The organism is Sporomusa sp. KB1, assembly GCF_007830295.1.
Lineage (GTDB): Bacteria > Bacillota > Negativicutes > Sporomusales > Sporomusaceae > Sporomusa.
On the sequence record NZ_VLKC01000002.1, the window covers coordinates 3324238 to 3381908 of the forward strand.

Genomic DNA, 57671 nt, shown 5'->3' on the forward strand with positions numbered 1-57671 from the left:
CAAAGATTGGTAATAAACGATGGTATATTGTTGCTATGTTAGTATTATGTTTTACTTTTATGTATCTGGGAAGAGCTAGTATCTCCATTGCCGGTCCGGTTCTCATGAAAGAGTATGGCTGGACTGGAACACAATTTGGCTTAGTGTCTACAGCCTTTTTCATTGGTTATGCCTTAACAATGCTGCCGGCTGGTTGGTTATCAGATCGGTTTGGGGCAACCAAAGTAATTGTTATTGGTACCTTGCTTTGGTCGGTGTTCACTTTGTTGACTCCTTTTGGCGCGGCAGCAATAAGCTCATTGATATTTATCCGGGTTGTCGTAGGGTTAGGCCAAGGGGTTACCTTGCCTGCGACCTCGTCGCTGGTAGCCAGATGGGTACCTAAACAGGAAGCAGGCAAGGCACAAGGTTGGACGCTTATCGGAGTTCCTCTGGGTGTCGTTCTTACAATGCTTACTGGTGTTTATTTAATCCAGAATTATAATTGGCAAACGATATTTTATTTATTTGCTATTCTTGGTCCGATATGGTGCATAATCTGGGCTAAATTTGGTAAAGATCGCCCTGATCTGCACTCTTCAATTAGTAAAGAAGAACTTGAATACATCGTATCAGGCCAGGGTTCAAAAGATAGTGGCGGTCAGGCAGTCAGCTTAACCGCAAAAGAAATTTTTTCAAATATATCCGTATGGGGCGCGATTATTGCTTACTTTTGTTACAATTACGTTTTTTACTTGTTATTAACCTGGTTACCCACCTACTTAGCGGTTGGTCGTGGCTTCACTTTAGTGAAAAGTGGTTATTATACGATGATTCCTTACCTTGTCGCGATGATTACTTATCCTTTAGGAGGGATCTTAACTGACTGGGCATCTCAGAAATTTGGAGAAAATATTGGACGAAAATTGTTTCCCGTGTGTGGCTTAATCATTGGTGGGATTGCATTGATATTTGGCGCACAGGCCAGCAATGCTAACATGGCTATTGGTTTAATTGCAGCGTCTATGGGCTGTCTAACCATTACCCAGGGAGGGTTCTTCTCCATTCCAATAATCTTTGCCCCCAAAAATGCTGGTACAATAGTTGGGATGTATGGCTTTATTGGTACAATGGCAGGAATATCTGCACCACTTGTTACAGGTATGGTTGTTGACTCCTACGGGTATAGTTATGCCTTATTCCTGGGATCATCGATGGCAATTTTAGGTGCAATTATATTGTTGACTGCCAAGGTTAAACAGATTGAAGCTAAAACCAAATATTTGAGCGAAACTTCGGTTAACTAAAAGAACTAACCTCTAACCGGGGTGGCCGTCCAGTTAGAGGTTAGGAAAAATTACAAAGGGAGTTGTTTTCATTGAAAGGATTAGAAGGAATCAAAGTAATCGAATTAACTTCTTATATAGCAGCACCGGCATGCCCAAGAATTCTTGGCGAAATGGGAGCAGAAATTATTAAAATTGAGCCCTTTACTGGTGATGAGCAACGTACTCAGGGTCCTGGTTACGGTATGCTGCGGGATGATATTGAAGATCCGGCATTCGATATGGCCAGTCTTGATAAAAACTGGCTGAGCATTAATCTTAAAAGTAAAGAGGGTATAGAATTCGTTTATAAATTACTGGAAACGGCTGATGTCCTTGTTACAAACTTTAGAGATAAGGCGTTGATTAAATTAGGTCTGGACTATCAGACCATTAGTAAAATGTTTCCACATATCGTTTATGCGCAAATGAGAGGCTATGGCGAGCGAGGTCCGGAAAGGGATTCCAGGGGGTACGATGCTACTGCTTATTCCGCTCGTGGCGGTATATTAACTGCATTCCCTCAGATGGGTGAAAATCCTGTGAATGTTCCAGCTGCTTTTGGTGATTGGAATGCGAGTGGTTTTTTGACTGCCGGCGTGTTGGCCGCTTTGGTTCGAAAAGAGAAAACAGGTTTAGGAGACAAGGTGGTTGTAAACCTCTATCATGTTGCCTGCTGGGGAATGCAGCATGCCGTTGTTTCCCGCCAGTCCGGGGCACTATATCCAAGATCCAGAAAACTGGTTCCTACTCCATCAAACAATTGTTATAAATCCCAAGACGGAATTTGGTTCCTGATTTGTCAAGGTAACTATAATAAATACTTTGAACAGATGGTTACTGCGCTAGGTATTGAAATGCTCATTGGCAATGAAGAATATGATACGTTAGAAAAGCTTACGGCAAATAAAACAAATGGTTATGTTGTTGAACTTTTCGAAAAAGCATTCGCCAAAAAGACATTTGCTGAGTGGGAGGTAATTTTAAGAGAAAACGAGATTCCTTATCAAAAGGCATTTACAGTTGATGATGTACTTGTGGATGAAGAAGCTTATGCGAATGACATTTTAAGACGTGTAGAATACAAATCGTATGGTCAACGGGTTATTCCTACAAGCCCAATAAGAATGAAGAGTGTTGGCGATCCTACGTTGTGGACATCTAAGCCGATTGGTTATGATACTCGCACCTATTTGCTAAAGTATGGCTACTCTGAAGCTGATATTCAAAAGTTTATCGAAACAGGTGCAGTTAAAGTATATGCGGGTAAAGAATTAGAATTTGACAAATTAAGCTGCACATCAGCGTCTGAACCGCTTCCTTAAGCTGCTTCTGCTTAGAAATCTTGTCGGTAACACCCCCTTATACTAGGATGGTTGGAACGATTCACGAAAGTGTATTTCCAACCGTCCTAGTTTTTTACGAACCTGCTTACTGCTGTTCGCAAGGGGGATTGTGGAGATAATTTTCTTGTGACCAGTGTACAAAAAAATTCTTGAAATTTGAAACAACAGGGGAAAGTTTTTTCTTTTTGGGAAAAACCACTGACACAGTTCTAGTTGCTTTCGGTTTAAAACGAACTATTGCAATGCCTTTTCCCGCAGAAGGCATTGCCTTCTGCGCTATCCGGGAAGATAGTATCGCAATCCCCATACCTTCAGCTACAAGTCCAACACAGGTATCAACGTAGTGCGCGTCATAGCCGAATTTTGGCTCAAAACCAGATAACTTACAGGCATCAAGGGTGTCGGCAAAAGCCCCGGAGGACTTGGAAAGACAAATAAAAGTTTCTTCTGAAGCCTCGTGTAAATCGATAATCTCTCTGGAGGCAAACGGGTGTGAGGTATTAGTTATAATGACTAATTCGTCTTGAATTAGAGGATATGACTCTAGCGGTATCTTTTCCGGCTTATATTTGTGGTAGGCGGTAAGAAAGGCTACGTCAATTTTCCCACTGGACAATAATGGGTATAGGTCAAAGCATTCGGCCTCATGAAATTCGAAAGAAATTTTCGGATAGGTTTTTTGGAAGGCTGCAATAAGTGGCGTGATACCAAAGGCTCCCAGTGCCGGGACATTGCCTATGGATATTTGGCCGCTTTCACCAACCACATATTGCTGCATAGCCATGTTAATATCGGCAATATCCGATATTATTTTCTTGGCATGTTCAACAAACTCAGTGCCTGCTGGAGTCAGATGAACTGAGCGCGTGGTTCTTCCAAATAACACGACTCCCAATTCATCTTCAAGTTTTTTTATTTGCTGAGATAAAGAGGAGGGGGTTACACAGACTTCCTCTGCTGCACGAGAAAAATTTTGGTGCTTGGCTACCGCCAGGATGTACTTAAGTTGATATATTTCCATATGCGGTGTTCCTTTCTGGATCATAATTCAATACTAACATTCAATATTCTAGCTGATTTATAAACATCCTTCCAATTAAGAATTTTGTAATAATTTGAAAAAAATTTTGATTTTTTAATTATTGAAGCTTTTTCATGGATTTATGTTACATAGCATTATTAAGTTTCTCTAATCAATCTTCGATAGACAGTTGATATTGCTCAATAGTCGTGTTAAATACAGTTTGGGATTTATTAGTATAACTAAAGATTAATAGTGGTTATTTTCTTTTACTTCATAATAGTTTGGAATATTTATATTTATTAAATTGTTGCAAATAGTTAAACATATTACATTAAAGGAGACTTATGTAGTTTGATGTCAGATATTAGTAGCCGCATAATTTTGCAAATACTTCAATAATTTAGTGAACTCGTTTCAGTTCCATAATCGCGAGGAATGAACAAATTTAAACGAAAGTGGGTGTGAAAATTGCCAAAAAACATGCCATAATGATAATGCTCTCGTACATTTTGCCATGAGTGCTTATCCTTTTGATGAACGATTATGCAAAAGAGAGGAGGAATTATTGTGAGTTCAGGGTTTGGTAATAAAAGGTGGTATATTATTGGTATGTTGACAGTGTGCTATACGATCTTGTATATGGATAGATCCTGTATGTCGATGGCCGGACCCGCTATGATGAAACACTTTAACTGGAGTGCAACACAATATGGTCTCGTTTCAACAGCCTTCTTTATTGGTTACGCATGTACTCAGCTTCCGGGGGGGTGGCTGGCAGATCGATTTGGTGGTGGGAAGGTTACAATGATTGGAGCTCTTTGGTGGTCGCTGTTTGTATTTCTGACTCCTTTTGGATCTACGCTGGGTTTAATGGTAATTATACGTATAGCAATGGGGTGGGGCGAAGGCGTTTCCTTGCCTGCTATGACTTCCATTGTAGCGCAGTGGATGCCTAAGAAAGAATCTGGCTTAGCCCAGGGACTGAGTCTTATGGGTGTGGCTATCGGGATTGCCGTTGCTATGCCGATATCAGCCTGGATTATTAGTAAATGGGGCTGGGAAATGGTGTTTTATTCATTTGCTTTTATTGCTCCCATTTGGGTCATTATCTGGTGGAAGTATGGTAAGGATAAGCCTGAGGAACATCCTGCAATAAGTAAAGCAGAAATAGAATATATTAGAGCCGATCAGGGATGCCAGTCAGAAGACTTAAATCAGGCAATGACCGTAACATCTAAAGACATATTTTCAACACCGTCAGTCTGGACCGGGGCAATATCATTTTTCTGTACCAACTACCTCTTTTATTTGTTTATGACCTGGCTGCCAACGTACTTTGTTCGGGGACGTGGTTTCGAAATGGGGACAAGCGCAATATACACCATGATGCCATATATTGTTGCCATATTCACGTATCCTTTAGGCGGTTGGCTGGCTGATCAGGCAGCAAAGAAACTCGGACACAATATGGGAAGAAAGCTATTTCCTCTGCTTGGCATGGTAGGTGCCGGAATTCTGTTAATATTCGGCTCCCAAGCAACCAATGCGAATATGGCAGTAGCTTTAATATCAGCATCCAACGGTGTTTTATGCCTCACCATGGGTGGGTATTATTCCATGCCGATTGTTTTTTCCCCTACCAATGCCGGAAAAATTGTTGGTCTTTATGCTACCTGTGCCACAATTGGCGGCATAACTGCCCCGCTTCTAACTGGTATTGTTGTGGATGCCTATGGATACGATTATGCGTTATATTTAGGGGCTGGTTTATCAATAATGGGTGCGCTTATTTTGCTGACTAGTCAGGTTAAACCGATTTTACCGAGTGCCGGTAGAAGCAAAAACTTACAGCGTAATTTAGCATAAAGCTTGAATTCATTTCATATGGTATAGCCTTATTAAGGTGAGTCGTTCTTCTTAATAGGGAGTTGTCTGAGGAGATTATAAGTTCAAAAATAGATTATGAGTGATGCCCCCGGCGCTATCATGTGATAGCGCCGGGGGCGCCGTTATTTTCAGGTAAAGAACGAATTTTAGGACTGAAAGGCAAAACGGGAAGTTAGTTTACAGTGATTAGTATAGTTAAAGAGCAATATAACAATTCAGTTTTGATTCATAATTATTTGATAATTTAAAAATGTTAAATTGTTGTAAATAATGAAGTATAGTACATTCTACATGAGGCGCAAAAAAAAAGCGGGTTTCCGAGAGTGTATGAAATGATTTAGGGAGGATTTTATTATGGGAAACATTTTAACAACCGAACAAAAAGAGTTAGTCGAAATGGTAAGGAACTTTGCACTTAAAGAAGTAAAACCGCATGTCAAGGAACTTGATGAAAAGGGAGAATTCCCGCTGGAACTTCTCAGGCAGGCTTTTGACATGGGTTTGCATTGCTTGGAAATACCTGAAGAATATGGTGGCTCAGGGTTGGATTATCAAACAACAGCCATTATTTTTGAGGAGTTAGCGAAAGTTGATGCTGGTTATGCGATTTCTCTTGTTACTACATTTGTTGCGTTACGATCAGTTATTGCGGCGGGGAATGAAGCGCAGAAAAAGTTGTTTGCCGATATTATTATTCCTGGGGCCTTCGGAGGCTTCTGTTTAACAGAACCTAATTCTGGGTCAGATGCAGGCTCAATGAGAGGTACAGCCGTTAAAGATGGCGATGAGTATGTGATTAATGCCAGTAAATGTTTTGTTACCAACGGGGGTGTTGCCGACGTATTTGTCGTATTTGCTTCAACAGACAAGAGCAAAGGTGTCAAGGGTATATCCGCATTTATTGTAGAGAGAAGCCGGGCCGGCATTACCGTTGGTAAACATGAAGATAAGATGGGGCTTAGATTATCAAATACAACAGATGTAACCTTTACAGATGTAAGAGTGCCGGCTGACCATTTGCTTGGCAAAGAGGGAACAGGCTTTATCACAGCTATGAATACGTTAAATGTTTCAAGAGCTTTTGTTGGCGCGTTAGCTGTGGGTATTTGCCAGGCAGCTATCGACGAGGCTGTAAAATATGCCAAGGAAAGAGTTCAATTTAAAAAGCCGATTGGGCAGTTCCAAGCGGTTCAAATGATTTTAGCTGATATGGAAATTCAGACCGAAGCAGCTCGTCAATTGGTTCACCATGCCATGATTTTGATGGATGATAATAAACCTGTTGTCAAAGAAGGCTCAATTACCAAAACCTTCTGTGGCGACACCGTAGTGAGGGTAACTACTGATGCCGTTCAAATCTTTGGCGGCTATGGGGTCAGCAAGGAATACCCAGTTGAAAAGCTGATGAGAGATTCAAAAGTATTCCAAATTTTTGAAGGAACAAATCAAATTCAAAGATTAGTAATCGCAAAAGAAATGTTCAAGTAGTGGAATTAAGGGGGAGTAGTAGTTATGGATATTCTAGTTTGTGTAAAGCAGGTACCAGATACTTCAGAGATCAGGATAGACCCGGTAACCAATACGCTTATTCGCAGTGGTGTACCAAGTATCGTAAATCCATTTGATGCCAATGCCCTTGAAGCGGCAGTTCAGCTGAAAGAGGCTCATGGTGGCAGTGTAACTGTAATAAGCATGGGACCCCAACAGGCAAAGAATGCTTTAAAGGAATGTATATCACTTGGAGCTGACAAGGCCGTACTCATAAGTGACCGGTTGTTTGGCGGCTCTGATACGTTAGCAACAAGTTATATACTGGCAAATGCTATTAAAAAACTAGGCAAGTTTGACCTTATTCTCTGCGGTAAACAGGCAATTGATGGGGACACCGGTCAAGTTGGACCAGAGATAGCGGAGCATCTTGGAATCGCACAGCTTACCTATGTGGCCAAGCTAGAGGTTAAAGGAGAGGTTATTACCGTTCAAAGAGAGCATGATGAAGGCTACGAAATTGTTGAAGCAAAGCTTCCTGCGGTAGTTACGGTAGTAAAATCCATTAATAAGCCTAGATATCCATCTATTAAGAGTAAATTGGCAGCTAATAAAGCCGTGATAGACGTGATTACTGCTGCAGATTTGCCAGAAATCAATATAGAAAAAATAGGCCTTAAAGGTTCACCTACGAAGGTAAAGAAAACATTTACACCTCCTAGAAAAGAGTCTGGCGTAAGAATCTGTGAAGATACCGGAAGTGGATGTGCACTAAAATTATTTGAAAAATTAGTTGCTGCTAAGCTTGTTTAAGGAGGAGAGCAATGATGAATATTGCAGACTATAAAAATGTGTGGGTGTTTATTGAGAGTGATCATGGAGAAGCCAAAAATGTGGGTTTAGAGTTATTGAACCAAGGACGAATTTTGGCTGAGGCTAATAAGGAAAAGCTGATTGGTGTTGTTATTGGTAACGAGGTTGATGCTGCGGTTAAATCGGCAATTGCTTATGGTGCAGATGAGGTAATTCTGGTAGAAGGCGAAGAATATAAAGACTACAATACCGATGGATATACCAATGTAATGGTAAAGTTAGTTGAAAAATTTAAACCGTCGGTAATCCTAATCGGAGCCTCAAATAATGGCAGAGACTTAGGCCCGCGGATTTCAGCGCGGCTGGCAACCGGTTTGACCGCTGATTGTACAGGCTTAGGGATTAACGAGGAAACAAGAGATATCGCCTGGACGAGGCCGGCATTTGGCGGGAACCTTATGGCTACTATCTTATGTTCCAGTACCAGACCACAGATTGGAACGGTAAGGCCGGGAGTATTTAAAAAGGCCCAGCCGGATACCGCCAGAAGTGCACCAATTATAAAGGAAGAGATTAGAACACCTGCTGAGATCATTCGCACAAAAGTAGTTGGCTTTATAAAAGCGCTGGACGAGGCTGCCGTTAAGCTGGAAGAGGCTGAAATAATTGTTTCCGGCGGCAGAGGTATGGGTAAGCCGGAAAACTTTGCTTTACTTAATGAATTCGCTGATCTCCTGGGAGGTTCTGTGGGAGCATCAAGGGCAGCTGTAGATGCAGGCTGGATGCCACCTCTGCAGCAAGTAGGGCAAACAGGAAAAACAGTAGGTCCTAAGATTTATTTTGCCTGTGGTATCTCGGGCGCTATACAGCATTTGGCAGGAATGTCATCTTCGGATGTTATTGTGGCAATTAATAAAGATCCGGAAGCACCGATATTTGATGTGGCCGATTACGGAGTAGTAGGCGATTTGTTTGAGGTTATTCCTGCTCTCATCGAAGAAATAAGGAAGAGCAAAGCCGGTTAATTTCAACAAATGCAAAGTAAATACTACAGCAACAGAGCATATGAGTTTTTAAACATTATCTTTTGCGGCGAGTTAAGACTCCCGCCTCTGCAGGCGGCGTTTGTTCAGATGGGGTAGACTCCCCACCTGAACCCGCCGATATTTCAGCTATGCTGAAACAAATTCACTGCATAAGTTGTTGTCTTCATTATCAGCCTCAAGAGGTGCTTACTACCACCTTTAGAACAAAATCAGGGGGTGAGCGGATGTCTTCACTGATTACGATTAATGAGTCCCGCAAACAACTTTACAGGCAAAAGGGCTATTGGGGTGATGCCACTCTGGCTGATTATTGGAGAATGGCGGTTTTAAGCTCCCCGGAAAAGATAGCAGTAATTGACTTGCTGGGTACTAGTTATACCTATGCTGAACTGGATGATGCGGCCGGCAGAGTAGCAGCCTTTTTACAAGCGGTTGGTGTGAAGCCCGGGGAATTTGTTTCCTTTCAATTACCCGGATGGGCCGAATTTACAGTTATTTACGTGGCCTGTTTGAAAGCAGGGGCAGTCGCAAATCCCATTTTACCCTGTTATCGTCAGGAAGAATTAGTATATATTTTAAATAAATGTGAATCGAAAGTGCTTTTTTTCCCGTCTGAGTATCGGCGATTTACCTATCTGCCTATGGTTCAGTCAGTAGTCCCTAAAATCCCCAGTTTGAAGGAAATAGTTATAGTCGAAAAAGAAACCCCGACAGATGAGGGCAATACCTTGCGCAGCATAATGCAGCAATACTCACCCTTGCCTGATAACCGTGTAAGTATGGCCGATGATTTGGCAGCGGTTTTATTCACTTCGGGAACAGTTGCTGCTCCCAAGGGTGCTATGTTTACACATAATAACATTATTGCCAGTGAAAAAGCCTTTGCTGCTGCGCTGAATTTCAACTATACAGACGTGATGCTAATGACAGCACCAATGGCCCACGCTACCGGTTTTCACCATGGTGTGACCATGCCGTTTCTATTTGGGGCTAAAAGTGTGCTTCAGGATAAATTTTCGGCAGAAACCAGTCTGGCATTAATCGCCCGGGAAAAATGTACTTGTAGTATGGGGGCTACACCGTTTGTCTACGATATACTTCGTTCATTACAAAGTAAGAAATATGATATATCTTCATTTCGCTTCTTCTTATGCGGCGGGGCGCCAATACCCAGACACTTAGTTAAAGAATCCATGAAGGTAGGACTTAAGGTAATTGGCGTATATGGCTCTACCGAGAGTATTCCCCATACCGCTGTTCGCTTGGATGACCCCATTGAAAAAGTAATTAATACCGATGGTGTGCCAGTACCAAGTGTAGAGATAAAGGTGGTAGATGCTTCACGACAATTGGTGCCGGCGGGAATGGAAGGCGAGGAAGCGTCGCGGGGTCCGAATGTTTTTATGGGTTACCTTAAGGAGCCCGAATTGACGGCAGGTGTCTTCGACGAAGAAGGCTGGTACTACAGTGGTGATTTATGTACTTTGGATGAGGATGGGTATATCAGAATTACTGGCCGAAAAAAAGACGTTATCATTCGCGGGGGCGAGAATATCAGTAGTGTGGAAATTGAAAACATCTTACTGCAAATCCCTAATGTTTATGAAGCGGGCGTAGTGTCAATGCCAGATGAACGGTTAGGTGAGAGAATTTGTGCTTACTTAGTTCTGAAAGACGTAACTAACGGATTAACGTTGGATAGCGTAAAAGCCTTTTTTGAAGAGAAAAGAGTGGCCAAGTGCAAATACCCCGAGCGCCTGGAGATCGTAAGCAGTCTCCCAAGGTCTGCGGCAGGCAAGATACAGAAATTTGTGCTGCGTCAGGATATTAAAAATAAACTAAGTCAAGAGGTTTCGGAGCATGAGTAGTAAACAAGCGGCTGGAGGTTAGAGTAATTATGAAAAATGAGTGTTATAAAGATACTCTTATCGATGCATTGGGTATTAAAGTAACTGAAATAGGCGAGGAGCAAGTTGTGGCAACAATGCCGGTAAACGAAGCTACTCACCAGCCGTTTGGATTATTACACGGTGGAGCTTCGGTCGCGTTAGCGGAAACAGTAGCTAGTCTGGGTACCTATTACTTTATTAACGAAGAGGTAGAATATGCCGTTGGCATAGAAATAAACGCAAATCATGTACGAAGAAAAAAGGATGGATTTGTTACGGCCGTGGGAAAACCTATTCATCGCGGGAGAACGATTATGGTATGGGATATTAGAATCAGTGATGAGACCGGAAACATCATCTGTGTTTCAAGATGTACTATCGGTGTATTTCCTAAAAGAAGTGAGTAGCTGGTAAATACAAAAGTCCCCGCAGTTTTGCGAGGACTTTACTTTATGTATTTTCCTGGATGATATCGAAATATTTATTTCGGGCGCGCATTAAGTCAGTCTCAGAAATTTGGTTATCAGCAGTCCGGCAGATAAATTTTCCTGCAATAGTATTGCTGGTATCCAGTAGGGCTGTGATATTTTTCATACACTCCCCGGCGTAACCAGAGTAGGGATAGTTTTCGGTGACGGCAAATAAAGCCAATTTTTGTTCATGTAATTCTTTTAGATACAGTGTCGCTTCAGAGTCAGCTGTAGCCTGGTCGATACGAAAGACAATTGAAATCAAATCAAAACTATCGGCAGCAGAAGCTTCATTAATAGAACTACAGGGAATATCTTCCGGGATTGTTTGTCGGATAGACTGAGCAAGTTGCCAAACCGCAGGGGACTGACTGGAAAAAACGATTTGCTTTGTTTGATTCATCGGCTGTGAAGGGGAAATTTCCTCAAGGGTGGTACTTGGAACGATGAGAACATGTACGTCAGTGAGTTCTTGTTCCAGACTATGACGAATAAGTTCGACTGCCTTTTGTACCTGGTGCATTGTCTGGGTAGCGCCAAAACCGAGATATATCTCGATATAAGCAATGGTGTTCTCCATACGAACCTTGAGATCTAAGATATCTTCATACAGATCAAAATAGGTAACTAGATTCCTCAGTGCGACTAAAGCTACCGATTCTTCCACGCTATAAAACTTAAAAAATTGCGGTTGTGATATAGTGGCTTTAACATCCGGTTTTATCAGACAAATCCCAAGCTCTCCCCCAACTTTATGCAGAAAACGAGCTACCTGGAGTAATTCTTCGGCTCCTTCTTCTGAGAGAAATTCAGTAGCAAAAAAATTACAGATTACTTTTCTGGCTCCGCCATTGATGAGCTTAATCAATGTAGATTTTAGGATAATAGCGGCCTCGGCGTCAATACGTGCCGGTAGTGCGAGGGCTTGTACAGTGTTACTATCTGCCATAAAAGTCTCCTTTTTTTATGGAAAATTGTGTATACTTAATTATAGCAGGAGCATGATACGGGTGCAATCATAATAGTTAGAGATTCAAGACCACATAAAAGAGATATTGATATTTATGGAAAATAATTATTGACAAGTAATAATGAGTAATATATTATAAAGGTAAGGTTGGTAGTAATGCCATACCCTCTTCTCCTTTCAAATATTATTTTATTCTTGACCCCTGCAGTTTTTTTTGCAGAGGTTTTTTCTTGCCTTATAGAAAACAGTTTGCCAATACGCCACTCGTCTGCAAAATCGTAGATAAAGCAATCCGGCATTGACAAAAATGTCCAATAAAGAGTACAATGAATAAGTAAATTCTTCTACCAGCATGCTGATAGCGTGCTTTTTTATTTACCATCAATTAAGGAATAGGATAAGGTATATGATAACTGTAAGAGATAAAGTAAGATTTGTGGAAACAGATATGATGGGGGTGGTACATCACTCTAATTATTTTCGCTGGTTTGAGATGGCCAGGGTTGAGTATTTGCGCCAGGTTGGCATTTTACTTACTGATATGATGGCCGATAATATTGTTTTTCCAATTACCGCTGTTGACTGCAAGTACCGTGCATCAGCCAAATTTGATGACTATATTCTTATTGAAGCTGTTTTGGCGGAAGCATCCAAAGTGAAACTGGTGTTTACTTACCGTGTGCTTAAAGAAGCAGACGGGACACTGTTGGCTACGGGGAGTACGCAAAATGTGTTTACTAACAACCAGGGGAAAATAATTCGTTTGCCGGACAAGTATTTTAACAAGCTGCATCAGCCTTCCTGAGAACGAGGCTGTTTGGTGTTCGTGATTGCTGGCAGCTTTGGTTGCTGCATATTATATATGGCGCTAAGAGAAACTAATTTGATCAACGGCGTCAGCTTACAGGATTTTAGTGCGAAGTTGAAATAACAGGGTTTCTTGCCGATACCCGGATACGGAGGCTATGGTGTGGGATTTTTAATTGTTTTACTTATTGTTGTGCTAGGGGCAGCTGTTGGCATTTGGCTGTTCATTGCCAAGCAGGGAGATGCCAATTTTAAGTTTATTGTTGACCAACGGACTGATTTTACGCTTACGGGAATAACTAGGGAGACAGCAACCTTTTCAGCCACTGTGCCATTTATCAACAATGGCTCACAAGATGGCACGCTGATGGATGTTTTTCCCCGTCACTTTTTGCCTTGCGAGCAGTTTGACGCTGTGGACACCGATTCACGCTTGACGCTTGACCATGTCAACCGGAATGATGGTTATTGGGAGGCCTGTATTATTCCTGTAACTACTGGTGGATCAATTATTTTAACAGTAAAATTTACTGCCAAGTCAGGAGACATCAAGGCTGCGCTCAAAGACATGGTGGATATGCCGATTGATATTGTATATCAGGTAGTCGCTCGTAGTCTCTGGTATATTGCCAAAGAGCGCTTGGTTATGACAGCTGATGAAATACATAAGGCACTTGCTGCTAGTGAAGATGCTGCAGCCAGATAGGAGGAAACAGATATGACTGAGCAGGCATTAGAACTAAAACCAGTACCTACTCGTATACTTACTGATAAAGATAACATTGTTGATGTGATTGAGAAATATGCCAAAGAGGATATTGGTCCGCAGGATGTGGTATCGGTAGCTGAAAGTGTTGTCGCTATTACCCAGGGACGTTTTGTCCGGCCGGAAGAATTGCAGCCGTCACTTCTGGCCCGGGTACTGTGCCGGTTTATCGCGAAAGAGGGCAGCCTGGCAAGCGCCTACGGCATGCAGACGGCCATGAATGCGGAAGGCAGTTGGCGGATAACATGGTCGTTGTTTGTTGGGTTTTTAGGCAAATTAGTGGGGCGAAGCGGCCTGTTCTATGAATTGGCAGGTGGACAAACGGCCTTGATTGACGATGTTACCGGTACGATGCCCCCGTTTGACAAGTGTCTGGTATATGGACCGGCTGACCCCAATGGGGTGGCGGAAGCCATAAAACAGCGCTTGGGCTGTTATGGGGCTGTTGTTGCTGATGTCAATGACCTGAAGCGGGCGGCAGTATTGGGAGCGACCCAGGGATTAGTTCCCAAGGAGATTGCCCAAATCCTTATCAATAACCCCTTTGGGAATGCCAGTCAAAAAACGCCGATCGTTATTATTAAAAACTATGGTTTAGCTGTACAAAAAACCGTCGCACAATAACTTGAACTTTTTCAAAGACAGAGGGTAGACTTACTATCCTCTGTTTTAAATATCTGGGAGGCAGATTACTATGGCCCGCATCGGCATAACGACTACTGTGCCTGTTGAGATTATTTTGGCAGCAGGGCATATTCCTGTTGACCTTAACAATATATTTATTACCAGCCCTGCAGCCGGTCGCATGGTGGAAACAGCTGAGGAGGCTGGATATCCCCGGAATATTTGCGGCTGGATAAAGGGATTATATGCAGTGATGGTAAATAAGGAATTTAACGCCAGTTTTGGCGGTATCGATAAAGTTATTGCCGTTACGCAAGGCGATTGCAGTAATACCCATGCCCTTATGGAGACTTATCAATTGGCTGGCATTGAAACCATTCCGTTTGCGTATCCGTTTGACCGCGATTATGACCTATTGAAACTGCAAATGGAAAAACTGATGGCTACGCTCGGGACAAACTGGGAGGCAGTTTATGGCGTCAAGCGCCAGTTGGACAAACTGCGTCTTAACGTAGCAGAGATTGATCGACGTACTTGGCAGGAAAATACCGTGAGCGGTTTACACAACCATCTGTATCAGGTAAGCTGCAGTGATTTTAATAGTGATACAGAGACGTTTGTCAGCGATGTCGAACGTTTTTTGCAGCAAGCAGACAATGCGTCAGAGTATACCGACGACCTGAGATTGGGCTTTATCGGTGTGCCGCCTATTTTTACTGATTTATATCCTTATTTAGAAACGATGGGAGCAAGAATAGTATATAACGAGGTGCAGCGGCAGTTTGCTATGCCATTTGCCACAGACGATATTGTTGAGCAATATCGCCTGTATACATATCCTTATGGTGTGTTTGGCCGGATTAATGATATTGAGACTGAAATTGAACGGCGTAATCTGGATGGTCTGATTCACTATGTACAGAGTTTTTGTTTTCGTCAAATTGAGGACATGATTTTTCGGGAAAAACTTACGATACCTATTTTGACAATTGAAGGCGACAAACCTGGAAAAATAGATGCCAGAACCAGACTGCGGATGGAAAGCTTTTTGGAAATGCTGCGTTAAGATAGGAGGGTGTCTATGCGCTGTGGCATAGATTTGGGCAGTCGTAGTGTTAAGATAGTCATGATGAAGGACGCAAAACAGCTTAAGACAGCAAGCATCTACGAAACAGCCAAATTTTACCGCGATTATGGCCAGCGGACTGATTCGGGGCTGGTAGTCGATTTTGCTGCTATCGGATATGCTGATGTTACTCACCTTACAGCCACCGGTTATGGACGCAATACGATCGATATTGTCGGTGCAACCATAATTCCTGAGCTAAAGGCCCATATGCTGGGCGCGATAGCGCAGACTGGGTTAACTGATTTTACCTTGCTGGATTTAGGCGGTCAGGATAGTAAGGTAATCAAGGTCCGCAAAGGGCGAATGGCAGACTTTCAGACCAATGACAAATGCGCTGCAAGTACTGGACGTTATTTGGAGAATATGGCGGGGGTGCTTGATATCAGCTTGGAGGAGTTGGCAGGCTATAGCGCTGATCCGGTGGAACTTAGCGCCACCTGCGCCATCTTTGGCGAATCAGAACTGATTGGGCGGATTGTTGAAGGCTATAGCACCGCTGCGTTGGCAGCCGGGGTTAACTATACCATCTATAAACGGATAAAACCTATGCTTGTGGCCCTGAGGAGCGATAAACTTGTTTTTACAGGCGGTGTTGCCCTTGGCAAAGCTATCAGGGAATTTATTACCCGGGAAATGGACATCGAGGTTATTGTGCCTGAGCATCCTCAACTGAACGGCGCCATCGGTTGCGCTGTATACACTGGCAAATAGCTGATTCCAAATGGTTTGGAGGCGAAGAATTATGTTGTTGGGAATTGATGTGGGCGGGACATTTACTGATGCTGTAGTGATTCAGGATGGTCAGGTTTTGGCCTCTGCCAAGACGCCGACGACACATGGCGAATTGTTAGCGGGGATTATAACGGTTATTGACAAGGTGCTTACCAATATTGATCGAGTTGCCATTCGGCGGGTGGCTTTGTCAACAACCATTGTAACTAATGCTCTGATAGAAGGAAAAATCGACCAAGTAGCTTTGTTGCTGCTGCCAGGTCCGGGGCTTAATCTGGAGGGGCTGACACCAGGCCAGCCACATTTCTTGTCAGGCTATACCGACCACCGGGGCCGGGAACAAGCGGCACTTGTCAAGCAAGAAGTAATTACCGTCTGCCACGAGCTTGGCGGTATGCAAGCCGCAGCCGTTGTGGGCAAGTTTGCAGTACGCAATCCGGCGCAGGAGCAGCAGGTAGCCAGTTGGGTTCAGGAATACTTAAAACCTGCCCAGATAACCTCAGGAGCTGAGTTATCTGGTTCACTAAACTACCTCCGGCGGATCAATTCGGCCTATTATAACTCGGCGGTATGGCGCATTTTTACTAACTTTGCGGCAGCCATCGAAACAGCCATTGTGGAACGCGGGATTGCTGCTCCTGTTTATATTTTAAAAGCCGATGGCGGCACCTTGCCGCTGCCGGCAGCTCAAAATAGGCCGGTAGAAACCATCTTTACCGGACCGGCAGCCAGCGTGTTAGGCATTATGGCGCTGGCTAATCCGGAGGAATCGGCCATTTCATTAGATATTGGCGGTACAAGTACCGATATTGCTTTGTGGCAAAATGGCGTGCCCTTATTGGCTCCGGGCGGCGCCAGTGTCAACAATTATCCTACGGCAGTACGTTCGTTCTGGCTATGCTCAGTGGGGATTGGCGGCGATAGTTATGTCCGGCGTGAAGATACTGGCTTGCTGGTCGGTCCTATGCGCCGCGGCCCTGCTATGGCCAGCGGTGGCGCAGAACCTGCTGTAACCGATGCCCTGCGGGTTGCCGGGCTGATTGATTACGGCGACGAGGCGCTGGCCAAAAAGGCCATGGCTAGTGTGGCTGCTAGTAACCAAACTCCGGCAGATGCTGCCTGGGAGACCTTACGGGTGGCAGTCAATACGGTGTGTCAGGCGATAGGGGCTATGCTGAGTGAACAGGCCGCAAGACCTGTGTATAAAGTGGAAGATATTGTTCATGGTGAGACCTTTACCCCGGAACTGCTCATTGGTGTCGGCGGCGCGGCAAGGGGGCTGGCACCCCTTGTTGCAGAGCAGCTTAGTATCCCCTGGCAAGTACCACCCGGTTATATGGTGGCAAATGCTATCGGTGCGGCCTCTGCCCGGCCGACGACAGAGATTACGCTCAGAGCAGACAGTGCCGAGGGCTATTATACGGTGCCGGAGCTAGGCATCAAGCAGCCGGTGGACAAACGCAAGTTTAGTCTGGCAGCTGCCTGGACGGCGGCCGAAGCCCATCTCGCGCAGCGCGCGGCCGCAGGCGGTATAGCTGACGCTGCCCAGGTAAGTGAACGAGTATATGAAGAAGAATTTAATGTCATTCGCGGCTTTAATACTATCGGCAAAATCATGACTTGCAAGCTGCAGTTAAAACCAGGTGTGCTCATGCCGGTACAGGCGGGGGAGGCAGGAAATGAACAATAAATCATTGGGATTAGTTTTCTTTCCGGCTTTTGACTGGGCGATTACCCCGTCACATCCGGAACGGGAAGAACGCCTGCTTTATACGCGGGATCAGATTGTCGAAGAAGGATTGTTGGATTTACCTACTATCAGGGAGTACCGTCCTAAGCTGGCAAAAATCCAGGACGCGCAGCGTGTCCATATTGGTGTGCCGGATATCGCTTCCCTCATTACCGACGCCCATCTCGTATCGGCAGGCGGTGCCATAACCGCAGCCGAAGCCGTGATGCGCCGGGAAGTAACAAATGCGTTTGCCCTGGTACGTCCTCCCGGACATCACGCCATGCGGGTAGTGCAGGGTACGCGGGGCTTTTGCACCATCAATATTGAAGCTATCATGATAGAGTACTTGCGCCGGCATTACGGACTTAACCGTATCGCCATTGTTGATACTGATGTTCACCACGGGGATGGGACGCAGGATATTTTTTATCATGATCCAGACACCTTGTTTATCTCCTTTCATCAAGACGGCCGGACACTCTACCCCGGAACGGGAGCCATGACAGAGCTTGGTAGTCCAAGTGCACTCTGCTCAACCGTTAATATCCCGTTGCCGCCTGGCACCACCGATGATGGCCTTCACTATGTGCTGGATAATCTTGTCCTGCCTGTACTGGAAGATTTTCAGCCAGACATTATTATTAACTCAGCCGGGCAGGATAATCATTATAGTGATCCGCTTGCTAATATGGCCATTACGGCCCAGGGGTATGCCCGGTTAGCTGAGAAGCTAAACGCTGATATCGCCGTGCTCGAAGGTGGCTACTCAATTGAAGATGCGCTGCCTTACGTCAATACCGGCATTATTCTGGCTATGGCCGGTCTGGATTATAGCCGGGTGGTGGAGCCTGACATTGCCCGCTGTCCGCGGCAATCGGCGGCTAACACCCGGTATATTGCTCAATTAGTTGCCAATTGGCAGGACATCTGGCGTCAGCGGGATGAGCTTAGGCGTGAGGCAATAGCCCAGGCCGGAGACTTTTGGCAGCGGCGGCGCAGCATTTATTATGATGATAGCGGTATTCAAGAGCGTCAGCAGGAGACGGTAAGAATCTGTCCTCGCTGCCATGGTTATCAAACAGTTGCGACAGAGGCTGAGGGCAATCCGTTTGGAGTCAAAACAGCATTTGCCGCCATGATTCCCAGAAATAGTTGCAGCACCTGCCGGAGTCAGGCCAGGGATGCTGTACATAAAGCGAAACAAGAAGGTCACTATGACTACTGCATCCTCCAGGACAAAGAGCTGGATACACTAGAACAAATCTAAGAATAGCTATAATTAAGGAGGTCATTATGACCAGAGCAGACGGACGTGCAACCAATGAATTGCGAAAAGTAAAAATAACTCGTAATTATTTAAAATATGCCGAGGGTTCTGTACTTGTTGAATTCGGTGATACCAAGGTTATTTGTGCAGCTACTATTGAAGAAAAAGTGCCCCCATTTCTGAAAGGTTCCGGCGAGGGCTGGGTAAGTGCTGAGTATTCCTTACTGCCCCGTTCTACGCAAAGCCGCAATGTCAGAGAAGCAGCCAGAGGGAAGCAGACAGGCCGTACCCATGAAATTCAGCGCTTAATTGGCCGCGCCTTACGGAGTGTTATTGATCTTAAGGCTTTGGGGGAAAAGACGATATGGCTGGATTGCGATGTTGTGCAAGCCGATGGCGGTACCCGGACTGCCGCTATAACCGGGGCGTTTGTAGCACTTGTTGACGCCATTAACAGTATCTGGGGCGAAAGTCCAAAGCCGTTTCCGGTTAAAGACTTTTTGGCTGCTATAAGTGTGGGCATCTTGCCTGCAGGAGTGTATCTCGACCTTTGCTATAGCGAAGATTCCACAGCCATTGTTGACCTGAACTTGGTTATGACCGGGAGTGGGCAATTTGTTGAAGTGCAGGGAACCGGAGAAAAAGGGACTTTTTCCCAAGAACAGCTAAACGAGATGCTGGCAGTTGCCAGTCAGGGTATTGAGGTTTTACTTGATATTCAAAAAGAAACACTGGGGCCGTTGTCGTGGAAAGTAGGCCGGGAGGGATAAATAACGTTGGAGAAAGCGATAACCGAAATTATTGTGGCCACCCAAAATGCTGGTAAAGTTGCTGAGTTTAAGGCAGCACTAACTGGCTTGCCTTATAAGGTGTTATCTTTAGCCGATTTAGGAAAGTTTCCGGAAGCGCCCGAACAGGGGGCAACCTTTGCAGAAAACGCTTGTTCCAAAGCACAGTTTTATGCGCGTTTAACAGGCAAGCTGTGTCTGGCTGATGATTCCGGCTTGGAAGTGGACTATCTAAAAGGCGAGCCAGGGGTCTATTCTGCCAGATATGCTGGCGAATACGCCAGTGATCAGGACAATAACGAAAAGCTGCTTAAACATTTGATTGGTGTACCGCCGGAGAAGCGTACAGCCCGATTCCGTTGTGTATTAGTACTTGCGGATGCCGAAAAGCTGTGGTATACGGCTGATGGTGCAGTGGAAGGCATTATCCTGACTGAAGCGCGCGGAACTAGTGGTTTTGGCTATGATCCCCTGCTCCTTGTCCCTGAAATGGACCGCACCTTTGCCGAAATGTCGCCAGAAGAAAAAAATCAAATCAGTCACCGTGGGCGGGCGTTGAAAAAATTAGTAGCGCAACTGGCGGACCAGGAAAAATGAGAATCGGTGTTGTCAGTGATACTCATGGCGACATAGGTATACTGAAAAAAGTGATTGCCGCCGCTGGTCCGGTTGAGCAGTGGCTTCATGCCGGCGACTACTATCAGGACGGCTTGCGGTTAGCAGAACTAACCAGCCTGCCAGTAACCGTTGTTGCCGGTAACTGTGACCGGACAAATGCTGCAATAGCCGATGAATATGTCGAGGTTGCCGGTAAAACTATCTGGATAACTCATGGTCATCGCTATGAAGTAAAGTATGGAATGGCGCAACTGGCCTTTTGGGGAAAGGAGTACGCTGCCAGTGTAGTCGTTTTTGGTCATACCCATATTCCATATAACAAGTGGCATGAAGGTATTTTGCTGCTTAATCCCGGCAGCCCCAGATTACCCCGGGGCGGGTCAGAGCCGAGTTTTGCCATTTTGGAGATAAAGGAAAACGCTGCAATAGAAGGAACTATAATCGAGCTGTAACCTCGCTGCCATAAGCGGGGGTTTCTTTTTTCACTTACTTGAACTGTGGCGCATATATTACTACATCAGGGCAAATAGGAGGTGAAAAATGTGGATATGCCAGATAACACTACTATCCCAGCCAAAGGGGCGGGTGTAGGCATTCGCGCTTTGTCAACAATTATGGATGGGATTATTTTAGTTGTAATCGGCGGGGTATTAGCGGCAGTGCTTGGCAGTGATTTTAGCAATGGTCACGTCAGTGGCTCATATTATCTTTGGTCACTAGTTGCTGGTTTTTGCTACTACACTTATTTTGAAAGTAAGTCAGGGGCCACGCCTGGTAAAATGCTGTGTGGTCTTCGCGTCGAAAAAACGGATGGCACAGCCTGTGACATTTCGGCTGCTGCCATGCGCACTGCTTGTCGGATTATTGATGGCTTGTTTGCTTATTTAGTGGCTGCAATATTTGTATGGTCATCAGAGCGCAATCAGCGATTGGGAGATAAGCTGGCTGGGACTGTGGTAGTTAGAGTTAAGTAAAAGGTACGATAAGAGGACAATAGCGGCTTGCACTTTTTGCTAAAGGCTCTGTGCAAGCCGTGACCTCTTTATGGGTTTTTGGACACCTTGCAGAGCTCAAAAAAATCTTGACGTGTTTAATGATAATAGATACAATATATAGTGTTGAAATATGGATATTAACACTAAATATGGTGTTACACCAGGGGGTTATTATGAGTTTATCAGCTAATGCTATTAAGGTTCTTGAAAAACGGTATTTGTCTAAAGATGAAAATGGTCAGCTTTTAGAAGACGTTAACGGGATGTTCCACCGAGTTGCTAAAGCTGTTGCCAGTGCAGATGCTTCGTATGTTTCAGCAGTCGAGTTGCAGGCTCTTGAGAATGAATTCTATGAAATGATGTCTGGTCTGGAGTTTCTGCCAAATTCCCCTACACTTATGAATGCCGGCAGGCCGTTGGGACAATTAAGCGCCTGTTTTGTACTGCCGATAGAAGACACCATGGAAGATATATTTGAAACAATAAAAAATGCGGCCATGATTCATAAAAGCGGTGGCGGAACAGGTTTTAGTTTTTCAAGATTACGGCCTAAAGGTGCGGCAGTGAATTCCACAGGTGGAGTTGCCAGTGGTCCGATTAGCTTTATGAAAGTTTTTAATGCCGCAACAGAAGCGGTCAAGCAGGGTGGTACGAGAAGAGGAGCCAATATGGGGATTCTTAGAGTCGATCATCCTGATATCATGGATTTTATCACTTGTAAAAAAGACAACGCCGATATTACAAATTTTAATATTAGTGTTGGAATCACGGAAGAATTTATGAAAGCGGTAGAAGAGAATCAGGAATATGAGATAATAGATCCTCATTATAAGACGGCCGCCGGAAAATTAAACGCAAGAGAAGTATTTGATGTAATTGTGGACATGGCCTGGAGTAACGGCGAACCTGGAATCATTTTTTTGGACAGGCTTAATCAGGCAAATGTAACACCTGCTCTGGGAGAATTTGAAAGCACCAACCCTTGCGGTGAACAGCCGCTGCTTCCTTATGAAGCCTGCAATCTTGGCTCGATAAATTTGAGCTTGATGATAAAGAGTGCAGAGAACCAGCCTGAGGTCGACTTTGAACGCATTGGCACTGTTGTTAAAAAAGCGATTCATTTTTTGGACAATGTCATTGATGTCAATAAATATCCCCTACCCGAGATTGATCAGATGACCAAAAGCACCAGAAAGATTGGCCTAGGTGTTATGGGGTGGGCAGACCTGCTTTGTCAATTGAATATCCCCTATAATTCGCAGCAGGCTCTGGAACTTGCCAAGCAAGTGATGGGCTTCATTCAGGAGCAAGCAAGAAAAACGTCAATAGAATTAGCCGAACAAAAAGGCGTGTTTCCGCAGTTTGAGAACAGCAGTTATCAGCAGCAGGGGATCAGAGTACGCAATGCAACCACAACCACAATAGCGCCAACAGGCACGCTAAGTATCCTTGCCGGTGTTTCCAGCGGCATTGAACCCTTGTTTGCTTTGTCTTACATAAGAAATGTTATGGATAATGACGAATTAATCGAAACAAATCCATTTTTCAAGCAAGCTGCCATAAATGGTCAATTCTATACTGATGAATTAATGCGGATAATTGCCAAAAAAGGAACAATAAAAGGGTTGACCGAAATACCGGAATATCTGCAGGATGTTTTTGTTACCGCCCATGATATTTCTCCGGAATGGCATGTAAAAATGCAGGCGGCATTTCAAAAATATACGGATAATGCTGTCTCGAAGACAGTAAATCTCAGTAGTAAAGCAACCCGTCAAGACGTTGCTGACGTATTTAACTTAGCCTATCAGACTGGCTGCAAAGGGGTAACAATCTACCGGGACGGCAGCCGGGATTCGCAGGTGCTTAATATCGGTAAAGTTAATGTCAAAGAAACAACCGAACAGGAAAACACCCTTGTTGACACAAAACAAGGCTTTTTCGCACCAAGATCCAGACCGGATATCACTACCGGCTTTACGGAAAAAGTCAAAATAGGCTGTGGCTCGATATTTATTACAGTAAATTATGATCAGCACGGCATCTGCGAGGTTTTCACCAACACCGGCCGGGCAGGCGGCTGCCCGTCGCAATCTGAGGCTACGGCCAGACTGGTCTCAATCGCATTACGCTCCGGCATGGATGTAAATTCGATAATCGATCAGCTAAAGGGAATACGGTGCCATTCCACAATCAGGCAAAATGACTTGAAGGTATTATCCTGTCCTGATGCTATTGGCAAGGTTATCGAAAAAGTAATGAAATACCAAAATGGCGAGAAAGTTGAAGTTGATAATAGCTGCAGCGTATCCAGCAATGCCTGTCCTGAATGCGGTAAGGCGCTTGAATATGAAAGCGGCTGTGTAATTTGTAGGAGTTGCGGGTTTAGTAAGTGCGGGTGAGAAGAGCAAATCCTTCATAGGGGGAGTTGTAAGGGGGCTGTGGAAAGCTTAGAGATAAGTTTCCACAGCTTTTTTGTGCTTTATTCAACTGGAATTTTCCAAGCAAGTTTTAAGGTTAAATTATAAATAATTACCAAAAGCAACAATGCTAAAATCCTGCAGATTTTTGCAGGATTTTTGGATTTTATGGTAAACGGTAATAATAAATGTTTTATTATCCATAAATTAATTTATTTGATTAGGAAGACTCGGTAGAGGTGATATACTCAGTGATTTATTATGGACGTACCAAGGAAGATTCACTGACGGCTTTAGCACGTTGTATATAGTATGCAAAGGGGTCTAAAATAAATGGAATTTGTGTCTATTGACTTTGAAACAGCTAATCAAAAATGGGATAGCGTGTGCGCAGTAGGTATGATAATGGTAAAAAACGAAGAAATTGTCGATGAATATTATTCCCTGGTTAACCCGGAAGACCATTTTAACTCGATTAATGTCAATATTCATGGGATTACCGCCAAAGATGTAGCTAATATGCCAAACTTCGATACGATCAGCAGGCAAATGTGGCCGTGGTTATCGGGGAACTTGGTTATCGCGCATAATGCCGCCTTTGATATTAATGTCCTGAAGAAGGTAGCGCAGAAATATAAACTGATTGTGCCGGAATTTTCCTACGCCTGTACCTGTCAGATAGCCAGACTGGCATGGAGAAGCCTGGAAAACTACCGCCTCTCTACAGTTGCACGTCATCTATCACTGGAGCTTCAACATCATAACGCCCTATCCGACGCCAGAGCCTGTGCCAGGATTATGGTTCAGGTCATGAAAGAATATGGTTGTGAAGATATGACAGGGTTAAATCGCAAAACAGGGTATAGGGTGAGACGGGGGTGATAGACAGTTGAGTGGACGTCCCCACCGCCGCTCCAAAGCTGGTGAGAGATTGTTTTCGACAAACTCGTCCCCGCCACAAATTATATAGCTGAAAGGAGAGAGAAAAATGGCAGTTGTAAAATGCACAAAATGTGGAGAAGTGTTTAATACAGACGGAGCAATACTAAAACCGATAGGCGATGGTGGATATTTAGAATGTTGTCCCAAATGCGGGAGCACGAGTGTATATTATGTGGACGATTTCCAAAACGACGAGGATAGATTATGGGAGGGGTTTTAAGAAAGGAGGGACAGTTCAACCTGGCCCGACCATGGGAAGACATAACCACCGTCCCGCGTCTTGTAAAAAATCACTCCCAATTCTATTTTACCATAAAACTGGAAGTGATTGTATTTTTGTCTACAGTCTGACCATCATATATATAAGATGGTATATATAACTATTTTCCTGTGCAGGCGCTAATCAAGGCTTTAACGTTTTCTGGTTTTGCATTAGCCGGAATATCGCAACCTGAAGCCATAATAAAACCGGACGGACCAATTTCATTAATCAGTTTAGTCGCATATTTGTAGACGTCATCAGGAGTCCCTAAGGATAACATTGCCGCCGGAACATCGCCAGAAATACACATATGATTGCCTAATACTTCTTTTATCTTAAATATATTGGTAGATCCATCAGGAGCAAAAATACACTTACCTTTAGGCAACTGACGGAAAAATTCTAGATCGCGTTCCCAATTAGAATCAAGATGCAATACCGCAATCATGCCGCCGTCAACCACTGCCTCGACCACCTGTTTATAGTAAGGCCATACAAAACGTTGCCACGTTTTGGGAGATAAGAATTCGCTTGCACCACGCCAGCCGCCAACCCAGGCAGCTGGTGGTTTTTGATCAGCTGGCAGCGAAGCGATTGCTTTAACATTTGCTAAATTATCTTGTTGCATGACGTCAAACACTGCCTGTACTTTATCCGGTATTTTGAACATATCCTTGATAAATCTGACCATCGTCCGGCCACCGCAGAGCATTTCAAGCGGAATCGTAAATATTGCCGGTGAAAACGGTATGATGCCGTTTTCAAGAAATTTTTTGGCGGCAGTTGGCGCATAAGATAAAGCTGGTAAAATTTTTTCTTCGAGAATATTATCCATGCGTTCGCGGAAGAAATGCGTCGACCAAGCATTCCATCCTTTATCGATAATAGTATCATAGTCGTCAATTGTAATCATTTCTGCTTCATCCATCTGCCAAAGAGTTCCTTCCGGCAGTTGATAACCGGGAAGTTTTACTTTGTTATACCAGAGTGAGCTAAGTACTGGAACATAAAAAAATGTTTGTTGAACACCGTCAATATCGCCAAACGATGTAAATGATTTAAATATAATTTCGTTTCCAAGTTCTACATTTAAGGAAAATTCCGATAGTTTTACTCCCATGTGTTTGGCACAAAAGGCTGTTGCGCAGGGGATAACTGGAATTCTATCCGGTTTTCCAAGAGAAACTGCTGTTTGGATACGTGTCATCTTTTCAGCTAATACTTGTTCTGTGGTTTCCATTTTCTTATAGCCTCCTCAATAATAAGTTTTAGGATATATATCAATAATAATTTATAATAAAACGTAAAGGAAATCTTTTATTCCGATATTTGTCTATCGGAAAAACCGATACTAGTAAGCTACAAAACTAACAAAATAATTTGTGCACGAGAATTGAATAAGTAATTTCCATTGTAATTTTCGCTAGTTTTAATTATAATCATTAAAAATGCGAAAATTGAAAAAATATTAAAGAGGTAATACTTTATTGATAATTAAAATAAGGTGACTATTAAAAGTAAGAATTAGTCCCAAGGAATCATTCTTTTAATAACTAATTAGTCTGTTTTAAGAGTTCTGTGCGGATCGGAGAACAAAAACAATGAACATGCGTCAACTCGAATACTTTATCTCAGTAGCAACAAATTTAAATTTTACTAAAGCAGCTAAACAGCTTTATATTTCGCAGTCTACCTTGAGTGAGCAAATATTGGAATTAGAAAAAATACTTGGTGTAAAATTATTTCTGCGCAATAGTCATTCGGTTCAGCTTACGGCTTCCGGAATAGCTTTTTTAAAAGAAGCTAAGGAAATAATAAATAAAGTGGATGAATCAATTCAAATAGCTCGGCAAGCCGAATCTGCAATTACTGGAAGTCTAAGGATCGGAATTTTAGATGGTTTAGAATACCAATTTTTATCTAAAGTACTTAAGAACTTTAGGAGAAAATATCCCAAAGTTACACTTAATTTTGCCATTTATGATTTATTTTCTCTTGACAAGTTATTGTATCAAAATAATTTGGATATTGGCTTTACCATGTCTTCACCTTTGGACAAATTCGTGGAGTTAAACTGCAAGGTAATTTATACTGATACCTTTTACATGGCTTTACCTGAACATAATCCGATAAATGAAACCCAGTTAAAGTTTTTTAATCTTGATCGGGAAACATTTTATTTTGAATCTAGTGGGCGCAGTCGGGATCACCTTATTCGAATTTGCTCTCACCGCTTAGGTATAGCGCCAAAGATTAAAATAACTCATAGAGTGGATCTTATGCTTCTGAATGTTGAATCTGGTACTGGGGTTGCAATTTACCCGCGTATCATTTTAGAGAATAAATCTAAAGATGGACTTAACTATATCCACCTTGAAGGTGAAGAAGATTATCCAGATAGCTATGCTAACTTAATTGCAATCTGGAAGAAGGGTAACACAAACCCATGTATTTCTCTCTTAATTGAGGAGGTTGAATCAATCACAAAATGGACAGAATCAGGTTCGAATTCTGCCGCTCCGATCAGTAACAACAAACCCAAAAAGTAACAATTGACATAATAACATTAGAAGAGTGTCAGGGGACGGGGTGTGCGCCAAGCAAAGGGTGCATCATATAGCGGGTGGAACCCCCGCTGAATAAGGTTTAGCAAACCATTCATAGCGAGTCTTGGACGGTATGGGGTAACTCATGCGGTTAAGCGTAGACAGCATGATAGCAGGCCGTAAGCGGAAGCTGAAGGGAATGAGCCACGAAATCCCAATTAAGAGGGCTGATGCGGTACTCCGAGCAGAAAGCAATATTGATATATTCGCTATGCGAGAATATATCGGCCTCTTCGGGGTCAAAGACCACGGCATGTTATACACAGTTATGATGCATCAACTTGGGAGACCCTGCTCGTTCTTTACGCAGAGAAAGTAAGGCTAACAAGCGATAAGAAAGTTAGGAAGCCGAATACGGCAGGGAGTCAGATTACTGTATAGTACTGATGAAGCAGGGTAATGCCTGCAGAGGGAAGGCGGTAACACAATATCGACCTTAATAGGGAAACATACACTACACGCGGAGGTAGGAAACATATGGAAACAAAACTGGCAAGGATAGCAGAAGTAGCCAATGCGAAGCCGGAGGAGAAGTTTACCTCACTCGCGCACCTGATTAACGCCGAAATGATAAAGGCCTGTCATAAACAAATGGACAAGAAAAAGGCAGTAGGTATTGACGAAGTAACCAAGGAAGAATACGAAGATAACTTAGATAACAACGTAAAAGATTTGATAGCCAGGATGAAAAGGCAAGCCTACAAACCACAATCTGTAAAAAGGGTGTATATACCAAAACCTGGAACAGATAAGAAAAGACCGCTAGGAATACCAGCCTATGAAGATAAGATGGTACAATTAGCCTTAGCCAAAATCTTGAATGCCATATATGAACAGGATTTTCTCGAATGCTCATTCGGATTTAGACCGCAGAGAAGCTGCCATGATGCGCTGAAAGTGCTAAATGTTATCGTAAACAAGCCGGCAATTAATTATGTTGTAGATGCCGATATAAAGGGGTTCTTTGACCATGTAGACCATGAATGGATGATGAAATTCATAAAACATCGGATAGCCGACCCAAATATTCAAAGACTAATCAGCAGATTTATGAAAGCTGGAGTAATAGAAGCCGGTATCCGCAAAGAAACGCCTGAAGGAGTACCGCAGGGCGGACCAATCTCTCCGATACTTGCTAATATTTATCTGCATTATGTAATGGATTTATGGTTTGAGAAGCGAATACGGAGGCAATGCAAAGGCTCATCGTACATGGTAAGATATGCAGATGATGCCGTCTTTTGTTTTCAATATGAAAACGAGGCAAAAGAATTCTATCAGCAACTATTAGCACGTTTAAAAGAATTCAATCTTGAAATAGCAACCGAGAAAACCAAAATTATCAACTTGGGAAAAAGGAAGAATGGAGATAATGATGATGTTCCGGGAAATTTTGATTTCCTAGGGTTTACTCATTATCCAACCAAGAACAACAACGGTCAAACAGTGGTTAGGCGCAAAACAAGCAAGAAGAAATATAAAGCCAGCCTGTTAAGAGTTAAAGATTGGATAAAGGTAAATAGGTGCACGCCAATAAGGGAGTTTATGCAAAAGTTGAAATTAAAATTGCAGGGATACTGTAGATATTATGGTGTTACAGGCAATAGATATGCATTAAGCGACTTTATTGACGAAACCAAAAGGCTCCTTTATAAATGGCTCAACCGAAGAAGTCAAAAGAAAAGCTTTGATTGGAGCAAATTCAATTTATTCATGAAAAAGTACCCGCTTCCCAGGGCGAATACCTTTATAAACATCTTTGAATTAGGTGCAGGAAAGAGCTACGTTATGTGAATGATAAAGTGAAGAGCCGGATGCCTTAATTGGGCACGTCCGGTTCTGTGAGGGCTTGGGGCAGTGATGCTCCGGCTACTTGATTATTACTAAAGAGCTACTGCCAAGTAGGCAGTAGCTCTAACTTTAAACTTTGAATTTCTGAATAACATTCTGTAACTCTTCCGCCATCTTAGCCAACGCCTGGCTAGACGATGCAATTTCTTCCATAGAAGCCAATTGTTCTTCGGTTGCGGCAGAAACTGTCTGCGTATGTGCTGATGCCTCTTTACTAATTTTATCAACATCTTTGACCGACGCCACTATGTGCTGACTGCTGGCAGCCATCTGCTCAATTGCCGCCGAAATATCATTAACCTGATCTGATACGCGCCCAATCAGGCTCACAATTTCATCAAAAGTCCTGCCTGCCTCATTAACCACTTCTGTGCCTGTCTTAACCTCACGTGTACCCTCATTCATAGCATATACAGCCTTGTCGGTATCCTCCCTGATTTCACCGATGAGCTCAGCTATTTGTTTAGCCGCGTCTTGTGATTGTTCAGCCAGCTTTCGTACTTCTTCAGCTACTACTGCAAAACCGCGTCCCTGTTCGCCCGCCCGAGCTGCTTCAATAGCTGCGTTAAGTGCTAGAAGATTCGTCTGCCCTGCAATGCCGGAAATTGTATCAACTATTGTGCCTATTTCCTGAGAGCGTCCACCTAATTTGCTTACCAATTGCGCTGAATCGTCAACTGATTTTTCGATCTGTACCATTTGGTTCGTTGCCTTCTGTACTGCCTTACTGCCTTCCTGAGCAGCCGAAGATGTCTGTTGTGCCGTAGCGGCTACATTACTAGCGTTAGCAGCAATCTCTTGTATTCCGGCAGATAATTGTTCAACAGTATTAGTTGTCTCATCCACTGCTTTTAGTTGATTTGTTGCCCCTGATGCTACATCAGTAATAGCTGTGGCCACCTGGTTAGCTGCCTGAGATGCCTGGTCTGAACTAGCGGTTAATTCCTCCGAAGAAGCGGCCACCTGCTCGGACGATTCGTTGACATGTTTCAAAACTGTACGGAGACTGCTGCGCATGCTGGTCAAAGCCTCGGCTACTTGGCCAATCTCATCTTTTCTCTTTACCGTACGCGGTTTGTCACGGAAATCTCCGGTGGCCAATTCGCCGCAGAATGTTACCATAAGTTGTAACGGGTTTTCTATCATTCTGTTAATGAGCCAACCGCTTAAGCCCAGCACAACAAACGCAATTATAATAATTCCGACCATAATCTGTGCGGCCCTAGCTTCAGCGGCCTGGGTGTCAACATTCATTTGCTCAGCTAATTTTTGGATATACATAGTATAATCTCTCATACTGCTAATATATGCGTTAGCTAATGGTTCCAAGCTCGTTGCATATAACGCATAAGCTTCCGCATTTTTATTTTGCAGTACCAGTTCTAAAATTGGTCCTCTAGCTGCACGATATTTTTGCTGGGCATCTTTTACTTTAGCCAGCAATTCATCCGACTTCTGATCAAAATGCATTTTTTCTAAGCTTTCTATATTTTTTCCGACCATTTCTACTCTATCGTCAATAGATTTTTTAAGTTCGCGATTTTTCACTTCGCCAGTTGTCAACATTAACTCTAATAAATTCCCATTTGCAGTTCTTATAAATGCAGCAATTTCAACCGCCAGCCGAACAGGAACTAACCGATTTTCATACATGGTAACCATATCCTTACTGGCTTGTTGCAAATAATAATAGCCGGTAAAGCCTACAGCCCCCAACGATATAAATGCAACAAGAATTAAAATGCCTAATTTCATACGTACTTTCATATTACTCAAAAAATTCATATTGATCCTCCACTCCAAATTCAGTTCTATATAGCTTTTGCTATGGGTTCATGGCTTTGTGCCCTCATCTTTCGATAAGTTTACTATATAGTTTACGAATAAGTATATAACAGTATAAATGTCATTTAATGTCACAATTTAGGTATGCGCTTTAATTTTTCGACAAGATATATACCTAATAGTCATTTTTTACTGTGTTAATGTCATTTTTTGTAAAAACAGCATTTTTTTCTCCCTAACATGACGAAAAGAAAAGGCTTGAATAGTCTAGCTTTGCCTAAATTCTTTTCAATGAGAAATTGATTATCCATGCGACCGCACACTAGTAAAAAATCAATAATCTTAATATCTATTGCTTGACCAGAACAAACGTTTGCATTATTCTATTCTTAGGAGGTGTTCCCATGTCAACAGTCCTCTTAGCCAGAGTTTCAACGGACGATCAAGTCGATCGCGGTACCATCGATAACCAAATTGAGTTCGGAACCAAATACTGCGACCTTCATGAAATACCACTTCAGGATACCTATAAAGACGACGGTGTCAGTGGCACTATTCCGCTTCAGAAAAAGACATAGACGGTGGTACTGTCTTTATGTCGCATGCTGGACACAACCACCGTCCCCGTGGTACGTGCGAATACCTAAGCCATTAAAAGAATGGCTCTGACAATCCTAATCGTACGGAGAGAGCTAAACTCTGAAAGCTTGTGCGTCAGCTGCACAGTGACTTTAGACGGCAGTTTCTAAAGGAGGACCAAAATGTACTTATTAGTTGCAAATAGTAAAAAACCGCTTTACCAGCAGCTCTACCAGCAAATCCGCGCCAAAATCCTAAGCGGTGAACTCAGCGCGCAGGCCAAACTGCCTTCATGCCGCTACCTCGCGACTGAACTTCATATCAGTAGAAATACCGTGGACACCGCCTATCAGCAGCTTTTATCTGAAGGTTATATTGTTGGCAAAAGCCGCAGCGGATATTACATAGAAACAATTCATAATACTAAATACTCCGCGTTTACAGAAGCTGTTTCGGATACGCCCACTGGCAAATTACAGCCAGACGGTATGTTATACGATTTTCGATACGGCAATCTGAGCCAACAGTCCTTTCCATTTGCGCAATGGCAGCGATTAACTAACTTCTGTCTAAAACAGGACAAAGAACAATTTTTAAACTATAGTGACTTCAGAGGTGAACCTGGACTGCGCCGGGAACTGGTAAAATATTTGTACGAGTATCGGGATGTCCGATGTACAGCCGATCAAATATTGATTACTTCTGGAACTATTCATTGCCTTACGGTTGTTTGTCAGCTCCTCAGAAATGCAGTAGACGCCATTGCCATGGAAGATCCGGGTTTCGCCGCTGCCCATTTAGCTTTTACCAATCATGGTTTTCAGGTCCCACTCGTTCCGGTTAATCACCATGGCCTCAATGTTAAAGCATTACGAACCACCACTGCTCAGGCTGTATATGTGACACCCTCACATCAATTTCCAACGGGTCAAACTATGTCGATAACTAGGCGGCTGCAGCTTATTGATTGGGCTTATGAACGGGAGGCTCTGATTATTGAAGATGACTATAACTGCCACCTACGTTATGATGTAAAACCAGCACCGGCTTTACAAGGATTAGCACCAGATAAAGTAATCTACATCGGCAGCTTTTCCAAAATACTCTCTCCTTCCTTAAGGGTTTCTTATGCGGTATTGCCGAAAAGCTTGGCGCTACGATTGCAGCAAAAAAATGAAAATTATGCTTGTTCAGTGCCGTTACTCATTCAAAAACCTCTAGAACTCTTCTTACAGGAAAATCTTTTTGAAAGTCACTTGCGGAAAATGCTTCGTCAGTTTAAGAGAAAAAGGGATATTTTGTTGCGTGCGCTACAGGAGCATTTCGGCGATGTTGTTACAGTGTCCGGGGGAAATGCTGGTCTTCATATTCTATTGCATTTAAATCAGCCGGTGTCTTCAGCGAACTTGGTAGACAGGGCAGTTCAGGCCGGTGTATATATTCATGGTGACAATATTTGGGTGGAATCCTCGCCCGGTAAAGCGGCCCGTGTTCTTTTGGGCTTCGGAGCCATTAAAAACGAGGATATCGATTCGGCTGTCCGGCTATTATGCCAGGCTTGGCTTAACTGAGTTGATTGAGGTTTTAAGCTTGGCCACGCAGTATAAGTGTTACGGGAAAGGCGTTAAAAACACCAGGGAGAACAGCCTATACTGTTCTCCCTGGTGTTACGGCTTATTTATATAAGTTTTGGTTCAACAAGTATAAACTATCATTTTGCTGATCACTTCCATCTAGAATGATGATTCAATAGCCGCTACTGGGCATAGTTTGGCGCACGGACCTATGCCGACACAGTGTTCTAGTTGAATCCTGAACTGAGTTTCGTCTTCCACAACCGCACCAAATGGGCAAATTTTCGCGCACTTGCCGCATTTGATGCATTTATCGTTAATTGTGCGATGCACAGATAGCCCAGACAACCGTCTTTGTATGCTTTTCCAGGCATCGCCGTATTCCAGTATTTCGCCTGCTTTAAAAAAAGCATCACGTCCGGCTGTTTTATAGACGATGTGCATTGCTGCGTCGTACCCGGCTGTAACTCCGGCTGCCGTGATAATCCGGCCATTATCAACAAACCGCTCATCTTTCTTCAGCATTATTGTAGGATCGATAGTCAATAAATCATCAAAAGCCAGATGATGTGTTGTCACCGATAACTCGCTAAGGAGTCCTGCCTTTGCCAGTAATACAGCTCCGCTGCACACGGATAAGATAATAGCCGCGTTTCTGCTCCGATCTTGCAGCCAGCCAATTACATTGGGATTAGCTAAAAGTTCCTCTGTTATTAGGCCGCCAGGAACAACTAAGATATCGATCTCGGGGCAATCGTTAAAATCATATTCTGCCTTAACAACTAATCCCCCCGCCATAACGTGCAGATCTTTTTTAGTTTCGCTGACAGTGAAGATGTCATACAGGGTATGCGGTGTCTGATATAGAGTAGTCTGCTTTTTGGATGAGCCGAAATCTACAGCAGAAAATACATCATAGGGTCCAATAAAATCGGTTGTCTCAGCACCATCAAACAAAAATATGCCTACTTTCAGGGGTAATCCATTATTATCCATAGCTTAGAACCTCCAACACTTATTATCCGTGCACGTGATAGTTATATTAGAGCATGCGAACTATCTTTTGTAAAAGAGCCAGATTTGAAAGAATGAAAGAGGCCAGTATTTATTGGAGCGGAGACAGTTACATTGTCGGGATGGGAACGAGCGTGTCGGATAGACGGAAATGGTATGGCTGAGAAACCTTCATGGTCAGTGCCTTATTGCTGTATCAAATAAGTGCGCTGCCTCCCTGACTGCGTATATTCTAAATAGGCGAATAGAGAAGTTTAGGGGCAGCTTTGTTGACTTTTTTGTACCGTTGATCCGATACGGAGAGCCGTATCGTTGGTAACAGCGAAAAATGGCATTTAGGCAGGAACGTCAGGCTAGAGCGGGAAATCGCTCGCTAAGTGGCAGACCCAAAGATGCAATTTATGGCGGAATTGTAGTGGAAAAAGCATAACAAAAAAAGTAGGTTGGAAAATCTCCGTAAACTAAGACGCTTTGGATTCCAGATGAACCCATAAGAGCGGTAAGAAGTATGGCTGATTACAGGGCGAGAAAGATCACATCAATCGTATTAGCATGATTTTCCTTGTTGAGTACTTCCAAGAAATATTACAGAAAAGTGCAGGGAGGTTCTTATTTGCATAGCAAAAACGATTAAAAATAAGGAAGACAAGACTTGCGGCTTATGTTATTCTTAAGTACAGGTATATTATTGATGAAAGTGGAGTAGTTATTCTGTGGAAAATAAAGGATTGCTTGCTGTTAAGAAAATATCTCCTCGTACAGTGCCGGATATGGTAATACGTGTTATTAGAGAAGCTATTGTTTCTGGAAGCCTTCCAGGGGGAACGCAAATGAAACAAGAAGAATGGGCTTCACAGCTTGATATTAGTTCGAGTGCCTTGAGAGAGGCATTAAAAAGCTTGGCGGCAGAAGGATTAGTGAAATTTATTCCAAACCGCGGAGTAATTGTTACTGAGCTTTCGGTAGATGAGGCGCTTGAGATATATCAGATTCGTATACTTCTTGAAACTGGGGCTCTTGAACTTGCCATTCCTAATCTGACTAATCAAGATATAGAATTTGCGACAAAGATTCTAAAAAAGGCTGAGGATGAAACAGACAATAATCAGTGGGGGGATTTAAACTGGAAGTTTCATGAAGGTTTATATCGAGTCGCCTGTAAGCCTAAACTGCTGGGGCTCATTAAAACACTATATGATAATGTTGAACGATATATGCGGTTATACTTTTCAGATTTGAAATATCAAGAGCTGGCCAAAGCAGAACATTTTAATCTTTTACAAGCATGTGAGAACAAAAATATTGAGCAAGCTAAGGGAATTCTTAGAAAACACATATCCGATACTAGTGATGTTGTAACAGCTTATATACGGCAATTAAGTAATAAGTAATAAATAATACTTGACTATAATTTACTTATAATGCTAAAATTTAAATAATTAAATGATAAATAATTTGGGCAACGAAGCCTCTGCAAAATAAATTTTGCAGAGGCTATTATATTTTCAACAATGATTAATGTATACAATCGAAAATAGATAATAAATAATAAAATGCTGAGCGTGGTGAAAACATGGAAAGAAGTAGCGGTATTATTGAGAACAAGTTTATATTTATTTCCAAATTAATTTTCCCTTTTGCTTTTAGTTTTTTTATTTCAGTACTATACCGTACTAGTACATCTGTATTGTCACCTTACTTAATTACAGATTTTAGTCTATCTGCGGCTGATTTGGGTTTGGTCGGGAGTAGCTATTTTATAGCCTTTGCGATAGCGCAGCCGCCATTAGGTGTAGCGCTTGATCGATTTGGTGCTAGAAGGACTTTATCTATTTTGCTTTTGTTTGCGGTCTGTGGTTCTTTACTGTTTTCTAAAGCTTATCTTACTTGGCACTTAATAGTTGGACGTGGATTAATTGGAATTGGAGTATCCGGTTGTTTAATGGCAGCGTTTAAGGCTTATAAAGAATGGCTAACTAATGAAGAATTACCTCTGGTTAATAGCTATCAAGCATTAGCCGGTGGTTTAGGGGCTATTATAGCAACTCAGCCTATTCATGTGGCTCTTGCGTTCATTCATTGGCGAGAGCTATTTTATATACTTGCTACAATTACGTTTATAGCAGCCCTATTGGTTTATAAAATGGTTCCGCAAAAGAGCCGAGAAGGCAGTACAGGTGAACCAATTCGTATGCAATTTATGGCGGTGGTGCACATTGCAAGATCAGCGAAATTTTGGCAGATTACGCCAGCAGCAACAATGGTGCAGGCTAGCTTTATAGCTTTAAATACACTATGGGTTGGACCTTGGTTGAAAGACGTATACAGAATGGATATTTCAGAGGTGGCGTTTTCATTGATGATTATATCCATAGCCGTATGCAGCGGATATTTTTTGAATGGCTTGATTGCCCATAAGCTTCGACTTTTTGGTATAAGCACGGAGTCCGTATGCAAAGCTGGTATGGTGGTATTTACAACGGCATTAGGATGTATTGGCATACTTGAAAATAAGGCAGGGGTACTTTCTTGGGTACTGTTAATGCTTTCTGGTCCATTTTCATTATTGGCTTACTCCCTTTTGGTTATAATGTTTGAGAAAAACTTGGCAGGCAGAGTTATTACCTTATACAACTTTATGGTATTTGTTACTGTCTTTTTCATTCAATGGGTGACAGGAATTATAATTAATTTATGGCCGCCTATGGATAGTGGATACCATCCTCAAGGCTATCAAGCAGCTTTTTTGGTATTGTTTTTACTAAATGCCGCAATGCTTCTTTGGATGGTTCTATATAAAGTGGAGAGTATTCTTTGGCTTACAAATTGGTGCGGGAGAAAACTGTCTCGACTGAAAGGTTAATCTAAGAAACTTCTGTAAGGAGGTGATAATTTCGATTTAGCTCAGAGGAAAGTAAGAAAATATTAGGAGGAATAATATGAATTTAGTAAAAAAGTGTTTTAGGACGCCTATTATCGTGTTGGTATGTTTTTCATTTTTGCTGCAGGTCGGAATGGTACAAGCCGCTAATAGACCGACAACAATGGCACCACATGGAATGGTTGTTACCCCGCATTACTTAGCGTCTGAAGCGGCCATCCGCGTTTTGGAGAATGGTGGAAATGCAGCGGAGGCGGCGATTGCCGCTGCATCGACCATCAGTGTTGTATATCCTCATATGAATTCAATCGGTGGAGATAATTTTTGGTTAATTTATAATGCTAAAACAGGACACTTAAAAGGGCTAAATGCCAGTGGCAGAGCAGGAGAAAAGGCAACTATTGAATATTACAAATCTCTTGGTTATAGTAAAATTCCAGCTCGCGGCTACCTAGCAGCTAATACTGTTCCTGGTGCAATTTCCGGGTGGTGGGAAATTTATAACTATTCTAGGAACAGTATGAATGGTAAGCTCAAATGGAGCGGGCTGCTAAACAGTGCTATTGACTATGCCGAAAACGGCCTTCCTGTAACACCGAGTCAGGAGTTTTGGACTAAAGTTAATATTAACCCAAATGATACACAGTTTCGGGATTTACAGCGTTTTGAAGGATTCCGCAGTATTTATTTAAAACAAGATCAAACCCCTTACCGAGTAGGCGAACTTTTTAAGCAGGCAGATCTTGCTAATACTTTAAAAATTGTAGCACAACAAGGAGCAGATGGTTTTTATAAAGGGCAAATTGCTCAAAAAATTGTGTCTGAACTTGAAGCCAATGGTGGTGTTCTAACGCTGAGTGACTTTGCAACACACAAGGCAGACTGGGTAGACCCGTTATCGGTAGATTATCGGGGCTATAAGGCGTATAATTTACCGCCTAATACACAAGGAATGGCCTCTCTTTCTATTCTTAATATCTTAAATAACTATGATATTAAATCAATGGGTGAAGGAACAGCCGATTATTATCACACGATTGTCGAAGCAACTAAACAAGCATTTGCTGATCGAGATAAATGGCTAACGGACCCAGCCTTTGTTAAAATACCTGTAAATGAGTTGTTATCCAAAGAGCACGGTATTGCATTGGCAAATCGCATGGATATGCAAAAAGCAGCTACTGATGTTAAACCATTAGACCCTAAAGGAGATACGGTTTGGATCGGTATTGTTGATAAAGAGGGTAATGCGGTATCGTTAATTCAAAGTATTTATCATGATTATGGATCGGGCATTATTCCTAAAGGCACAGGAGTAATATTACAAAATCGGGGAAGCTTTTTTTCACTTGATTCGTCTAATATCAATCATTTAGAACCACATAAACGTACATTTCATACATTAAATCCAGCCATGTTAATGAAGGATAATAAGCCGTATCTTGTCTATGGTACAATGGGCGGAGAAGGTCAACCGCAAACACAGGCTGCTATAGTTACCCGTATTGTCGATTTTGAGTTTAATGTACAAGATGCCATTGAAGCGCCGCGCTGGTTACATGGACGAACTTGGGGAGCGTCTTCGAATGACTTGAAAATTGAAGGAAGAGTTCCACAGCAGGTTATAGAAGAATTAGTTAGGCGGGGACACCCTGTGAAAGTGATAGAAGGATATACTGATGTAATGGGGCATGCAGGAGCTATATTGATTAACCATGATAACAATATAAAGTATGGTGGGGCAGATCCTCGTGGAGACGGTGCTGCATTAGGTTATTAATTTAAGGGGGAGTTTATATTAATTTGTTCCATTCTAAAAAGGGGCTGTTAGCGCGACAGCCCCCTTTGTCTACAACCTGAACTACCACGTTATAAGGTTAGCTTTGATTTTGAACTAGGTGTCAAGGAACGGGGTTAGGAGAAGCAAGGGGACGGAAAGACATAGACAGGGGACGGTGGTACTGTCTTTATGCCGCATGCTGGACACAACCACCGTCCCCTGTAAGATATAGTACAGAAGGGTTATCCATTTTGGGATAGAAAAACTCCGAACAATCAGTTTCTAGGTATAATGAGGAAGAAGGATATGAATGGCCCCGTCCCAGGGAAGATTTTTCTATACCCATGCCTACAGACAATTCATCCATTTCCAAAGCATTTACGTTTTAGCTGGTTGGGAGCTTATTCCCGTTTCACGTGCAAGGCGGTAATCTTTGAGCTTGGAATGGATAACCCTTCAATTTATCTTATAGGAGGTCAGCGGTGTTGACTAATCGTCCGGTTATTGGCATTGATGTAGCCAAAAATTTTTGTTTTTATGCAGCAGTATCTCCAACTTGTACTACCTTTTTGAAACCTTTTAAAGCGTTAAATACTAAGCAAGGGCTTTTATTTGTTCTAGGGCAAATAAGAAAAGTGGAAGAAGCATTTAGTAGTAAACCGCTCATCGCCCTAGAATCCACGGGTCACTACTCTCAGCGCATCGTCCACTTTTTCTTGAAACAGGGTTTTGAAGTCTACCACATCAATCCCCTTATCTCCCATTCTATCAAAAATTCTGTTGTAAGGAAAGTTAAGACAGATCGGGTTGATGCACTTGAATTGGCCAGACTGTTATTTGTTCATGCTTTTTATCCTACAACTATGCCTAAAGAACAGCTGGCCAATTTGAAGGTCTTAGCAAGAACAAGGGGGCAGTTGGTAGAACAACGAGCCAATTTGCTCAATAAGTTACAGTGTGCTATTGAACAAATTGCTCCTCTTTTTCCTACTATCCTTAACCCGGGATCGCTTACGGCATTGACTCTAGTAAATAAGTTTCCCACACCTTGTGAATGGAGCAAGAAAGCCAATCAGCATGTCATACTGGACATGCTGCAAACGGTATCCCGTAAGGGTAGATTATATGCTCAGCAAAAATATGCTGATTTGTTATCTTGCGCCGATGATGCCCAAGTTACTGGCATATCCTTGTCGGCCTATGCCGCCACAATACAATGCTATGCTAGCATTGTGCAATCTTTAGACGCACAAATTAGTTTACTCGATGACCAGATTAAAGCACTTGCTGAACAGTTACCGGCAATCACTTTCCTAAAAAGCATTCCGGGCATAGGTGATACATTAGCAGCTATCATTTTGGGCGAAATTGGTGATATTGAACGGTTTGCGAACGCTAAGCAATTAGTGGCTTTTAGCGGTATCGACCCTTCGGTTAAACAATCGGGGAATTTTGTAGGGACAAAGAATAAAGTAACCAAACGGGGATCACCATTTCTCCGACATGCACTCTATATAGCTGCTACGACGTCTATCCGTAAGGAATCTAAAGGTTCGCACGTTAACTCGGTGATTTATGAGTATTACCAACGGAAAATCGAAACGAAAACCAAGAAACAAGCCTTAGGCGCTGTTATGAACAAGCTACTACGTATCATATTCTCGGTATTAAAGAATAAGCAGCCATTTCGTTTGATTACCCCTGATCAGCAGGTTGAACTGTATCAAAAACACCTGCAAAAGGCGGCTTAACGAAGACGAAAAACAAAACATTACATTATACCTCTATCAATATCGTTCGATATTGATAGAGGCTTGTTTGCTATACTTATTTTTCCATAAACAAAAATTGTAGTTAAGGGCTTGACTTCACTTAGCTGGTCTTTGGCATATCCGTGGCATATCCGTGGCATATCCCCGTGGCGCATTGAAAAGAGGCGGCGCAAAGTGATCAGGTCTAAGGATGCCTTTGATTCGATGGTAGCCAACTTGAAACAGTTAATAGATGGTACAGGTAAATGCTGAAAAGGTTGTGGCAGTTTCTGAGCAGTTAACAGCAACTGCAGATCAATCAGCACAGGCTTCTAGTCAAATAGCCGTTTCGATTGAATACAGCCAAGACTCTTGACTTTTTTTAAAATAGATGCTAATGTAACACTAAATCTTGATTCATTGTGGCACACTGCGATTTAGGGAAAATTGCCGTGTTGACTTTGATCAGCCGGTGGGAAAAGTGAATATTAACAAAAATGTAAGCTGGCGCTGTTGCCTTGGTGGTGACGCCGGCTTATTTTTTTTATCTACTCTGGCCAATTCGAGAGAAACCCGGCAGCCTGTCAAGCTGGGCAGAAGTATGGTATATGAATGTGCTGTGCAATCTTTTGCATTATACATGCCTGAGGAGGTGGCGACGTAGCCATGAACAATGACAGAATGCGCCATATTGGCTGTAAAAAAGGAGAAGTCGGGGAATATGTGTTTTTGCCAGGTGACCCGGAACGGGCCAAGCAGATCGCTTCCTATTTTGACAAAAGTGAATTTATGGCGTCAAACCGCGAGTTCACAACTTATTCCGGTCGTCTGAATGGTGCAATGGTCAGTGTGACATCAACGGGTATCGGAGGGCCGTCTGCCGCTATTGCCATGGAAGAGCTGGCCAAGCTGGGAGCACATACTTTTATTCGCGTGGGCACCTGCGGCGGTATTCAGGAAAACCTTGAACCGGGAACGCTGATTATTCCGGTTGCTGCAATCCGCAAGGATGGAACTGGCCGGGAATATCTGCCGGTAGAGTTTCCTGCCGTTGCCGATTTTTCTCTGCTGACAGCGCTGAAAGAATCGGCGGAACGCTTGCACAATCCCTATGCTATGGGGGTTGTGGAATGTAAGGATTCGTACTATGGGCAGCATGAACCAGCCAGAATGCCGGTCGGGGACAGGCTGCTGGCCAGGTGGAAAATGTGGAAAATGGCCGGTGCGCTGGCTTCGGAGATGGAGTCGTCCACCCTATTTGTGGTAGCCTCCGTGCTGCACGTACGGTGTGCGAGTGTGCTACTGCTGTGCCGCAACCGGGAAAGGGAACAGGTATTGGGGAGCCGGCCTTTCTATGCGGATGCGATTCCGGTTGCCATTGAGACAGCGGTTGAAGCCATGCGTGACGTGATTTCCCGGGACGGACGGCAGGAATAAGAGGCGACAGTTATGGATATTATCAAAAAATATATCACTGCAGCCCGCGATGGCACAGCACAACAATGGCTGTCTGAACTGCTGCCATTAATGCCGGACGAGTTGCTGCAAAAGTCACGGCTTATAGAACGGCATAAGGGCAATATTATGATCCGTATGGGTGAGGCGGTGGAATCGGTCTATTTGCTGATTGACGGTGAAATAAATATCATGAATGAACTGCCCAGCGGCATTATCTATTCGTTTGCCAAACTGCGTGCGCCCGGAATATTGGGCGAGAATGAGTCGCTGGCTAATTTCCCGAATTATCGCGCCACAGTTGTATGTGAAACCAGGTGTGCATTCCTCTATCTGAGCAAACATGATTTTTTGACTTGGATGAAAAAGAGCCCGGAAGCGCTGTACAGAGTTACTGTCCAGATCATCAGAAAACATGCGGCGCAAGTCACCCGTGACCGTACCTTCCTGTTTGCCACAGGCGAGACCCGGCTGGCTTATCTGTTGGCGAAATATTATGAGACCAAAGCGGCAAATGGCATCTGTGAGCTCAATATCCCGCGCAGTCAGTTAGCCGATGAAATTGGTTTCTGCGTCAAAACAGTAGACCGCTGTGTCGGCAAATTTAAGAATCTGGGGATGGTCGGCCGGCGCGGCATGAAAATTACTATTACCGACAGGCAGTATCGGCGGCTGCTGGATTTTAATGTATAGGGCCGGCAACGGCAGGAAAAATTTATATTGGCTGTTATCTAAAGAAAAAAGGACATATGTCCTTTTTTTATTGCCTTTAATCCGTCATAATTTAACTATCGTGGTGATGCAATGGAGCATTAAAAACCTTATTGTACGCCATTTTTTTATTTAGTGGCCGATTATTCCCCATTGCAAAATTATGGAACTGTAAACCGCCGGCCGCCTATATCCTATAAATAACGCAGGCGCAATAGGGCTGCATTAGCAAGTAGCAAATGGAGGGGAAAATATGAAAAAAACAATTGCACAAGAAATTGCCCGGTTGGCAGTAGGCCTTACCTATGAAGAGCTGCCGGCCTATGCCGTCAGTCATGCGAAGATGCTTACACTTGACGTGCTGGCTTCTATGGTTGGCACCAGGGACATTATTACCAGCCGGATTGCCCGGGAGATCGCGGAGGAACTCGGCGGCCCGGCAGAAGGTACGATTATCGGTTCGGCTAAGAAAGCTGCACTGCCGAACGCAGCATTTGCCAATGCAATACAGTGTTACGGCTATGATTTCGTGGATGACCACAATGAATCAAATGCGCATCCGTCACCGGCAACGTATCCTGTAGGGCTGGCCTTGGCCGAACACAAGCAGTTAAGCGGGAAAAAGTTTGCTGAGGCCGTGGCCGTGGGCAACGAAGTGGTATGCCGGCTCGGGGCGGCTTATCTGGGCGATATGTATTACCAGGGATTCCATCCGACAAGTACCTGCGGCACAATGGGAGCTGCCGTTACGGCCGGCAAACTGATGGCGCTTGACCGGCAGCAAATGGTACATGTGCAAGGGATTGCCGGCAGCATGGTTGCCGGGTTGATGGCCTGGAATTCCGAAGGCTCCTTCACCAAACGGCTGCAGGCCGGGCATCCGGCGATGAACTCGATTATCGCAGCACGCATGGCTCAAAAGGGGTTTAACGGCCCTGCCGACATCTATGAAGGTAAGGACGGCCTCTTGCATGCCTATTCCTACCTGGATCATTTCGACCCCAAATATCTTCTGGATGAGCTTGGCGAGAAATGGATTTTTGCTTCATCAAGCATAAAAGTATATCCCTGTTGCCGCTATTCGGGCGGGCATCTGGATGCCTGTCTGCAGATTGTGCGACAGCATAGTCCTGCTCCGGACAAAATCGAAAAAATTCATATTCGTTCTTCGAAATATACGATGCGGCTGCTGGCGGAGGAGCGGAAATGGAAACCGCAAAATGTTGTGGACCTGCAGTTCAGTATGCCGTACCAGGCGGCCATCGCTTTTAGAAACGGCAAAGTTACGGTGGATGAATTTGATGTCAAATATATTGATGATCCACTGGTTAAACATTTGATTGCCGTGACCGAGGTGGTTGAAGATCCCGAGTTTGAACGCCGTTATCCCGAACATTACTCCAGTGCGGTGGAGGTCACTATGCAAGACGGGCAACGATATGAAGCCGTAATCGATGATCCCAGGGGCGACTGGCGGAACCCGGTTACGTTTGAAGATGTCAAAGAAAAATTCCGCGTGCTGGCCAACCGGGTTTACAGTGACCCGGCCAGAACGGAAAAAATTATTCGGTTTGTGGAAAACCTGGAAAATCAGGCAGATATGTCACAGTTGATGGCTCTGGCTAACCAACCGGCCGGTTAGTTGCCGGCGATGTAGCGGATTGGCTGTCGGCGGCAATTTAATATTCAAGCGATTGCAACGACGCAATAGGCCCCCAAAGCCTTTTTCGTCGTCTTTTTTTATCTATAAGGAGGTTTCCCATGAGCAACGATTATAAACTGCAAATCGATAACGTGAGTATGGTGTATCGGGGACAGGGCGGTGAAGATATAACTGCATTAAAAAACGTGAATTTAAATATCCGGGAAGGAGAGTTCGTTTCCCTGCTGGGACCGTCCGGGTGTGGCAAGACAACACTATTGCGGCTGGTTGCGGATCTCTTGCAGCCGACCTCAGGCAAAATTGTAATTGGCGGCATGACTCCAAAGGAAGCGCGAAAAACAAGACAGTACGGCATGGTTTTTCAGAGCCCGGTACTGTATGACTGGCGAACTATCCGGCAAAACATCTGTCTGCCGCTGGAAATTATGAAAAAAAGCCGTGAGGAGCAAAAGCGGTTATCTGACGAAATGTTGGAAATGGTGGGGTTACTGGATTTTGCCAACCGCTATCCCTATCAATTGAGCGGCGGTATGCAGCAGCGGGTAGGTATTGCCAGAGCACTGGCCATCAATCCCAAAATTCTGCTGATGGACGAGCCATTTTCCGCATTGGATGAATTTACCCGCAACAAGCTGCAGGAAGATCTGCTCCGTATTTGGAGCAAAACGAACAAAACCGTAATTTTTGTGACCCACAATATTTCAGAAGCCCTTTTCCTGTCAGACCGCGTATGTGTGCTGACGCCTCATCCGGGTATCCTGTCCGCGGTCGTCGACATTGATCTTCCCCGGCCGCGGACAGACGAAATTCGTGATACACCGGAATTCGCCGCCTTACTCACTAAAATTAGAAAATGTTTTGTGGGGGTGGAATGATGGAAGCGTTGCGCAGAGACAAACAAATTGCGACGTTGATCTGGGCCGCAGCGATTATTGTTCTCTGGGAAAGCGGGGCATGGCTGCTGCAAAATGTGCTGCATGACAACATGCATCTGCAAAAGCTGCCGTACTTTCATCAGGTCATGGCGACCTTTTTTGCCAACTTCGGTTCCCTACTGAGTGATGCCCTGAGCACTCTGTCACGGGCGTTCGCGGGTTTTCTGTTCGGCGCCTTACTGGGTGCGGCCATAGCCATCCTGATGGTGCTGGCCGAATTTGTCGGCACAATGCTTTCTCCTTATCTTATCGTGTTACGGATGATTCCGGTATTGGCGCTGGCACCGATTGTATACGCCATTGTCAAAAATCAGGATGCAGCGCGCATTATCCTCTCGGCCTTTATCACCTTTTTCCCCGTGGCAGTCAATATGTACAGCGGACTCAAAAGTGTGGACAAAGACAAGAAGGATCTGGTGTATTCCTACGCCGCCGGCAGGATTGACACTTATTGCAAGCTGATGATTCCGGCAGCGTTGCCCCACCTGTTTGCCGGGCTTAAAATTTCCGCGCCTGCGGCCATTACGGCGGCCATACTGGTAGAAATGTTTGGCGCCAGCGAGGGCATTGGCATTAAGATTCTCAGCTCCCTGTACTATGGAGCCAGCAGTGCGCTGATATTCTGGGCAGCGGTGCTCACGGCGGCACTGCTGGGGATCTTCGGGTACTTCGTGATAGATATTCTGGAAAAACAGCTGATCCCGTGGGAAAAGGCCGGCAGGAAAGAAGGCGATAACTGATGGAGAAAATCAGGCATGTGTCCAACCTGTTGATTGCCATTGTCTTCGGCATCTTGGTTATCCTCTTCTGGCAGGAAGGCGGCCTGCATGCGGTGCTGCGGCTAAAACCATACCAGTTGCCGTTGCCGAAAGAAATAATTGCCGCGCTGGTCGACAACTTTGCTGTGATTATGGTACATACCCGGTACACAATGATTGAGGCCTTAACCGGTATTATACTGGGGTCTTGCGCCGGCTTCTTGCTGGCGGTGATAACCACCGTTTATCCCAAATGGGGCGGCGGGGGACTCACGCTGGTTACGGCCTTCAACGCAATACCCATGATTGCTATGGCACCCATCATGAACAATTGGTTCGGTATGGATATGGGGTCAAAAACAGCGGTTGTTACCATGTTTACGATGGCACCGATGGCAATCAATGCCTACCGGGGGCTGTCGGTACTCCGGCCATTCGCACTTGATTTAATGCATTCTTACGCAGCAGATAAAAAAACCATTTTTCTGAAGCTGCGCCTGCCAAACTGTATACCGAATGTGATGACCGCAATGAAGATCAATACCACGGTTGGTCTGATGGCGGCCATCATTAGCGAATTCTTCGTGTCCCACCATGGGATAGGATTTGAACTTTCCACAGTATTGAAGCTGTCGCAGATGAGTCTCGGCTGGGCCTATATCGTGGATTCTGCAATCTGCGGCATCATGCTGTACGGTATTGTATCTGTGGTTGAGCGTTATGCCATAAAATGGCACGCTTCCCAAAGATAGATAACAAATTGTAAAGGAGAATGAAAATGAAACGAACCATGAAATTTATCGGCTTGTTGCTTACCCTTATCCTGTTAGCCGGTTCACTGGCCGGCTGCGGTGACACAAAGACGGCTACGAAAGAATCGTCAGAGAGCGGCAAGGCCTTGAACAAGGTCCGTCTGCAGCTCAAGTGGCTGCCTTCGACACAATTTATGGGTTTCTATTACGCTAAAGAAAAGGGCTACTACGCAGCCGAGGGCATTGATATCGAGATTATCCCCGGCGGACCGGATCTTGTGTCTACCAACCAGGTTTCGGTGGGTGCAGCGGAATTCGGTTTGGCAAACCTGTATACGATATTGCCGTTTATTGAGCAGGGACACCCGGTTGTGGAAGTCGGCCAAATCTTCCAGAAAAGCTCTTTTCTGCTTGTAGCCAAAAAAGACAAAGGCATTGCAACGCCTAAAGACCTGGCAGGTAAAAAAGTCGGCGCCTGGCTGGGTAACGCGGAATTCCCCGTCTATGCGCTGCTGGATAAATACGGCCTGGACAGGAATAAAGATCTTACCATCATAAAACAGGACAGCTCGATGGGCGCTTTCCTTAACGGTTCCTTCGACGTGGCGTCCGCCCATACCTATAACGAATATCTGGTATTGCTGGAATCCGGTCTTAAACCAAGTGACATCGACGTTATCGACCTGGAGAAAGAAGGCACCGGCATGCTGGAGGACTGCCTGATTGTCAACAGTGAATGGCTGGCGAAAAACCCGGAATTGGCCGCCAAATTTATGAAGGCTACCATGCGGGGCTGGGCAGAGGCCTGTAAGGATCCTGCGGCTGCAACCGAAATTGTCTGGAAGTATCTCGATCCTGCCAGCAATAACAAAGAGCATCAGTTAAACAGTGCCAAGGAAATTGCCAAGCTGGTTGCGCCCAATGGGGCAGATATTCAAAAAATGCTCTATCTTGACGAGAAAAGTATTAAAGCGACAGAAGAGTTAGCGCTGAAATACAAGGTCATCAAGAGTGTGCCGGCCAAAGTATATGACACCACTCCGTGGGAGCAGGCTGCGAAAGCTTTAAAATAACAGGCGGAATTTAGCTAGCGGTTACCGGTTTGTGGATAAGCCATGAAGCAGGGAACTGGGGTGGCTTATCTTTTTTTGCTCTGATAGAGAGTAAAACTTCGTCTAAACAAGCTTTCTGAGTACTCGGGAGGTATCCTTATGTCACTACATCAAGAAGACGCGCGCGGTAAAAAAATAATTTTTGTGGCCAACTGTCTGTTGAATGCCAACAACAAAGTCCGGGAATTTGCCCGGTATCCGGGAATGTTTTCCGAGATAGTCCGGCTATTGGATGATTTTAGCATCGGGGTTATTCAAATGCCCTGCCCGGAAACGCTGTACATGGGCAACCAGCGCTGGTGGCACAGCCGTAACCTTTATGACAATGTGGGCTACCGGCGGTTTTGCCGGCAACTGGCCGGACAGATGGCTGATTATCTGCAAAACTACCAAAATGTAAATTATGAAGTGGTGGCTGTTCTTACCTGCGACGGTTCACCCAGCTGCGGCAGCAGTCTATCAAGCTACTGCGAGGATTGGGGCGGCCGTCCTAAAGAGGTGCCGCGGACCCTTGTCAACAAACCCGGTATATTTATTGAGGAATTAACGGCAGAAGTTGCCGACCGCCGGCTGACCCTTCCCTTTATCTACGGGCTGGCCATGGATGATCGTGAGCGCAGCAATGAACAGATTATAAAAGAGTTCAGGGAATTTATTGACAGCAAGCTGGCGCAGGTGACAGGCGGCGCTGGATAGCGCCGGCGACCTCCTGCCGGCTGCGAATGTCCGGGCTGATTTTCAGTCCGGCGGTGGAGGAACTGAGTGGCCAACTATGTTAAGTGAGGTGATTTACCGTGATCAAAGCCAATCCGGTGAGAATTGAAACAAGACTGCGCACCATTGCCGGTTTTACCGCGGAAACGGGCCGGATTACCCGCCCGACCTATTCACAGGCCTGGGTGGAAGCGGTGACCTATCTACGCAGCGAAATGGAAGCGATGGACATGAAAGTTCGTATGGATACTTTCGGCAACCTGATCGGTTGCTATAATCCGGCGAACAGTAACGAAAAACCGGTGGCAATCGGTTCGCATATCGACAGTGTGGCCAACGCCGGCGCCTATGACGGTGTTGCCGGCGTTGTAGTTGGCCTTGAACTGGTGTCGATGCTGCATGAAAATCATGTGGTGCCGCCGTTTCCGGTCGAAGTCCTGGCAACTGCGGAAGAGGAAGGCCTTGTCTGCCAGAAAGGGTATTTCGGGGCGCGTTTTATGACCGGTGACATGAGTGTGGATGAGATGCTGGCTTATAAAAATGCCGACGGAAAAAACCTGGAAGTTCTCAGAGCGGAAAGCGGACTCTTTGCGGGCCGGCCCTTTGGGACCGACAGCGGCTGGGCCAGGAACTATTACAGCCGGTTTATGGAAGTGCACGTCGAGCAGGGTGCAGTACTTGCGTCCCAAGGCTGTGATGTGGGCATCGTGCGGGGGATTGTCGGCATTGGTCGGCTATTCTTTGAATTTCAGGGAGAAGCAGACCATGCCGGGCCTACGGTCATGAAAGACCGCCGGGATGCAATGGTGGCCGCCGCCGATCTGATACTGAAGGTCTGGGAAATCGGTCAGGCGCATAGCGGCAGGGCGGTGACAACAGTCGGCCGCATTGCCAATTACCCCAATATCCATAATGTCATTTCCGGCCAGGCCGCGCTTGTTGTCGACTTCCGGTCAGAGGATGACGGGCTGGCCAGGCGACTGGCGGGTGAGATCAAGGAATATGCTATGAGCCTACAGGAAAAGTATGGGCTTGAAGTGCGGCTGGACAAGGAAATCTATACGCCTGTCCAACAGTTCTCGGAAAAACTGCTGGACTGCTACCGGGCGCTGCAGATTCCTAATTCTATGGAGTTATACAGCTGGGCCGGGCATGATGCCAAGGCATTTGCCCAGGTCACCGACACCGCTATGATTTTCATGCCCAGCATCGGCGGCAAGAGCCACTGTCCGGAGGAATATACGAAAGTAGAAAGCTTCGAACTGGTCTGCGACAACCTCATCCGTCTATTCCTCCCGGCAGTCACCGGTATTGTCGCTCCGTAAGTCCAAGTTGAAAGGAGGCTGCTTTATGCATCCGGAAATGGAAATGCTGCGATGCTTTATTGTGCGCGGTGGTACCAGCAAAGGTGTTTTCATCATGAAAAATGACCTGCCCCGGGATGCCGCCAGACGGGATGCTGTGATTCGGGCTATCTACGGCAGTCCTGATTTGCGCCAGATTGACGGCTTAGGGGGTGCGGACGTATTAACAAGCAAACTGGCGATTATTTCGCCGCCCAGCCGTCCCGATGCCGATGTGGATTATACCTTCGGCCAGGTTAGCTTTGAAACAGAGTGTATTGATTATGGCGGCAACTGCGGCAATATTTCCGCCGCTGTAGGTCCCTTTGCCATTGATGAAGGTCTGGTCGAGCCTGTGGAACCGGTTACAACGGTTCGGATCCATTTGACCAATAGTAATAATATCCTTGTTGCCGCAGTGCCTGTGAAAAACGGGAAGGCAATGGTTGACGGCGACTTTGCCATTGACGGCTGCCCCGGCACCGGTGCGAGGATTACCCTGGACTGGTCCGATGTCTGCGGCGGAATTACCGGCAAGCTTCTGCCGACCGGCAATCCCCGGGACAGTATTACCGTGGACGGCAGGACCTATACCGTATCAATTGTCGATGCCGGTAACCCGGTTGTGTTTATCCAGGCTGGTGAGCTGAATCTGAAAGGGACTGAGGCGCCGCCGGCGCTGGAAGGTAGTCCGGCTTTAATGGCGACGATTGAAAAAATCCGGGGGCAGGCCGCCGTGCTGTGCGGTATGGTTGATAACCCGGCAGCGGCCAAAGCCGTAAGTCCGTATGCCCCGTTTTTTGCCATAGTCAGCCCGCCGGCTGACTACCTTGCCTATAACGGCAAGGCTATATCTGCCGGTGAAGTAGATATTGTAGCGAGACTACTGTTTATGCAAAAAGTCCATAAGACCTATCCGGTTACCGGCACAGTGGCAACCGGAGCGGCAGTACGCATCCCGGGGAGTGTTGCCTGGAATGTTCTACGGGCGGAAGCCCAGTCAAAAGTGACAGTACATATTGGTCATCCGGGAGGCGTTATTCCCGTGGAAGCGGAAAGCTCAGAGGCCGGCGGGCAAATAAAGGTTACCAGGCTTGGTGTATACCGGACAGCCCGGAGAATCATGGAAGGGTATGTGTACGTTAGAAAATCAGTGTATCAGTCTTAGAAAAAATACATTTGTTTGCAGGAGGTTTATTATTAAATGGATATGATCAAAGCAGCATTGAAGAGTTTAGGGTATCCGGAGCGGGATTGTTATGAACTGACGGCTTCGCCGCACCGGTTCCCGGACGGGGCGCATTACCGCAATGAAGTCGCCGGCATTGAGAATTTTCAAGTGCTGGAAGCTATGGTTGATGAAGCCGAGAAGAGACAGGTGCCAATTCACCGGATCATTGCCACCGTCGGCGGGGCGACACTGCTGACTGACGCGGAATTGAAAGATATGGCGCAACTGGCCGCCGCAAAAAATATCGAGGTTATAATAACGCCCTGCACCAGCCGCGGCTGGGACAGCGGCCGCCAGATAACAACACCCGAAGGCATTGTTTCCGGGATGAGGATTCGCGGCGTTGATAATATGTATTATGTGCTTAAGTGTGTCGAAAGAAGCCTTGAAGCCGGCTTCAAGGGCTTCCTGGTCACGGATGAGGGACTGTTAACCGTGCTGGGGGAAATGCGGGCTAAAGGCTATATCCCGCAAGATGTCATTTTTAAGGTGTCTGTTTTCGCCGGCCATGGCACTCCGGCCAGCGCCAAACTTTTGCAAAAACTCGGAGCGGATACCTTTAATCCCCTGGCGGATTTAACCTTGCCGATGCTTGCTGCCATCCGCAGCGCCGTGAATTTGCCCATGGACGTTTATCTGGCTTTAGTGGACGGAATGGGCGGCTTCTACCGTTTCAGCGAGGCTGCCGAGATTGCCAAAATATGCGCACCGGTTTACTTTAAATTTGAGCCGGGCAAATCGGAGGGCGATATATATAAAACCTGGGTTGATACCGGCTACAAAGCTTATCTGGCACGGGAAAAAGTGCGTCAGGTTCAGGCGGTTAGCGATTGGATCAAGCGGTTGGCGCCTGAACTGGTATGTTCTGCCCAGGCGGTTGCCGGCCTGAGCATACCAAAAGCGTAGTCTGGCCTGTTTGGCAGCAAAAGATAGTATACGACGCCGGCGGAGGCAATATTCTTTATATGTTGCTGTCCGTCGCAAAACGAAGGGTATAGGGATGTGGTTCTATGGCAGGGGAAGAGAAAATTGTCCGGGTAGATGCTGAGACGCTAAAAAAATGCTGTGATGCCATATTTGTGGCTGCCGGCATGCGGCAGGCAGAAGCCGGGCGGGTAAGCGACTGTCTTATCCAAGCAGATTTAATGGGAATGAATTCCCATGGCGTGATGCGGGTTCCGGCTTATGTCAGGCGTATCGAGACCGGGGCCACACGCGCCGTCAGTACTATTGAAATTGTGAAAGAATCCGGCACAACCACATTGCTTGACGGCCACAATGGCATGGGGCAGGTCATTGCCACCCAAGCTATGCAGATTTGCCTGGACAAAGCGGAGAAAGACGGTGTCGCTTTTACGGCCGTTCGCGGCAGCAACCACTTTGGCATGGCGCTAACCTATTCGACAATGGCTTTGCCGCACGATATGATCGGCATGGTTTTTACGTCGCCGGCGGCCAAGCTGATGGCGCCATGGGGAGGCGCCGATCCTATTCTGGATAACAATCCGTTCTCGTTTGCAGTACCGTCAGGTGAGGAATACCCAGTGGTATTGGATATGGCAACAACCGTTGTTTCCCGGGGAAAAATTGCCGTGGCGGCTAAAAAGGGAGAAAAGATTCCTCTGGAGTGGGCTATGACAGCGGACGGGCTGCCGACCAATGATCCGCAGGCGGCTTTCAACGGGATACTGCTGCCGACAGGCGGTTATAAAGGTTACGGACTGACGGTTATTGTCGGCATCTTATCTGCCGTGTTATCAGGGGCGGCCATTTTGTCCACGGAAGTGACTGATTTTTATAACGATGTCAAACGACCGCAGAATATAGGGCATCTTTTTGGCGCTATTAAAATTGACCGGTTTTGCGAGCCCGGGATATTTAAAGCCAGAATGGATGAAATGATCAGGGAAATAAAGAACTGCCGGCTGGCGCCGGGGTCAGAACATATTTACCTTCCCGGTGAACGTGAATATGTTGCGGCGTCAGAAAACCAGGCTAAGGGAATACCGCTGGCGGTGACCGTGCTTGCCGACTTAAACTGCCTGGCCCAAAAGTACGGTATACGGCCCTCTCTGTGAGTAAGCTGCGTATAACAAAAAAATTCTAAAATGAGGTAATAAGCATGAGTCATAAAGTGGATCTAACAACTGATTTTTGTGGAGTGCGGTTTCCTAACCCCTTCATCCTGGCGTCCGGGCCGGTAACGGATACTCCGGAAAAAGTATTGCGTGCCTTTAAAATGGGCTGGGGTGGGGCGATTCTGAAAACTATCTCCATGGAACCGGCAAAGCATGCCCAGGTAACGCCACGATTCAGCCGCGTAAAACAAGGTGCCAGTACGATTGGTTTTACCAATATGGAGCTTAGCAGCACGCACACGCTGGACTGGTGGGTGGAAACAGTAAAGAAAATTAAACGGGAATATCCTGATCATCCAATATTCGCCAGCATCATGCGAACTTCCAAGCGCACGCAGGAAGACTGGGTGACGGCAACCAAGGCTTTTCAGGATGCGGGCATAGATGGCATTGAACTGAATTTTTCCTGTTCCCATGCCTTTCACTTCAGCGGTGGCGGCGCCTCCATCGGCAAAGATCCGGAAGCAACCAAAACGATTGTGGAATGGGTTATGGCTGCTGCCAAAGTGCCGGTAGTGGCAAAACTTACCGTAGCGACATCGTACATTGGCCAAATAGCCAGAACCGCCATACTTGCGGGCGCAAACGGGATTACGGCAATAAACAGTGTTCCCGGGGTGGCAGGCTTTGATCTTGATACATTTACGCCCTCGCCGGCTGTTGACGGGTTTTCTTCCTTTACCGGCTACAGTGGTCCGGCAATAAAACCGATTGGCCTCCGGTGCGTGGGTGAAATCCTGCGGGAGAACTCGGTACCGGTCATGGGCTGCGGTGGAATATCGAATTGGAAAGATGCCGTCGATTACATGCTTATGGGGGCTAAAACGGTGCAGCTTTGTACGGCACCCATGTTGCAGGGCTTTGATATGATCGATGCCCTTACAACCGGCTTGACGGAGTATTTGGCCAAACGCGGCTATACAAGTCCGTTGGAACTGATTGGCGCAGGGTTTCCCAGTTATAGGGACCATCATTTATTATCCCGTGACTATACAGTTGTCGCCCAAGTTAACCGGGAAAAATGCAAAAAGTGCCGGGAGTGTTATCTTGCCTGCCGTGACAGCGCCAATGAAGCCATTGCCTGGACAGAAGCCGGGCCGGAAATCGAGCAAGAAAAATGCATTGGCTGCTCGCTCTGTCAGCAAGTGTGCCGGCAGCCGGGCTGCGTTAGCATGGAACGAGTATAATAATACTTTGGTAAGGTGATAGCATGGATAAAAAAATGGATGTTGTCTTGCAAAATGTCCAGGTGGTCGGCGTAACCGGCATTGCAGCAAAAAACGTCGGCGTCGCTGACGGACGGATAGCGGTGATTGCAGAACCGTCATCCCACCTGTCAGGTGAGCGGCTGATTGAGGGGAAAGGACTTTTCCTGCTGCCGGGACTGATCGACACTCATATGCATGTCCGGGGGCCGGCTTTCAGTCAGCGGGAAGATTTTTTCAGCGGAACCGCAGCCGCGGCGGCCGGCGGTATTACCACGGTTCTGGAAATGCCGGTCAGCAAGCCGCCCACCTATTCGGTGGAGGTTTTACAAAACAGGCTTGCCTGTGCGGGCAGGCAGGCCCTGGTTGATTTTGCTTTTTACGGTGCGGCCGGCAAAGATAATGTGCAAGAGATTGCGGCTTTGGCCAAAGCCGGTGTTATCGGGTTTAAGACCTTCACCCAAAGTGCTCCGGCAGGCAGGGAACAGGAATTTCGGGGGTTGTGCGCCCCCAGTTCCGCCGATTTATATGAGGTGTTTGCTGAGATCGGGAAAACCGGTTTGATTGCCGCTGTTCATGCTGAGGAAGATTCACTGATTGGGTATTTTGCCGGAAAAGATGACGATCCGTATTCGTTTGGCCGGCCGCCGGTCGTAGAACTTGAGGCTGTTGCCCGGTCGCTGGTATTGGCAAGGACGGCGGGTGCACGTCTGGCAATATGCCACACAAGCCTGCCCGAATCTGTGGAGCTTGTCGACAGCGCCCGGGGCTTAGGGCAGGAAGTGTACATGGAGACTTGTCTTCACTACCTGGTAGCTTCACACGAGGAAGTGAAAAAGGTCGGTCCCTTTGCAAAAATAAAACCGCCGCTGCGTGACAAAGAACGGGCGGCAAAGTTGTATCAAATGTATTGCCGCGGAAAATTGGATTATCTCGGCAGCGACCACGCGCCATTTACCAAAGAAGAAAAGCTGGCCGAGCGGACGCCGGACGGGTTGGCAGCAACTGAACTTACTCTCCCGCTATTACTGGCAAGAGTCAAAAAAGGGGAAGTAACCCTGGAACGAATCGTAGAGACCTGTTGTCACAATCCTGCCAGAGTCTTTGGATTGTATCCGCGCAAAGGAGCAATCGCCGTTGGGGCCGACGCCGACTTGGTCCTGCTGGATTTAAGCAAATCAACGCAGGTCCGGCTTGACTGTCTGAAAACCAGGGCTAAAGCCTGCGCTACGATTTACGAAGGCTGGGAAACCGGCGGTGAGATCGTGCTGACGATGGTGCGGGGGCAGGCTGTGATAGAGCGGGGCGAAATAACCGGCAAGCCGGGCTGGGGTCAGTTTATCCGGCCGGAACCTGTGAGCAGTGCTTTACAAGTCATGTAGAGAGGAAAGATGTGAGTAGGATGTGGAAAACGCTGGAGATACCGTGGTGCAAGGGAAAAAGGCATTTTAAGATAGCCGAACAGGCATTGGCTTGGGTGGCTACGCCCAGAAACTATCCTGGCGTTAGCGACGAGCAGGGAGAAATCCTACGGGCCATCAGAACACCGGTTGGCAGTCTGCCGCTGCGAGAACTGGTTGCAAACGCTAAAGGGAAAAAAACCGCTATACTTGTTGATGATGCTACCCGGGTTACGCCGGTGCAAACAATCCTGCCTATTCTGCTGGACGAACTCAATGTGGCCGGCGTGCCTGACCAGCAGATTAAAGTTATACTGGCTCTCGGCAGCCACCGTTTTATGACCCCGGCAGAAATTCGCAGTCGGCTTGGGCCTTGCACCGAACGGGTGGAGGCAATTAACCATGCCTACAACGATCCGGCCCAACTGGTCAGGTTGGGAACGACCACAGCCGGAACACCGATCATTGTCAGCCGGGTGTATTATGAAAGTGATATCAGTATCGGGATCAGCAATATTATCCCCCATTTCATCGCCGGGTGGTCGGGCGGCGCCAAGATAGTCCAGCCGGGTGTTTCCGGAGAGGAGACGACTGCCCGCATTCATCTCAATGGCAGTCTGTCCTGGCCAGCCATCCTGGGGAATCCGGAAAATCCGATAAGGCATGAGATGGAAGAAGTAGCCCGGCTGTCCGGGTTAAAGATGGTAATCAATACTGTCCTGAATCTGGAGGAGAAGATTGTTAAGGTTATTGCGGGCGATATAGTGTTAGCGCACCGTGAAGCTGTCAGACACGCGCGGGAAATTTATGAGTTTCCGATCAGTGAACAACCGGATATTGTGATAGCCGGCTCATATCCGGCCAATAAGGACTTCTGGCAGGCCGACAAGGCTCTGGCCGCAGCCGCATTAATGGTCAAGCCCGGGGGGACGGTCATATTGGCTGCACCCTGTGTTGAAGGCATCAGCCCGGAGCATCCGGTATTACTGGAACTGGGAGACTGCCCGCCGCGCGAAGTATACGAACGGGCGGCCGGCGGCGAATTTCAGGACCCGATCGGAGTAACGGCTCATATAAAAATCGGTGTGATGCGCGAAATGGCCAATGTGATTTT

General features: G+C 45.3%; 52 protein-coding genes (2 of these 52 only partly in view). 47 read left to right on the plus strand and 5 right to left on the minus strand.

Annotation, left to right across the window (positions count from 1 at the left end):
* Positions 1-1286 carry the 3' portion of an MFS transporter gene (locus SALPA_RS19105; RefSeq protein WP_186451141.1) on the plus strand. It extends 7 nt beyond the left edge of the window, so the window shows 1286 of its 1293 coding nt (coding positions 8-1293); its start codon lies off the left edge, out of view; its stop codon occupies positions 1284-1286.
* Between the two features lie 71 nt (positions 1287-1357).
* A complete protein-coding gene (locus SALPA_RS19110; RefSeq protein ID WP_145097595.1) occupies positions 1358-2629 on the plus strand; it encodes a CaiB/BaiF CoA-transferase family protein in 1272 nt (423 codons plus the stop codon).
* Between the two features lie 106 nt (positions 2630-2735).
* Here the strand turns inward: SALPA_RS19110 and SALPA_RS19115 are convergent, their stop codons facing one another.
* Positions 2736-3695 (minus strand): LysR family transcriptional regulator, encoded by a 960-nt coding sequence (locus SALPA_RS19115; protein WP_145097597.1) that lies wholly within the window; start codon positions 3693-3695, stop codon positions 2736-2738.
* A 546-nt stretch (positions 3696-4241) separates the two neighbouring features.
* Here SALPA_RS19115 and SALPA_RS19120 point away from each other — a divergent pair.
* The 6 genes from SALPA_RS19120 to SALPA_RS19145 all read left to right on the plus strand — a co-directional run bounded on the left by SALPA_RS19120 (position 4242) and on the right by SALPA_RS19145 (position 11204).
* The gene (locus SALPA_RS19120; RefSeq protein WP_222428056.1) at positions 4242-5540 is read left to right on the plus strand and encodes an MFS transporter; all 1299 of its coding nucleotides are present in this window, start codon (positions 4242-4244) and stop codon (positions 5538-5540) included.
* A 375-nt stretch (positions 5541-5915) separates the two neighbouring features.
* Positions 5916-7049: an acyl-CoA dehydrogenase family protein gene (locus SALPA_RS19125; RefSeq protein ID WP_145097603.1), complete on the plus strand. Its 1134-nt coding sequence runs from the start codon at positions 5916-5918 to the stop codon at positions 7047-7049.
* 24 nt (positions 7050-7073) lie between these two features.
* On the plus strand, positions 7074-7862 hold the full coding sequence (locus tag SALPA_RS19130; protein WP_145097606.1) for an electron transfer flavoprotein subunit beta/FixA family protein: 789 nt from the start codon (positions 7074-7076) through the stop codon (positions 7860-7862).
* An 11-nt stretch (positions 7863-7873) separates the two neighbouring features.
* On the plus strand, positions 7874-8887 hold the full coding sequence (locus SALPA_RS19135; protein WP_255451266.1) for an electron transfer flavoprotein subunit alpha/FixB family protein: 1014 nt from the start codon (positions 7874-7876) through the stop codon (positions 8885-8887).
* 245 nt (positions 8888-9132) lie between these two features.
* Entirely contained in the window at positions 9133-10776 is a 1644-nt protein-coding gene (fadK, locus tag SALPA_RS19140; RefSeq protein WP_145097609.1) for a medium-chain fatty-acid--CoA ligase, read from the plus strand.
* 29 nt (positions 10777-10805) lie between these two features.
* A complete protein-coding gene (locus tag SALPA_RS19145) occupies positions 10806-11204 on the plus strand; it encodes a hotdog fold thioesterase (RefSeq protein ID WP_145097612.1) in 399 nt (132 codons plus the stop codon).
* 43 nt (positions 11205-11247) lie between these two features.
* Here SALPA_RS19145 and SALPA_RS19150 read toward each other — a convergent pair whose 3' ends face one another.
* Entirely contained in the window at positions 11248-12216 is a 969-nt protein-coding gene (locus SALPA_RS19150; protein ID WP_145097614.1) for a flavodoxin family protein, read from the minus strand.
* Between the two features lie 427 nt (positions 12217-12643).
* Here SALPA_RS19150 and SALPA_RS19155 point away from each other — a divergent pair, with 427 nt between their 5' ends.
* The 14 genes from SALPA_RS19155 to SALPA_RS29150 all read left to right on the plus strand — a co-directional run bounded on the left by SALPA_RS19155 (position 12644) and on the right by SALPA_RS29150 (position 25277).
* Positions 12644-13042 carry a thioesterase family protein gene (locus SALPA_RS19155; protein ID WP_145097617.1) on the plus strand — a complete coding sequence of 133 codons (399 nt, stop codon included), beginning with the start codon at positions 12644-12646 and terminating at the stop codon, positions 13040-13042.
* A 165-nt stretch (positions 13043-13207) separates the two neighbouring features.
* Positions 13208-13750: a hypothetical protein gene (locus SALPA_RS19160; protein ID WP_145097620.1), complete on the plus strand. Its 543-nt coding sequence runs from the start codon at positions 13208-13210 to the stop codon at positions 13748-13750.
* A gap of 12 nt (positions 13751-13762) precedes the next feature.
* Entirely contained in the window at positions 13763-14434 is a 672-nt protein-coding gene (locus tag SALPA_RS19165) for a coenzyme F420-0:L-glutamate ligase (protein WP_145097623.1), read from the plus strand.
* A gap of 70 nt (positions 14435-14504) precedes the next feature.
* Positions 14505-15500, plus strand: coding sequence for a 2-hydroxyacyl-CoA dehydratase (locus tag SALPA_RS19170; protein ID WP_145097626.1), 996 nt, complete (start codon positions 14505-14507; stop codon positions 15498-15500).
* A 15-nt stretch (positions 15501-15515) separates the two neighbouring features.
* On the plus strand, positions 15516-16274 hold the full coding sequence (locus SALPA_RS19175) for an acyl-CoA dehydratase activase (RefSeq protein WP_145097629.1): 759 nt from the start codon (positions 15516-15518) through the stop codon (positions 16272-16274).
* A 31-nt stretch (positions 16275-16305) separates the two neighbouring features.
* Positions 16306-17985, plus strand: a complete 1680-nt coding sequence (locus SALPA_RS19180) for a hydantoinase/oxoprolinase family protein (protein WP_145097632.1) — start codon at positions 16306-16308, stop codon at positions 17983-17985.
* Positions 17975-19294, plus strand: coding sequence for a histone deacetylase (locus SALPA_RS19185; RefSeq protein WP_145097635.1), 1320 nt, complete (start codon positions 17975-17977; stop codon positions 19292-19294). The genes SALPA_RS19180 and SALPA_RS19185 overlap by 11 nt, the downstream gene beginning before the upstream one ends.
* 26 nt (positions 19295-19320) lie before the next feature.
* The gene (gene rph, locus SALPA_RS19190; RefSeq protein WP_145097638.1) at positions 19321-20064 is read left to right on the plus strand and encodes a ribonuclease PH; all 744 of its coding nucleotides are present in this window, start codon (positions 19321-19323) and stop codon (positions 20062-20064) included.
* Positions 20065-20070: 6 nt separating this feature from the next.
* Complete coding sequence (locus tag SALPA_RS19195; RefSeq protein ID WP_370516714.1) at positions 20071-20679, plus strand: XTP/dITP diphosphatase; 609 nt, start codon at positions 20071-20073, stop codon at positions 20677-20679.
* Positions 20676-21152, plus strand: coding sequence for a metallophosphoesterase (locus SALPA_RS19200; protein ID WP_145097641.1), 477 nt, complete (start codon positions 20676-20678; stop codon positions 21150-21152). Before SALPA_RS19195 ends, SALPA_RS19200 begins: the two co-directional genes overlap by 4 nt.
* 96 nt (positions 21153-21248) lie before the next feature.
* A complete protein-coding gene (locus SALPA_RS19205; protein ID WP_255451436.1) occupies positions 21249-21674 on the plus strand; it encodes an RDD family protein in 426 nt (141 codons plus the stop codon).
* 194 nt (positions 21675-21868) lie between these two features.
* On the plus strand, positions 21869-24097 hold the full coding sequence (locus SALPA_RS19210) for a vitamin B12-dependent ribonucleotide reductase (protein WP_145097646.1): 2229 nt from the start codon (positions 21869-21871) through the stop codon (positions 24095-24097).
* Between the two features lie 351 nt (positions 24098-24448).
* A complete protein-coding gene (locus tag SALPA_RS19215; RefSeq protein ID WP_145097649.1) occupies positions 24449-24997 on the plus strand; it encodes a 3'-5' exonuclease in 549 nt (182 codons plus the stop codon).
* A gap of 106 nt (positions 24998-25103) precedes the next feature.
* Positions 25104-25277 carry a hypothetical protein gene (locus SALPA_RS29150; protein WP_186451143.1) on the plus strand — a complete coding sequence of 58 codons (174 nt, stop codon included), beginning with the start codon at positions 25104-25106 and terminating at the stop codon, positions 25275-25277.
* Between the two features lie 160 nt (positions 25278-25437).
* On the opposite strand, the gene SALPA_RS19220 is transcribed toward SALPA_RS29150, so the two are convergent.
* Complete coding sequence (locus SALPA_RS19220) at positions 25438-26559, minus strand: uroporphyrinogen decarboxylase family protein (protein WP_145097652.1); 1122 nt, start codon at positions 26557-26559, stop codon at positions 25438-25440.
* 361 nt (positions 26560-26920) lie between these two features.
* On the opposite strand from SALPA_RS19220, the gene SALPA_RS19225 reads away from it, so the two are divergent.
* Both SALPA_RS19225 and ltrA read left to right on the plus strand, forming a co-directional pair.
* Positions 26921-27868, plus strand: coding sequence for a LysR family transcriptional regulator (locus tag SALPA_RS19225; RefSeq protein ID WP_145097655.1), 948 nt, complete (start codon positions 26921-26923; stop codon positions 27866-27868).
* 534 nt (positions 27869-28402) lie between these two features.
* Positions 28403-29719 (plus strand): group II intron reverse transcriptase/maturase, encoded by a 1317-nt coding sequence (gene ltrA, locus SALPA_RS19230; protein WP_145097658.1) that lies wholly within the window; start codon positions 28403-28405, stop codon positions 29717-29719.
* 126 nt (positions 29720-29845) lie between these two features.
* Here ltrA and SALPA_RS19235 read toward each other — a convergent pair whose 3' ends face one another.
* Positions 29846-31561, minus strand: a complete 1716-nt coding sequence (locus SALPA_RS19235; RefSeq protein ID WP_145097661.1) for a methyl-accepting chemotaxis protein — start codon at positions 31559-31561, stop codon at positions 29846-29848.
* Between the two features lie 404 nt (positions 31562-31965).
* On the opposite strand from SALPA_RS19235, the gene SALPA_RS19240 reads away from it, so the two are divergent.
* Complete coding sequence (locus SALPA_RS19240; RefSeq protein ID WP_145097664.1) at positions 31966-32139, plus strand: recombinase family protein; 174 nt, start codon at positions 31966-31968, stop codon at positions 32137-32139.
* 183 nt (positions 32140-32322) lie between these two features.
* On the plus strand, positions 32323-33711 hold the full coding sequence (locus SALPA_RS19245; protein ID WP_145097667.1) for a PLP-dependent aminotransferase family protein: 1389 nt from the start codon (positions 32323-32325) through the stop codon (positions 33709-33711).
* A 162-nt stretch (positions 33712-33873) separates the two neighbouring features.
* Here SALPA_RS19245 and SALPA_RS19250 read toward each other — a convergent pair whose 3' ends face one another.
* Positions 33874-34710 (minus strand): DJ-1/PfpI family protein, encoded by an 837-nt coding sequence (locus SALPA_RS19250; protein ID WP_145097669.1) that lies wholly within the window; start codon positions 34708-34710, stop codon positions 33874-33876.
* A gap of 731 nt (positions 34711-35441) precedes the next feature.
* On the opposite strand from SALPA_RS19250, the gene SALPA_RS19255 reads away from it, so the two are divergent.
* The 21 genes from SALPA_RS19255 to larA form a co-directional block, all read left to right on the plus strand.
* Positions 35442-36119 carry a GntR family transcriptional regulator gene (locus SALPA_RS19255; RefSeq protein WP_255451267.1) on the plus strand — a complete coding sequence of 226 codons (678 nt, stop codon included), beginning with the start codon at positions 35442-35444 and terminating at the stop codon, positions 36117-36119.
* Between the two features lie 182 nt (positions 36120-36301).
* Positions 36302-37591, plus strand: a complete 1290-nt coding sequence (locus tag SALPA_RS19260; RefSeq protein WP_145097672.1) for an MFS transporter — start codon at positions 36302-36304, stop codon at positions 37589-37591.
* A gap of 76 nt (positions 37592-37667) precedes the next feature.
* A complete protein-coding gene (ggt, locus tag SALPA_RS19265) occupies positions 37668-39389 on the plus strand; it encodes a gamma-glutamyltransferase (RefSeq protein ID WP_145097674.1) in 1722 nt (573 codons plus the stop codon).
* A 482-nt stretch (positions 39390-39871) separates the two neighbouring features.
* Positions 39872-41140, plus strand: a complete 1269-nt coding sequence (locus tag SALPA_RS19270) for an IS110 family transposase (protein WP_145097677.1) — start codon at positions 39872-39874, stop codon at positions 41138-41140.
* A gap of 253 nt (positions 41141-41393) precedes the next feature.
* Positions 41394-41516 carry a hypothetical protein gene (locus SALPA_RS31600; protein ID WP_255451268.1) on the plus strand — a complete coding sequence of 41 codons (123 nt, stop codon included), beginning with the start codon at positions 41394-41396 and terminating at the stop codon, positions 41514-41516.
* Positions 41517-41621: 105 nt separating this feature from the next.
* Entirely contained in the window at positions 41622-41804 is a 183-nt protein-coding gene (locus SALPA_RS19275) for a hypothetical protein (protein ID WP_145097679.1), read from the plus strand.
* 2 nt (positions 41805-41806) lie between these two features.
* Entirely contained in the window at positions 41807-42577 is a 771-nt protein-coding gene (locus tag SALPA_RS19280) for a nucleoside phosphorylase (protein ID WP_145097682.1), read from the plus strand.
* A gap of 12 nt (positions 42578-42589) precedes the next feature.
* The gene (locus SALPA_RS19285; RefSeq protein WP_145097685.1) at positions 42590-43288 is read left to right on the plus strand and encodes a Crp/Fnr family transcriptional regulator; all 699 of its coding nucleotides are present in this window, start codon (positions 42590-42592) and stop codon (positions 43286-43288) included.
* A 271-nt stretch (positions 43289-43559) separates the two neighbouring features.
* A complete protein-coding gene (locus SALPA_RS19290) occupies positions 43560-44948 on the plus strand; it encodes an MmgE/PrpD family protein (protein ID WP_145097688.1) in 1389 nt (462 codons plus the stop codon).
* Positions 44949-45067: 119 nt separating this feature from the next.
* Positions 45068-45844: an ABC transporter ATP-binding protein gene (locus SALPA_RS19295; RefSeq protein WP_145097691.1), complete on the plus strand. Its 777-nt coding sequence runs from the start codon at positions 45068-45070 to the stop codon at positions 45842-45844.
* Positions 45841-46644, plus strand: a complete 804-nt coding sequence (locus tag SALPA_RS19300; RefSeq protein WP_222428057.1) for an ABC transporter permease — start codon at positions 45841-45843, stop codon at positions 46642-46644. The genes SALPA_RS19295 and SALPA_RS19300 overlap by 4 nt, the downstream gene beginning before the upstream one ends.
* Positions 46644-47414: an ABC transporter permease gene (locus tag SALPA_RS19305; protein WP_222428058.1), complete on the plus strand. Its 771-nt coding sequence runs from the start codon at positions 46644-46646 to the stop codon at positions 47412-47414. The genes SALPA_RS19300 and SALPA_RS19305 overlap by 1 nt, the downstream gene beginning before the upstream one ends.
* 26 nt (positions 47415-47440) lie before the next feature.
* Positions 47441-48487: an ABC transporter substrate-binding protein gene (locus tag SALPA_RS19310; protein WP_222428059.1), complete on the plus strand. Its 1047-nt coding sequence runs from the start codon at positions 47441-47443 to the stop codon at positions 48485-48487.
* A gap of 138 nt (positions 48488-48625) precedes the next feature.
* Positions 48626-49222 carry a CD3072 family TudS-related putative desulfidase gene (locus SALPA_RS19315; RefSeq protein ID WP_145097699.1) on the plus strand — a complete coding sequence of 199 codons (597 nt, stop codon included), beginning with the start codon at positions 48626-48628 and terminating at the stop codon, positions 49220-49222.
* 98 nt (positions 49223-49320) lie between these two features.
* The gene (locus SALPA_RS19320) at positions 49321-50565 is read left to right on the plus strand and encodes a Zn-dependent hydrolase (protein WP_145097702.1); all 1245 of its coding nucleotides are present in this window, start codon (positions 49321-49323) and stop codon (positions 50563-50565) included.
* Positions 50566-50590: 25 nt separating this feature from the next.
* Positions 50591-51751, plus strand: a complete 1161-nt coding sequence (locus SALPA_RS19325; RefSeq protein WP_255451269.1) for a 2-methylaconitate cis-trans isomerase PrpF family protein — start codon at positions 50591-50593, stop codon at positions 51749-51751.
* Positions 51752-51808: 57 nt separating this feature from the next.
* Positions 51809-52720, plus strand: a complete 912-nt coding sequence (locus tag SALPA_RS19330; protein WP_145097704.1) for a hypothetical protein — start codon at positions 51809-51811, stop codon at positions 52718-52720.
* A 104-nt stretch (positions 52721-52824) separates the two neighbouring features.
* Positions 52825-53892: an Ldh family oxidoreductase gene (locus SALPA_RS19335; protein WP_145097707.1), complete on the plus strand. Its 1068-nt coding sequence runs from the start codon at positions 52825-52827 to the stop codon at positions 53890-53892.
* A gap of 44 nt (positions 53893-53936) precedes the next feature.
* Positions 53937-55139 (plus strand): NAD-dependent dihydropyrimidine dehydrogenase subunit PreA, encoded by a 1203-nt coding sequence (gene preA / locus SALPA_RS19340; protein ID WP_145097710.1) that lies wholly within the window; start codon positions 53937-53939, stop codon positions 55137-55139.
* 23 nt (positions 55140-55162) lie between these two features.
* The gene (locus tag SALPA_RS19345; protein ID WP_145097713.1) at positions 55163-56539 is read left to right on the plus strand and encodes a dihydroorotase family protein; all 1377 of its coding nucleotides are present in this window, start codon (positions 55163-55165) and stop codon (positions 56537-56539) included.
* A 20-nt stretch (positions 56540-56559) separates the two neighbouring features.
* Positions 56560-57671, plus strand: partial view of a nickel-dependent lactate racemase gene (gene larA, locus SALPA_RS19350; protein WP_255451437.1) — the 5' portion only. Its footprint extends 160 nt past the window's final position; only the first 1112 of its 1272 coding nucleotides appear in the window; its start codon is at positions 56560-56562; its stop codon lies beyond the right edge, outside the window.

Coding starts and splice junctions, on each gene's coding strand:
- SALPA_RS19115 (WP_145097597.1), bottom strand. CDS start 3,695: ATGATCCAGAAAGGAACACCGCATATGGAAATATATCAACTTAAGTAC.
- SALPA_RS19125 (WP_145097603.1), top strand. CDS start 5,916: ATGGGAAACATTTTAACAACCGAACAAAAAGAGTTAGTCGAAATGGTA.
- SALPA_RS19130 (WP_145097606.1), top strand. CDS start 7,074: ATGGATATTCTAGTTTGTGTAAAGCAGGTACCAGATACTTCAGAGATC.
- SALPA_RS19135 (WP_255451266.1), top strand. CDS start 7,874: ATGATGAATATTGCAGACTATAAAAATGTGTGGGTGTTTATTGAGAGT.
- fadK (WP_145097609.1), top strand. CDS start 9,133: ATGTCTTCACTGATTACGATTAATGAGTCCCGCAAACAACTTTACAGG.
- SALPA_RS19145 (WP_145097612.1), top strand. CDS start 10,806: ATGAAAAATGAGTGTTATAAAGATACTCTTATCGATGCATTGGGTATT.
- SALPA_RS19150 (WP_145097614.1), bottom strand. CDS start 12,216: ATGGCAGATAGTAACACTGTACAAGCCCTCGCACTACCGGCACGTATT.
- SALPA_RS19155 (WP_145097617.1), top strand. CDS start 12,644: ATGATAACTGTAAGAGATAAAGTAAGATTTGTGGAAACAGATATGATG.
- SALPA_RS19165 (WP_145097623.1), top strand. CDS start 13,763: ATGACTGAGCAGGCATTAGAACTAAAACCAGTACCTACTCGTATACTT.
- SALPA_RS19170 (WP_145097626.1), top strand. CDS start 14,505: ATGGCCCGCATCGGCATAACGACTACTGTGCCTGTTGAGATTATTTTG.
- SALPA_RS19175 (WP_145097629.1), top strand. CDS start 15,516: ATGCGCTGTGGCATAGATTTGGGCAGTCGTAGTGTTAAGATAGTCATG.
- SALPA_RS19180 (WP_145097632.1), top strand. CDS start 16,306: ATGTTGTTGGGAATTGATGTGGGCGGGACATTTACTGATGCTGTAGTG.
- SALPA_RS19185 (WP_145097635.1), top strand. CDS start 17,975: ATGAACAATAAATCATTGGGATTAGTTTTCTTTCCGGCTTTTGACTGG.
- rph (WP_145097638.1), top strand. CDS start 19,321: ATGACCAGAGCAGACGGACGTGCAACCAATGAATTGCGAAAAGTAAAA.
- SALPA_RS19200 (WP_145097641.1), top strand. CDS start 20,676: ATGAGAATCGGTGTTGTCAGTGATACTCATGGCGACATAGGTATACTG.
- SALPA_RS19205 (WP_255451436.1), top strand. CDS start 21,249: ATGCCAGATAACACTACTATCCCAGCCAAAGGGGCGGGTGTAGGCATT.
- SALPA_RS19210 (WP_145097646.1), top strand. CDS start 21,869: ATGAGTTTATCAGCTAATGCTATTAAGGTTCTTGAAAAACGGTATTTG.
- SALPA_RS19215 (WP_145097649.1), top strand. CDS start 24,449: ATGGAATTTGTGTCTATTGACTTTGAAACAGCTAATCAAAAATGGGAT.
- SALPA_RS29150 (WP_186451143.1), top strand. CDS start 25,104: ATGGCAGTTGTAAAATGCACAAAATGTGGAGAAGTGTTTAATACAGAC.
- SALPA_RS19220 (WP_145097652.1), bottom strand. CDS start 26,559: ATGGAAACCACAGAACAAGTATTAGCTGAAAAGATGACACGTATCCAA.
- SALPA_RS19225 (WP_145097655.1), top strand. CDS start 26,921: ATGAACATGCGTCAACTCGAATACTTTATCTCAGTAGCAACAAATTTA.
- ltrA (WP_145097658.1), top strand. CDS start 28,403: ATGGAAACAAAACTGGCAAGGATAGCAGAAGTAGCCAATGCGAAGCCG.
- SALPA_RS19235 (WP_145097661.1), bottom strand. CDS start 31,561: ATGAATTTTTTGAGTAATATGAAAGTACGTATGAAATTAGGCATTTTA.
- SALPA_RS19240 (WP_145097664.1), top strand. CDS start 31,966: ATGTCAACAGTCCTCTTAGCCAGAGTTTCAACGGACGATCAAGTCGAT.
- SALPA_RS19245 (WP_145097667.1), top strand. CDS start 32,323: ATGTACTTATTAGTTGCAAATAGTAAAAAACCGCTTTACCAGCAGCTC.
- SALPA_RS19250 (WP_145097669.1), bottom strand. CDS start 34,710: ATGGATAATAATGGATTACCCCTGAAAGTAGGCATATTTTTGTTTGAT.
- SALPA_RS19260 (WP_145097672.1), top strand. CDS start 36,302: ATGGAAAGAAGTAGCGGTATTATTGAGAACAAGTTTATATTTATTTCC.
- ggt (WP_145097674.1), top strand. CDS start 37,668: ATGAATTTAGTAAAAAAGTGTTTTAGGACGCCTATTATCGTGTTGGTA.
- SALPA_RS31600 (WP_255451268.1), top strand. CDS start 41,394: ATGGTACAGGTAAATGCTGAAAAGGTTGTGGCAGTTTCTGAGCAGTTA.
- SALPA_RS19280 (WP_145097682.1), top strand. CDS start 41,807: ATGAACAATGACAGAATGCGCCATATTGGCTGTAAAAAAGGAGAAGTC.
- SALPA_RS19285 (WP_145097685.1), top strand. CDS start 42,590: ATGGATATTATCAAAAAATATATCACTGCAGCCCGCGATGGCACAGCA.
- SALPA_RS19290 (WP_145097688.1), top strand. CDS start 43,560: ATGAAAAAAACAATTGCACAAGAAATTGCCCGGTTGGCAGTAGGCCTT.
- SALPA_RS19295 (WP_145097691.1), top strand. CDS start 45,068: ATGAGCAACGATTATAAACTGCAAATCGATAACGTGAGTATGGTGTAT.
- SALPA_RS19300 (WP_222428057.1), top strand. CDS start 45,841: ATGATGGAAGCGTTGCGCAGAGACAAACAAATTGCGACGTTGATCTGG.
- SALPA_RS19305 (WP_222428058.1), top strand. CDS start 46,644: ATGGAGAAAATCAGGCATGTGTCCAACCTGTTGATTGCCATTGTCTTC.
- SALPA_RS19310 (WP_222428059.1), top strand. CDS start 47,441: ATGAAACGAACCATGAAATTTATCGGCTTGTTGCTTACCCTTATCCTG.
- SALPA_RS19315 (WP_145097699.1), top strand. CDS start 48,626: ATGTCACTACATCAAGAAGACGCGCGCGGTAAAAAAATAATTTTTGTG.
- SALPA_RS19325 (WP_255451269.1), top strand. CDS start 50,591: ATGCATCCGGAAATGGAAATGCTGCGATGCTTTATTGTGCGCGGTGGT.
- SALPA_RS19335 (WP_145097707.1), top strand. CDS start 52,825: ATGGCAGGGGAAGAGAAAATTGTCCGGGTAGATGCTGAGACGCTAAAA.
- preA (WP_145097710.1), top strand. CDS start 53,937: ATGAGTCATAAAGTGGATCTAACAACTGATTTTTGTGGAGTGCGGTTT.
- SALPA_RS19345 (WP_145097713.1), top strand. CDS start 55,163: ATGGATAAAAAAATGGATGTTGTCTTGCAAAATGTCCAGGTGGTCGGC.